At 71.2% G+C, this 56,676-nt stretch carries 52 protein-coding genes (2 of these 52 cut by a window edge); 26 read left to right on the top strand and 26 right to left on the bottom strand.

All coding sequences use genetic code 11. The features are described 5' to 3' along the window. The 3 genes from ACZ6QO_RS24605 to ACZ6QO_RS24615 all read left to right on the top strand — a co-directional run. Positions 1-295, top strand: partial view of an ABC transporter ATP-binding protein gene (locus ACZ6QO_RS24605; protein ID WP_465854110.1) — the 3' portion only. It extends 587 nt beyond the left edge of the window; 295 of the gene's 882 nt are visible here — the last part of the coding sequence; the start codon falls outside the window, past its left edge; it ends in the stop codon at positions 293-295. 16 nt (positions 296-311) lie between these two features. Further along, a complete protein-coding gene (locus ACZ6QO_RS24610; RefSeq protein WP_465853943.1) occupies positions 312-1,145 on the top strand; it encodes an ABC transporter permease in 834 nt (277 codons plus the stop codon). Between the two features lie 121 nt (positions 1,146-1,266). Beyond that, entirely contained in the window at positions 1,267-2,604 is a 1,338-nt protein-coding gene (locus ACZ6QO_RS24615; protein WP_465853944.1) for an MFS transporter, read from the top strand. A 55-nt stretch (positions 2,605-2,659) separates the two neighbouring features. Here the strand turns inward: ACZ6QO_RS24615 and ACZ6QO_RS24620 are convergent, their stop codons facing one another. The 3 genes from ACZ6QO_RS24620 to ACZ6QO_RS24630 form a co-directional block, all read right to left on the bottom strand. Next, positions 2,660-3,016, bottom strand: a complete 357-nt coding sequence (locus ACZ6QO_RS24620; RefSeq protein ID WP_465853945.1) for an arsenate reductase family protein — start codon at positions 3,014-3,016, stop codon at positions 2,660-2,662. Between the two features lie 69 nt (positions 3,017-3,085). Then, on the bottom strand, positions 3,086-3,511 hold the full coding sequence (locus ACZ6QO_RS24625; protein ID WP_465853946.1) for a hypothetical protein: 426 nt from the start codon (positions 3,509-3,511) through the stop codon (positions 3,086-3,088). A 116-nt stretch (positions 3,512-3,627) separates the two neighbouring features. Then, positions 3,628-4,164, bottom strand: a complete 537-nt coding sequence (locus tag ACZ6QO_RS24630; protein WP_465853947.1) for a DUF2231 domain-containing protein — start codon at positions 4,162-4,164, stop codon at positions 3,628-3,630. A gap of 117 nt (positions 4,165-4,281) precedes the next feature. Here ACZ6QO_RS24630 and ACZ6QO_RS24635 point away from each other — a divergent pair, with 117 nt between their 5' ends. Beyond that, positions 4,282-5,025, top strand: a complete 744-nt coding sequence (locus tag ACZ6QO_RS24635) for a helix-turn-helix transcriptional regulator (RefSeq protein ID WP_465853948.1) — start codon at positions 4,282-4,284, stop codon at positions 5,023-5,025. 99 nt (positions 5,026-5,124) lie between these two features. Here the strand turns inward: ACZ6QO_RS24635 and iolD are convergent, their stop codons facing one another. The 7 genes from iolD to ACZ6QO_RS24670 form a co-directional block, all read right to left on the bottom strand. After that, positions 5,125-6,966, bottom strand: a complete 1,842-nt coding sequence (gene iolD, locus ACZ6QO_RS24640; protein WP_465853949.1) for a 3D-(3,5/4)-trihydroxycyclohexane-1,2-dione acylhydrolase (decyclizing) — start codon at positions 6,964-6,966, stop codon at positions 5,125-5,127. Then, complete coding sequence (iolB, locus tag ACZ6QO_RS24645) at positions 6,963-7,847, bottom strand: 5-deoxy-glucuronate isomerase (RefSeq protein ID WP_465853950.1); 885 nt, start codon at positions 7,845-7,847, stop codon at positions 6,963-6,965. Before iolB ends, iolD begins: the two co-directional genes overlap by 4 nt. After that, positions 7,847-8,728: a class I fructose-bisphosphate aldolase gene (locus tag ACZ6QO_RS24650; RefSeq protein WP_465853951.1), complete on the bottom strand. Its 882-nt coding sequence runs from the start codon at positions 8,726-8,728 to the stop codon at positions 7,847-7,849. Before ACZ6QO_RS24650 ends, iolB begins: the two co-directional genes overlap by 1 nt. After that, complete coding sequence (gene iolC / locus ACZ6QO_RS24655; RefSeq protein WP_465853952.1) at positions 8,721-9,695, bottom strand: 5-dehydro-2-deoxygluconokinase; 975 nt, start codon at positions 9,693-9,695, stop codon at positions 8,721-8,723. The genes ACZ6QO_RS24650 and iolC overlap by 8 nt, the downstream gene beginning before the upstream one ends. Next, positions 9,692-10,699 carry a TIM barrel protein gene (locus tag ACZ6QO_RS24660; protein ID WP_465853953.1) on the bottom strand — a complete coding sequence of 336 codons (1,008 nt, stop codon included), beginning with the start codon at positions 10,697-10,699 and terminating at the stop codon, positions 9,692-9,694. The genes iolC and ACZ6QO_RS24660 overlap by 4 nt, the downstream gene beginning before the upstream one ends. Continuing rightward, on the bottom strand, positions 10,696-11,688 hold the full coding sequence (locus ACZ6QO_RS24665) for a Gfo/Idh/MocA family protein (protein WP_465853954.1): 993 nt from the start codon (positions 11,686-11,688) through the stop codon (positions 10,696-10,698). The genes ACZ6QO_RS24660 and ACZ6QO_RS24665 overlap by 4 nt, the downstream gene beginning before the upstream one ends. A gap of 210 nt (positions 11,689-11,898) precedes the next feature. Then, on the bottom strand, positions 11,899-12,237 hold the full coding sequence (locus ACZ6QO_RS24670; RefSeq protein WP_465853955.1) for a hypothetical protein: 339 nt from the start codon (positions 12,235-12,237) through the stop codon (positions 11,899-11,901). Positions 12,238-12,509: 272 nt separating this feature from the next. Between ACZ6QO_RS24670 and ACZ6QO_RS24675 the strand changes: the two genes are divergently transcribed. The 4 genes from ACZ6QO_RS24675 to ACZ6QO_RS24690 all read left to right on the top strand — a co-directional run bounded on the left by ACZ6QO_RS24675 (position 12,510) and on the right by ACZ6QO_RS24690 (position 19,735). Next, positions 12,510-14,165, top strand: a complete 1,656-nt coding sequence (locus tag ACZ6QO_RS24675) for a fumarate hydratase (RefSeq protein ID WP_465853956.1) — start codon at positions 12,510-12,512, stop codon at positions 14,163-14,165. 149 nt (positions 14,166-14,314) lie between these two features. Beyond that, positions 14,315-15,604 (top strand): serine/threonine-protein kinase, encoded by a 1,290-nt coding sequence (locus ACZ6QO_RS24680; RefSeq protein WP_465853957.1) that lies wholly within the window; start codon positions 14,315-14,317, stop codon positions 15,602-15,604. Between the two features lie 42 nt (positions 15,605-15,646). After that, positions 15,647-18,253 carry a serine/threonine-protein kinase gene (locus ACZ6QO_RS24685; RefSeq protein ID WP_465853958.1) on the top strand — a complete coding sequence of 869 codons (2,607 nt, stop codon included), beginning with the start codon at positions 15,647-15,649 and terminating at the stop codon, positions 18,251-18,253. A gap of 15 nt (positions 18,254-18,268) precedes the next feature. After that, complete coding sequence (locus ACZ6QO_RS24690) at positions 18,269-19,735, top strand: class II fumarate hydratase (protein WP_465853959.1); 1,467 nt, start codon at positions 18,269-18,271, stop codon at positions 19,733-19,735. 154 nt (positions 19,736-19,889) lie between these two features. Here ACZ6QO_RS24690 and ACZ6QO_RS24695 read toward each other — a convergent pair whose 3' ends face one another. Continuing rightward, entirely contained in the window at positions 19,890-20,756 is an 867-nt protein-coding gene (locus ACZ6QO_RS24695) for an oxidoreductase (protein ID WP_465853960.1), read from the bottom strand. Between the two features lie 143 nt (positions 20,757-20,899). Here ACZ6QO_RS24695 and ACZ6QO_RS24700 point away from each other — a divergent pair, with 143 nt between their 5' ends. Beyond that, a complete protein-coding gene (locus tag ACZ6QO_RS24700) occupies positions 20,900-21,766 on the top strand; it encodes a helix-turn-helix transcriptional regulator (RefSeq protein WP_465853961.1) in 867 nt (288 codons plus the stop codon). Between the two features lie 37 nt (positions 21,767-21,803). Here the strand turns inward: ACZ6QO_RS24700 and ACZ6QO_RS24705 are convergent, their stop codons facing one another. After that, on the bottom strand, positions 21,804-23,804 hold the full coding sequence (locus ACZ6QO_RS24705) for a glycosyltransferase family 2 protein (protein ID WP_465853962.1): 2,001 nt from the start codon (positions 23,802-23,804) through the stop codon (positions 21,804-21,806). Between the two features lie 119 nt (positions 23,805-23,923). Continuing rightward, complete coding sequence (locus tag ACZ6QO_RS24710; RefSeq protein WP_465853963.1) at positions 23,924-24,691, bottom strand: aggregation-promoting factor C-terminal-like domain-containing protein; 768 nt, start codon at positions 24,689-24,691, stop codon at positions 23,924-23,926. A gap of 376 nt (positions 24,692-25,067) precedes the next feature. On the opposite strand from ACZ6QO_RS24710, the gene ACZ6QO_RS24715 reads away from it, so the two are divergent. From ACZ6QO_RS24715 to ACZ6QO_RS24725, 3 genes are read left to right on the top strand one after another with little or no spacing between them, the layout of a single operon-like run. Further along, entirely contained in the window at positions 25,068-25,742 is a 675-nt protein-coding gene (locus ACZ6QO_RS24715) for a response regulator (protein ID WP_465853964.1), read from the top strand. Continuing rightward, a complete protein-coding gene (locus ACZ6QO_RS24720; RefSeq protein ID WP_465853965.1) occupies positions 25,739-27,178 on the top strand; it encodes a sensor histidine kinase in 1,440 nt (479 codons plus the stop codon). Before ACZ6QO_RS24715 ends, ACZ6QO_RS24720 begins: the two co-directional genes overlap by 4 nt. 11 nt (positions 27,179-27,189) lie before the next feature. Next, a complete protein-coding gene (locus tag ACZ6QO_RS24725; RefSeq protein WP_465853966.1) occupies positions 27,190-27,735 on the top strand; it encodes a hypothetical protein in 546 nt (181 codons plus the stop codon). 15 nt (positions 27,736-27,750) lie between these two features. Here the strand turns inward: ACZ6QO_RS24725 and ACZ6QO_RS24730 are convergent, their stop codons facing one another. The 4 genes from ACZ6QO_RS24730 to ACZ6QO_RS24745 all read right to left on the bottom strand — a co-directional run bounded on the left by ACZ6QO_RS24730 (position 27,751) and on the right by ACZ6QO_RS24745 (position 32,949). Beyond that, complete coding sequence (locus ACZ6QO_RS24730) at positions 27,751-29,019, bottom strand: PhoH family protein (RefSeq protein WP_465854111.1); 1,269 nt, start codon at positions 29,017-29,019, stop codon at positions 27,751-27,753. Between the two features lie 311 nt (positions 29,020-29,330). Beyond that, positions 29,331-30,092 carry an isoprenyl transferase gene (locus ACZ6QO_RS24735; protein WP_465853967.1) on the bottom strand — a complete coding sequence of 254 codons (762 nt, stop codon included), beginning with the start codon at positions 30,090-30,092 and terminating at the stop codon, positions 29,331-29,333. 168 nt (positions 30,093-30,260) lie between these two features. Next, positions 30,261-32,045 carry a phosphoenolpyruvate carboxykinase (GTP) gene (locus ACZ6QO_RS24740; protein WP_465854112.1) on the bottom strand — a complete coding sequence of 595 codons (1,785 nt, stop codon included), beginning with the start codon at positions 32,043-32,045 and terminating at the stop codon, positions 30,261-30,263. Positions 32,046-32,430: 385 nt separating this feature from the next. Then, entirely contained in the window at positions 32,431-32,949 is a 519-nt protein-coding gene (locus ACZ6QO_RS24745) for a hypothetical protein (protein ID WP_465853968.1), read from the bottom strand. A gap of 83 nt (positions 32,950-33,032) precedes the next feature. On the opposite strand from ACZ6QO_RS24745, the gene ACZ6QO_RS24750 reads away from it, so the two are divergent. From ACZ6QO_RS24750 to ACZ6QO_RS24765, 4 genes are all read left to right on the top strand, one after another. Beyond that, positions 33,033-34,538 carry an MFS transporter gene (locus tag ACZ6QO_RS24750; protein ID WP_465853969.1) on the top strand — a complete coding sequence of 502 codons (1,506 nt, stop codon included), beginning with the start codon at positions 33,033-33,035 and terminating at the stop codon, positions 34,536-34,538. Positions 34,539-34,787: 249 nt separating this feature from the next. Continuing rightward, positions 34,788-35,399: an acyl-CoA-like ligand-binding transcription factor gene (locus tag ACZ6QO_RS24755; protein ID WP_465853970.1), complete on the top strand. Its 612-nt coding sequence runs from the start codon at positions 34,788-34,790 to the stop codon at positions 35,397-35,399. Between the two features lie 156 nt (positions 35,400-35,555). After that, positions 35,556-36,929 (top strand): hypothetical protein, encoded by a 1,374-nt coding sequence (locus tag ACZ6QO_RS24760; protein ID WP_465853971.1) that lies wholly within the window; start codon positions 35,556-35,558, stop codon positions 36,927-36,929. A 28-nt stretch (positions 36,930-36,957) separates the two neighbouring features. Next, positions 36,958-37,803: an FkbM family methyltransferase gene (locus ACZ6QO_RS24765; RefSeq protein WP_465853972.1), complete on the top strand. Its 846-nt coding sequence runs from the start codon at positions 36,958-36,960 to the stop codon at positions 37,801-37,803. Here the strand turns inward: ACZ6QO_RS24765 and ACZ6QO_RS24770 are convergent. The 3 genes from ACZ6QO_RS24770 to ACZ6QO_RS24780 all read right to left on the bottom strand — a co-directional run bounded on the left by ACZ6QO_RS24770 (position 37,780) and on the right by ACZ6QO_RS24780 (position 38,923). Then, positions 37,780-38,049 (bottom strand): type II toxin-antitoxin system RelE family toxin, encoded by a 270-nt coding sequence (locus ACZ6QO_RS24770; RefSeq protein ID WP_465853973.1) that lies wholly within the window; start codon positions 38,047-38,049, stop codon positions 37,780-37,782. The genes ACZ6QO_RS24765 and ACZ6QO_RS24770 overlap by 24 nt on opposite strands. Next, positions 38,046-38,318 carry a hypothetical protein gene (locus tag ACZ6QO_RS24775; protein WP_465853974.1) on the bottom strand — a complete coding sequence of 91 codons (273 nt, stop codon included), beginning with the start codon at positions 38,316-38,318 and terminating at the stop codon, positions 38,046-38,048. Before ACZ6QO_RS24775 ends, ACZ6QO_RS24770 begins: the two co-directional genes overlap by 4 nt. Positions 38,319-38,494: 176 nt before the next feature. Beyond that, positions 38,495-38,923, bottom strand: a complete 429-nt coding sequence (locus ACZ6QO_RS24780; protein WP_465853975.1) for an ATP-binding protein — start codon at positions 38,921-38,923, stop codon at positions 38,495-38,497. A gap of 285 nt (positions 38,924-39,208) precedes the next feature. Here ACZ6QO_RS24780 and ACZ6QO_RS24785 point away from each other — a divergent pair, with 285 nt between their 5' ends. Together ACZ6QO_RS24785 and ACZ6QO_RS24790 are read left to right on the top strand one after the other, a co-directional pair. Beyond that, on the top strand, positions 39,209-40,033 hold the full coding sequence (locus ACZ6QO_RS24785; RefSeq protein WP_465853976.1) for a helix-turn-helix domain-containing protein: 825 nt from the start codon (positions 39,209-39,211) through the stop codon (positions 40,031-40,033). Then, on the top strand, positions 40,024-40,224 hold the full coding sequence (locus ACZ6QO_RS24790) for a DUF397 domain-containing protein (RefSeq protein ID WP_465853977.1): 201 nt from the start codon (positions 40,024-40,026) through the stop codon (positions 40,222-40,224). The genes ACZ6QO_RS24785 and ACZ6QO_RS24790 overlap by 10 nt, the downstream gene beginning before the upstream one ends. Before the next feature lie 72 nt (positions 40,225-40,296). Here the strand turns inward: ACZ6QO_RS24790 and ACZ6QO_RS24795 are convergent, their stop codons facing one another. Continuing rightward, on the bottom strand, positions 40,297-41,709 hold the full coding sequence (locus tag ACZ6QO_RS24795) for a hypothetical protein (protein ID WP_465853978.1): 1,413 nt from the start codon (positions 41,707-41,709) through the stop codon (positions 40,297-40,299). A 1,227-nt stretch (positions 41,710-42,936) separates the two neighbouring features. Here ACZ6QO_RS24795 and ACZ6QO_RS24800 point away from each other — a divergent pair. Then, positions 42,937-43,278 (top strand): hypothetical protein, encoded by a 342-nt coding sequence (locus ACZ6QO_RS24800; protein ID WP_465853979.1) that lies wholly within the window; start codon positions 42,937-42,939, stop codon positions 43,276-43,278. A gap of 106 nt (positions 43,279-43,384) precedes the next feature. Here the strand turns inward: ACZ6QO_RS24800 and ACZ6QO_RS24805 are convergent, their stop codons facing one another. The 3 genes from ACZ6QO_RS24805 to ACZ6QO_RS24815 form a co-directional block, all read right to left on the bottom strand. Further along, positions 43,385-44,932, bottom strand: a complete 1,548-nt coding sequence (locus ACZ6QO_RS24805) for a C40 family peptidase (protein ID WP_465853980.1) — start codon at positions 44,930-44,932, stop codon at positions 43,385-43,387. A 312-nt stretch (positions 44,933-45,244) separates the two neighbouring features. Next, positions 45,245-45,745 carry a transcription elongation factor GreA gene (gene greA / locus ACZ6QO_RS24810; protein ID WP_465853981.1) on the bottom strand — a complete coding sequence of 167 codons (501 nt, stop codon included), beginning with the start codon at positions 45,743-45,745 and terminating at the stop codon, positions 45,245-45,247. Between the two features lie 89 nt (positions 45,746-45,834). After that, positions 45,835-46,266 (bottom strand): DUF4307 domain-containing protein, encoded by a 432-nt coding sequence (locus ACZ6QO_RS24815; RefSeq protein WP_465853982.1) that lies wholly within the window; start codon positions 46,264-46,266, stop codon positions 45,835-45,837. A 152-nt stretch (positions 46,267-46,418) separates the two neighbouring features. Between ACZ6QO_RS24815 and mca the strand changes: the two genes are divergently transcribed. From mca to ACZ6QO_RS24830, 3 genes are read left to right on the top strand one after another with little or no spacing between them, the layout of a single operon-like run. Then, positions 46,419-47,282, top strand: coding sequence for a mycothiol conjugate amidase Mca (gene mca / locus ACZ6QO_RS24820; RefSeq protein WP_465853983.1), 864 nt, complete (start codon positions 46,419-46,421; stop codon positions 47,280-47,282). A 36-nt stretch (positions 47,283-47,318) separates the two neighbouring features. Next, positions 47,319-47,558 (top strand): hypothetical protein, encoded by a 240-nt coding sequence (locus ACZ6QO_RS24825; RefSeq protein WP_465853984.1) that lies wholly within the window; start codon positions 47,319-47,321, stop codon positions 47,556-47,558. Positions 47,559-47,583: 25 nt separating this feature from the next. Beyond that, entirely contained in the window at positions 47,584-47,931 is a 348-nt protein-coding gene (locus ACZ6QO_RS24830; RefSeq protein ID WP_465853985.1) for a GNAT family N-acetyltransferase, read from the top strand. A 43-nt stretch (positions 47,932-47,974) separates the two neighbouring features. Here the strand turns inward: ACZ6QO_RS24830 and ACZ6QO_RS24835 are convergent, their stop codons facing one another. Beyond that, on the bottom strand, positions 47,975-49,120 hold the full coding sequence (locus ACZ6QO_RS24835; RefSeq protein ID WP_465853986.1) for a hypothetical protein: 1,146 nt from the start codon (positions 49,118-49,120) through the stop codon (positions 47,975-47,977). Positions 49,121-49,447: 327 nt separating this feature from the next. Here ACZ6QO_RS24835 and ACZ6QO_RS24840 point away from each other — a divergent pair, with 327 nt between their 5' ends. The 4 genes from ACZ6QO_RS24840 (at position 49,448) to ACZ6QO_RS24855 (ending at position 55,985) form a co-directional block, all read left to right on the top strand. Next, positions 49,448-49,876 (top strand): hypothetical protein, encoded by a 429-nt coding sequence (locus ACZ6QO_RS24840; protein WP_465853987.1) that lies wholly within the window; start codon positions 49,448-49,450, stop codon positions 49,874-49,876. 177 nt (positions 49,877-50,053) lie between these two features. Then, positions 50,054-54,409 (top strand): cation-translocating P-type ATPase, encoded by a 4,356-nt coding sequence (locus tag ACZ6QO_RS24845; protein ID WP_465853988.1) that lies wholly within the window; start codon positions 50,054-50,056, stop codon positions 54,407-54,409. 381 nt (positions 54,410-54,790) lie between these two features. Next, positions 54,791-55,480 (top strand): RibD family protein, encoded by a 690-nt coding sequence (locus tag ACZ6QO_RS24850; RefSeq protein WP_465853989.1) that lies wholly within the window; start codon positions 54,791-54,793, stop codon positions 55,478-55,480. A gap of 34 nt (positions 55,481-55,514) precedes the next feature. Next, complete coding sequence (locus tag ACZ6QO_RS24855; protein WP_465854113.1) at positions 55,515-55,985, top strand: deaminase; 471 nt, start codon at positions 55,515-55,517, stop codon at positions 55,983-55,985. Positions 55,986-56,006: 21 nt separating this feature from the next. Here the strand turns inward: ACZ6QO_RS24855 and ACZ6QO_RS24860 are convergent, their stop codons facing one another. Beyond that, a protein-coding gene (locus tag ACZ6QO_RS24860) for a hypothetical protein (RefSeq protein WP_465853990.1) crosses the window boundary here: on the bottom strand, positions 56,007-56,676 show its 3' portion. 272 nt of this gene lie beyond the right edge of the window; only the last 670 of its 942 coding nucleotides appear in the window; its start codon lies beyond the right edge, outside the window; it ends in the stop codon at positions 56,007-56,009.

Below are 56,676 nucleotides of genomic sequence, written 5' to 3' on the forward strand. Positions count from 1 at the left end.
CGCCCTGATGTCGCACGGCCGCGTGGTGGCGCGCGACACGCCTGCGGCGCTGATCGCCCGGCACGCCGGCGCGCACGTCGACGAGCATCACGGGCCGCCCGAACGCCTGGCCGAGGTCGAACGCCTCGCCGTGAACGCCGGGCTCCCCACCCGGCGCACCGGCCCGTCCATCTCGATCCTCGCCGCCGAGCGGCAGCCCGAGTCGCTGCGCCTCGGCCTCGGGCCGCCCGCCTTCCAGCGCGCGGCCAACCTTGAGGACGTCTTCGTCCTGCTGACCGGCGAGAGCGTCGAATGATCACCGGAGGTTCGCGATGAGCGTCGATTCGGCCAGTGAGCGGTGGAGCGGGGCCGATCTCCGTCCCGTCGCCGGCGCCGCTCCGCGGTGGTTCGAGTGGGCGCCGGTGCGCGGCGTGTGGCGGCGCGAGCTGACGCTATTCCGGAGCTACTGGGCCTCCACCTCGTTCGCCGCGCTCGTCGAGCCCACGATCTGGCTCCTGGCGTTCGGCTTCGGGTTCGGCACGGTGATCGGCGCGGCGTACGGCCACAACTACCGCGATTTCGTCGCGACCGGCGTGGTGGCCACGTCCGTGCTGTTCATCAGCGCCTTCGGCTCCATGTTCGTCTGCTTCATCCGGCGCGTGTTCCAGCACACCTACGACGCCGTGCTCGCCGCGCCGGTCGACGTCCACGAACTGGTGACCGCCGAGGCGTCCTGGCTGGCCGCCAAGGCGGGGGTGTACGGCTGCGCCCCTCTGCTCGTCGGCGTGGCCTTCGGCCTCCCGCCGTCCCCCGGCATGCTGCTGGTGCCGTTCATCGGGTTCCTGACCGGGCTGGCGTTCGCGCTGTTCGGCATCTGGGTGTCGTCGATCGTGCCCGCGATCAACGCCTTCGACTATGTCGTCAGCGGCGTGCTGGCCCCGATGTTCCTCGTCGCCGGCACGTTCTTCCCCGTCGACCAGTTGCCGTCGTGGGCCGCGGTCGCGGCCAGGTTCAACCCCCTGTTCCACTGCGTCGAGCTGGTCAGAGACTCGGTGTTCGGCAGGCTGGGCCTGCACGACCTCGCCCACGTGGGCGCCCTGCTGCTGTTCGCCGCCCTGATGTGGTCCCTCGCCGTCTGGAAAATGCGCACCCGCCTGATCGACTAACCCCCCGGCCACCACTCCTGAAAGACGGGTGAGAGGGGTACTGGACGACCATTGACCGGCGGGGGGCCTGACCGTAGCCTGGCCAGATCTTGAACCGACCTCATGTTCTTCCGGAGCCGCAGTGCCCACCCCCCGTGACCGGCGTGCGCGCCTTGCCACTTTCGCGGTTTTCTTCGTCCAGGGACTGACCTTCGCCACGCTGCTGACCCAGGTGGCACAACTACAGCGGAAGCACCATCTGAGCGACGGCGAGCTGTCGATCCTGTTGCTGGTGGTTCCCGTGATCGCGGGCGTGGGCAGCGTGCTCGCCGGTGAGGTCGCCAAGCGGTACGGCAGCCGCCGGGTGCTGCGCTTCGCCCAGCCCGCCGCGGGGCTGGGCGTGGTCTGCGCCGGGCTCGCCGCCGACGTGCCCCAGCTCGTCGCGGCCAACGTGCTGTTCGGCCTGTGCCTCGGCGCCGTCGACGCGGGCATGAACATGCAGGCCGTCACGGCGGAGCGCAGGTACGGCCGGTCCATACTCACCGGGTTCCACGCCCTCTGGAGCGCGGCGGCGGTCATCGGAGCCGTATGGGCGTCCGTGGGCGGAGCCATGCAACTGACCCTGACGGCCATCTTCGCCGTCGCCATGGTGGTCGGCGTCGCCATCGCGCTGATCGCCGGCCGGGCTCTCTTCACGGCCGACGAGGAGCACGTCACCACGGCCGAACCCGCGACACGGCACGACAGCGCGGCTCAGACCCCCGGCGCCGCACCAGCGTCCCGCGCCGTACCGGGAACCGGCGCCGGACGGGGAATCGACGCCGTGTCAGGCGTCGAAGCCACACCGGGCGATGGGCCCACGAAGGACCTGGCCGGGACCAAGACGAAAGTGCCGTGGGGGCCGATCCTGCCGCTGTGCCTGGCGATGGCGTTCCTGTACGTGGGCGACGCGTCGATCTCGAACTTCGGCTCCGTCTACATGGAGAAGATCATGCATGCGACGGCGGCCGTGGTGCCGCTGGCGCTCGCGGCTTACCAGGCGACCACCTTCGTGGTGAGGATCGGCGGCGACTTCGCGGTACGCAGGTACGGGCCTGCGGTGATCGTCCGCATCGGCGGCGCGCTCGCCACCCTCGGCTTCGTCGGGATCGTGGCCGCTCCCAACCAGCCGCTGGCCATCGTCGCGTTCGGCCTCACCGGGGTGGGCCTGTCGGTGGTGGCTCCGCAGTCCTTCTCGGCCGCCGGCCGGCTGGATCCCGCCGGTACGGGCGTCGCCATCGCCAGGGTCAACATGTTCAACTATGTCGGCTTCATCGTGGGAGCGGCCCTGGTCGGCGGCATCGCCGAGGCGGCGAACTACCAGGTCGCCTTCGCCGCCCCGCTCCTCCTGGCCGCCGCCATCATCACCCTGGCCAGGGGATTCCACCCCAGAACCCCCCACCCCCCGTCCCCTCGACCCACCCAGTCCAGCAGAACCTGATCACTGGAAGCGGGCGCCGCGAGCACGGCTTGCGGCCACGGCGCGCGCCCGGCCGTCACGGCAGGATGGACCGTACGGATTCGGGTGAGCGGCCGACCACCGCCGTTCCGTCGTCCGCGGTGATGATGGGCCGTTGGATCAGGATCGGGTGGGCGGCCAGCGCCGCGATCCACTGCCGGCGGTGGCTCTCGTCGCGCGGCCACGCGGTGAGGCCCAGCTCGGCCGCCGCGGGTTCGGTGAGGCGGGTGATGTCCCAGGGCTGCATGCCGAGGCGTCGCAGCACGTCCTCGATCTCCAGGGCGGTGGGCGGTTCTTCCAGGTAGCGCCGCACGGCGTAGGCGGCGCCCGCGTCATCGAGCAGCGAGAGCGCGGAAGCGCATTTGCTGCACGCGGGGTTGATCCAGATTTCCACGACGGTGGTCCTTCGAGCTGTACTGGGGCGCTGCGGTCATCGGGGCAGGACGGTCAGGGCTGGGTCGGGTCAGTTGCCGCCGGCGGCCAGGGCGGAGAGGAGGACCAGGAGGACGGTCACGACGGCGAACAGCCCGTGCGCGGCGACCACGGCGACCGGGAAGTGCCGCTCGGCGGGGGCCGTGTGCTCGCCCGCCGCCGGGGCGGTGGTGGCACGGGCACGGTACACCGGGATCCACCGGGCCAGCATGACGAACCCGAGCAGGGCGACGGGCACCAGCAGGACGAAGGCGATCCAGGCCAGCGCGTCCAGGTCGGCGACGAGGTAGGCGATCCAGACGATCAGGCCGGCGGCGGCCAGCGCGAAATGGCCGAAGATCACCGGGACCGGCAGGTGGCTGCCGCCGCGGGCGCCGCCGCGCGAGAGCCAGGTGCCGAGCATGTAGAAACCGCCGAGAGCGGTGATCAGCCAGGTGATCAGTGCGGCGATGGTCATGGCAACTCCAGAGTGATCGTGGCGGTCGCGGGGACTGTGCGGCGGCCGGTCAGGTGTGTCGGTGGGTGCGTTGCAGGTCGGCGGGGGCGTTGGGGAGCAGTGCAGGCGTTGGGGGGTCAGTGGGGGCGTTGGGAGGAGCGGGTGGTGGGAAGGAAGCCTTCGGCCTGGGTTGTCTCGTCGGCTACGCGGACGCCGTAGCGGTAGGAGAGTTTGCCGCCCAGCCATCCCGACACGGCCAGGGTCAGAAAGGCGGCGGCGCTGAGGGTCAGCGGCCCGGCGGGGACGCCGCCGGTGACGGTCTCGGAGTGCCGCCACAGGAAGTCGCCGAGGTAGGCCGCGGTCACCAGCAGGTTCAGCGTCATGTGGATGAGCGCCAGCCGGAACGCGCGCGTGCCCGTGGGGATGGCGAACAGGTCCAGGAATCCGGCCATGGCCGCGCCCAGGGCGCCGATCACGCCGAGCGCGATCAACCACATCGCCCCCTCGGACAGGAAGCGCGGATCCGCCACGGAGTGCGAGGCGATGTCGAAGACGAGACTGGCCGCCCAGGCGCCGATCGGGATCGTGACCAGCATGGGATGGAACGGGTGCCCGTACGGGCCGGCCAGCGCGGCGTTGACCGGCTGCTTGGCCTGATGCGGCTGGGTCATCATGGCCACCTCCTTTTCACCAATGGATTTTGGTCTTATTAGAGGGCGGCGGTCAAGTGGCACTGGTGGACAGACTTTCGCCCATCGCCTGACAGCGCATGCTGGCGTTATCGTGAAGGCGTGAACTCCGACATGAGACAGCCGGGCTCTCCGGCGGACGCCGCGCTCGACTCCCTCAGCGTGCTCGGCGAGGCCACCCGGCGGCAGATCTTCGCCTTCATCCGCCGCGTCCGCCGGCCGGTCACACGCGAGGAGGCGGCCGCCGGCGTCGGCATCTCCCGCAAACTCGCCGCGTTCCACCTGGACAAGCTGGTCGACGCCGGCCTGCTCCGCGCCCGCGCCGCGTCCCCCGCCGGGCTGCGCAAAGTCGGCCGGCAGCCCAAGGTCTACGAGCCGGCCGACGGTCCGATCCAGGTCAGCATCCCCGACCGCCGCCATGAGCTGCTGGCCGGCCTGCTCATCCGCGCCGTCCTGACCGAAGGCGACGACGAGACCGCCGCGAACGCCGCCGTACGCACCGCCAGGCAGCACGGCGACGAACTCGGCGGCCAGGACCGCGAACGCCTGCGCCCCGGCCGGCTCGGCGCCGAACGCGGCCTGACCCTGTGCGAGCAGATGCTCGACCAGCACGGCTTCGAACCCGCCCGCGAAGCCCTCGACCGGCTACGGCTGCGCAACTGCCCCTTTCACCCACTCTCGGCCCAGGCCCCCGACCTCGTGTGCGGCATGAACCACGCCTTCCTCACCGGGTACCTGCAAGGACTGCGGGCCACGGCCGTTCAGGCGGTCCTCGCCCCGCGCCCCGGCGAGTGCTGCGTCCAGCTGCAGCACGCGCAGCCGCAGGACCCGCCCAAGGGCGGCTGACACCCATCCCGCCCTGTCCCGGCGCGAAGGCCCAGGTCGACCTGCCCGGCTCCGCGGTGGAGCGGATGGCCCAGCGCCAGGCGGGCCGATGTGGGCGGGTTACAGGTAGGGGTGCTGGGCCTGCTTGGACTGGGCGTAGCGCTCGTGGAGTTCGGGGGTGGCGGAGACTTCGGCGATGGGGACGTCCCACCAGGCGGTGGTCTCCGGGGAGGGGCCGGGGACGGTCTCCACGTGGACGACGGTGGTGCCGGTCGCCTCGCGCGCCTTGGTGAGGGCGACGCGCAGCGACTCGGGGTCGGCGGCGCGCAGGACGTCGGCGCCGAGGCTCGCCGCGTTGGCCGCCAGGTCGACGGGCAGGTACGCGCCGTCCAGCCCGCCGCCCGCCGAACGCAGCCGGTACGCCGTGCCGAGCCGCCGCGCGCCCACGGACTCCGAGAGGTTGCCGATGGAGGCGAAGCCGTGGTTGTCCACGATGACGATGACGAGCTTGACGCCCTCCTGGACGGCCGTGGCGATCTCCTGGCCCATCATGAGGTACGAGCCGTCGCCGACCAGGACGAACACCTCGCGCTCGGGGGCGGCGAGCTTCACGCCGAGGCCGCCGGCGATCTCGTAGCCCATGCACGAGTAGCCGTACTCGACGTGGTAGGCCTTGGGGTCGGAGGCGCGCCACAGTTTGTGCAGCTCGCCGGGCATGGAGCCGGCCGCGTTGACGACGACGCCGTCGGTGCCGGCCGCCTCGTTGACCACGCCGAGCACGACGGGCTGCGTCAGCGTCTCGCCGCCGTACAGCTCGGACACCTTGGCCTGCCAGTCGCGGCCCAGCTCGGCGGCCCGTGACGTCCATGACGGGTCGGCCTTCCAGCCGGTCAGGTCGAGCAGGGCCAGCCCTTCGCGGGCGTCGCCGACGAGCATGACGCCGGAGTGCTTGGCGGCGTCGAAGGCCGTGACGTTGAGGTTGACGAAGGGCACGTCCCCGAACAGCGTGCGCGAGGCGGTGGTGAAGTCGGTGTACCGGGTGCCGACGCCGATGACCAGGTCGGCGTCGCGGGCCATCGCGTTGGCGGCGGCCGTGCCGGTGTGCCCGATGGCGCCCAGCGCGCACGGGTGGTCGTACGGCAGGACGCCCTTGCCGGCCTGGGTCTCGCCGACCGGGATGCCGTGGGCCTCGGCGAAGCCCGCCAGTTCCTCCCACGCCTCGCTGTACACGACGCCGCCGCCCGCGACGATGATCGGGCGCCGCGACGCCTTGACCGCCTCGACGGCCCGCTCGACGGCGGCGGAGTCGGGCACGGGGCGGGCGACGTGCCAGACGCGCCTGCGGAACAGCTCGACCGGCCAGTCGTGGGCCTCGGCCTGGACGTCCTGCGGCAGGGCGATGGTGACGGCGCCGGTCTCGGCGGGGTCGGTGAGCACCCGCATGGCCGCCATGAGCGCGGCGGGGAGCTGCTCGGGCCGGTTGACGCGGTCGAAGAAGCGCGAGACGGGACGCAGGCAGTCGTTGACGCTGACGTCGTAGCCGCGCGGGTCCTCCAGTTCCTGCAGCACGGTCCCGGCGGCGCGGGTGGCGAAGACGTCGCCGGGCAGCAGGAGCACGGGGATCCGGTTGATCGTTGCCAGCGCCGCGCCGGTCACCATGTTGGTCGCGCCAGGGCCGATCGAGGAGGTGCAGGCGAAGGTCGACAGGCGGTTGCGCGTCTTGGCGAAGCCCACCGCCGTGTGGACCATGGCCTGCTCGTTCCTGGCCAGGTAGTACGGCAGCGGGTCGCGCAGGCCGGCGCCGCGCTCGGCGAGGGCCTGGCCGACGCCGCCGACGTTGCCGTGCCCGAAGATGCCGAAGCAGCCCTCGATGAGCCGCTGCTCGACGCCGTCGCGTTCGCTCCACTGCTCGGCGAGGAACCGCACCAGCGCCTGGGCGACGGTGAGCCGTATCGTCGTCATGCCTGGGTCTCCGTCTCGCTCGTGGCGCCGGCGCCGCCCGCGCCGCTGCCGTCGCCGGCGGTGGTCATGGGAACGCGGGGGTCCACGGCCCGGCCTTCCCAGCTCGAACGGATCCAGGCGTGCCGGGGGTCGTCGCAGAAGGCCATCGACCGTTCGTCCGCGGGGCCGGCGAGCACGTTCAGGTAGTACAGGTCGTAGCCGGGGGCGGCCATCGACGGGCCGTGGTAGCCGTGCGGCACGAGCACGACGTCACCGCAGCCGACCTCGGCGAGCACGTCGATGGGCTTGCCGGGCGAGCCGTACACCCGCTGGTAGCCGGGGCCGCCCTCGAAGTAGTAGATCTCCTCCAGCACGGCCTCGCCGTCGCCTGCGGTGTCGTGCTTGTGCGGAGGGTAGGACGACCAGTTGCCCTCGGGGGTGAGCACCTCGACGGCGACGAGCTTGTCGCACTCGAACGCGTCGGGCGCGCAGAAGTTGTTGACCTGCCTGCTGGCCTGCCCGGCTCCCCTGATCTCCACGGGCACCTTGCCGGCGGGCCCGTACCGCACCGGGAGCCGGCGGGTGGCGCGGGCGGACGGCAGGGCGAACCTGCCCTCGCCGGTGACGCGCACCGTCGCGCCGATGGGCACGTACGCGAAGTCGGAGACGCCTTCGAACACCGACGGCCGGCCATGCAGCTCCAGGCGTTCCCCGTCGCACTCGACGACGCAGGACCCCGACAGGGGCAGGACGAGCATCTCCTCGGGCCCGGTGTCGAACTCGACGGTCTCGCCGGACAGGTTGAGCGCGCGCAGCCCGGCGTAGGTCCATCCCGCGAGCTCCGGCGTGACCCGCAGCGCCCAGGGAGCATCGGCGGTCGTGCCCGCGGGGATGTGGGACATCAGGACACCTCCAGCAGCCCGGCGGCGGTGTCGACGGCCGCCGCCACGTCGTCGTCAGGAGGGTAGAGCAGCGCGCGTCCGACGACGAGCCCCCGCACGCCGGGAAGGCGCAGCGCCTTGCTCCACGAGGAGTACACCTCGTCGGGCGCGTCGGTGGGGTCGCCGCCGAGCAGCAGGGTGGGCAGGGTGGTCGCCTCCATGACCCGCTCCATGTCGGCGATCACCGGGATCTTCAGCCAGGTGTGCGCGGACGTCGCGCCGAGGCCCTGACCGACGTGGATGGCGTGGATCATGCCTTCCGCGGACAGGTCGTGCTTGACGACGCCCTCGTCCCGGTGCGACCAGAACGGCTCCAGCATCGCCATCAGCCCCTGCCCTGCCAGGCCGGTGACGGCGCGCGCGCACGACTCCAGCGTGGCCGCGGTCTCGGGCGAGCGCAGGCCGACGCGGCAGAGCATCTTCCCGCCGTCGAGCCGCATCCGCACGATCGACTCGGTGTCGTAGGCGGTGAAGCGGTCGTCGAACTCGAACGCGCTGCCGTGCAGGCCGCCCCGGTTCATCGAGCCGATCACGACCTTGTCGTGGAGCGCCCCAAGGAGCAGCAGGTCCTCGACGATGTCGGGGGTGGCGAGCAGGCCGTCCACCCCTGGGCGGGCCAGCGCGACGCACAGCCGGTCGAGCAGGTCGATGCGGCTGCCCATGGCCAGCGGCCTGCCGCGCACGCCGAGCGCGCCGCGGGCGGAGTGGTCGGCGGCGATGATGAGGAGCTGGTCGCGGTCGCGCATCAGCGGCCTGCGGCCGCGTTCCGCCGCCGCCTGGGCGATCATCTCCGGATGCCTGGCGCGGCACTCCGCCAGCCTCCTGCGATCTTCGTCACGCATGGGCTTCCCCCGAGAGCACGGCCTCGACCTCCTTGGCTGTGGGCATGGCCGGGGCGCAGGCGAGGCGTCCCGCCACGATGGCGCCGGCCGCGTTGGCGTACCTGAGGGTCTGCTCCAGATCGCGCCCGGCGAGCAGCCCGTCGCACAGGGCGCCGCCGAACGCGTCGCCGGCGCCGAGCCCGTTCACGACCTCGACGGGGACGGGCGGGACCTCCACCGTGCGCTCGGCCGTCATGCCGAGCACGCCGCCGGAGCCCTGCTTGACGACCGCCAGCTCGACGCCCATGTCGAGCAGCGCCCTCGCGGCCTCGCGCGGCTCGCGGGCGCCGGTGGCGACCTCGCACTCGTCCAGGTTGCCGACGGCCACCGTGACGTGCCGCAACGCCTCGCGTACCCATTCTCCCGCCGCCTGCGGCGACTCCCAGAACATGGGGCGGTAGTCGAGGTCGAGGACGGTGAGCGGCGCCCGGCCGCGCGCCCGCCAGGCGGCGAAGTGGGCGCTCCTGGACGGCTCCTGCGACAGCCCGGTGACCGTCGCCCAGAACAGGCCGGCTGCCCTGATCGCGGCCAGGTCCAGCTCCTCGGCGCGTATCTCCAGGTCGGGGGCCTTGGGGAAGCGGTAGAAGTACAGCGGGAAGTCCTCGGGCGGGCGGATCTCGCAGAACGTCACCGGGGTCGGCAGGCCCGCCACCTCGGTCACGTACCGGTCGTCGACGTCGTAGGACCGCAGCGCGTCGTGGATGAACGCGCCGAACGGGTCGGCCCCGGTGCGGGTGATCACCGCGGAGCGGCGGCCCAGCTTGGCGGCGGCGACCGCGACGTTGGTGGGGCTGCCGCCGAGGTACTTGCCGAAGGTCTCGACCTCCCGCAGGGACACGCCGATCTGGAGGGGGTAGATGTCGACGCCCACCCTGCCGATCGTGAGCACCTCGACCGCGCCGTAGCCGCCGGTCGCGGGCTCGGTCATGCCAGGGCCGCGAGGTAGGCGAGGCTCTCGCGGACCGAGGCCTGCGGGCCCTCGCCCTCCGGCGGTTCGCCCGCGAGGACGACGTCCTGCTCCATGACGTACCACCCCTGGTAGCCGGCCGCGCCGAGCCCGGCGACGATGCCGGCCACGTCGACGTCGCCGCGCCCGAGGGGACGGTAGACGCCCGCCCGGACGGCGTCGGTGTAGGTCAGTCTTCCGTCGCGGACCTGTTCGGCGAGCGTGGCGTCCACGTCTTTGAGGTGCACGTGTGCGACCCTGGCTGCTGCCCTGGACACCAGGTCGAGCGGGTCGGTGCCCCCGATGAGTAGGTGGCCGGTGTCCAGGCAGAGCGGCATGGCCGAGCCGTCGAGCACCCGGTCCACCTCGTCACGCGTCTCGACCATGGTGCCGACGTGCGGGTGGAGCGTGACGGCGCGGCCGAACGGCTCGGCCTCCTTAAGCAGGCGTCCGAGGTTGCCCAGCAGGGTCTCCCAGCCTTCGGCGTCCAGCACGGGGCGCCGGTCGTAGCCGTCGGTCCCGGTGGCGGCGGCCAGCACGACCGTCTCGACGCCGCCTTCGGCGAAGGAACGGAACACCGCGCGCGCCTCGGGGGCCGGGTCGTGGGCGGGGTCGTGCAGGACGAGCGGGACGAATCCGCCGATGGCCCGCAGCCCGTAGGACTCCAGCAGCGACCGGCGGTGCTCGGGAGAGGGCGGCAGGAACCCGTCGGGGCCCAGTTCGGTCGCGGCGAGCCCGACCGAGCGCATCTCGCCGAGGACGCGCTCGCGGTCGAGCTGATGACCCCACCCGGGCACCTCGCACACGCCCCAGCTGATCGGCGCCCCGGCGATGCGCAACTCCCCGCCGGTCCGCCCGGCCTGCCCCGTCTGCGCGGCCTGGCCGGTCTCCGCTGCCTGACCCGTTCGTGCGGCGCGGCCGGGCTCCGTCGTGCGGCTCACGTTCACCTCTCCGGTCGTGGTCGCCTTAGCGGTCTCGTCGCTCATGCCGTCACCTGCTCGATCTCCGCGACGCGCACCGGGCGTCCCTCGCGGCGCGACAGCTCGGCCGCCTCGGCGACGCGCAGGGCCGCGAGCGCGTCCCGGACGCCGCACGGGCTCGGCCCGCCGTCGCGCACGCACGCGAGGAACGCGCCGATCTCGGCGACGTACGCGGCCTCGAACCGCGTCCCGAAGTCGGGCCACGGCTCACCGCCGGGAAAGGCGACCCCGGGTTCGGCCGAGGCGAGCGGGACCCGCTCGTCCAGCCCCACGGCCAGCGTGCGACGGGTGCCGGCCAGCTCCATGCGGACGTCGTAGCCCGCGCCGTTGTACCGGGAGCCCTGCATCGTCACGAGCGTCCCGTCGTCCATGGTGAGCAGGGCGGCGCTGGTGTCCACGTCGCCGGCCTCGGCGAAGAACGCGGCGCCGCGGTTGGCCCCCGCCGCGTACACCAACTCGACCTCGCGGCCGGTCACCCAGCGCAGGATGTCGAAGTCGTGGATGTGACAGTCGCGGTAGATGCCGCCCGACAGCGGGATGTACTCGGCGGCCGGCGGGCGGGGGTCGGCGGTGAGCATGTGCACGCGGTGCAGGTCGCCGAGCTCGCCTTCGCTCAGCGCCCGCCGGGCCCGCGCGTATCCGGCGTCGAAGCGCCGCTGGAAGCCGATGTGCACCAGCGTGCCGCTGCGGTCGGCCGCCTGGACGACGCGCGCGGTCTCTTCGATGCCGGGGGCGACGGGCTTCTCGCAGAACACCGGGACGCCCGCCGCGCAGGCCCGCAAGATCAGCTCGGCGTGCGTGGACGTCGGGGTGGCCACGATCACGGCGTCGGCCTGGAAGGCGTCTCCGACCAGCGCGCCGACCCGGCCGGCCACCTCCTTCGCCCGCACCTCGTCGGCGTCGCCCACGATCAGCTCGTCCACCTCGGGATGGGCGGCGAGCGTCGTCGCGTGGAACGCCCCGATACGGCCAAGACCCAACAGACCCACACGCATAGTGCCTCCGCGCTTCGATCAGCTCATGACGGCCCGTCCCCAGTTCTAGGTACCAAAATGCCGCGAGTCAAGACTTTGTCCTGACATTCGGACTATCTATCCTCATGGCGGCCGACGGGGATTGGGCCGTTGTCCGCGCGCCGGACGGCCGACGGGCCCGGCGCCCCCATGGGAGTACCGGGCCCGTCGGCCGTGCGTGCGTGCCGCGGGTCACCACCACCGCGCCCGCCCCGGCAGGGCGTGCTTCTCAGGGTGGGTGCCGACCGGCCGCAGGTCGTCTCCGGCGAGATCTCTGCCGGTCCATTCCGGGTGCTCGCCGCCCTCGCCGCCTCGGCCGACCTCGCCGCCGGCGCGGCCGGCGCGGCCCTCGCGCTCTGGCGCGCCCCGAGACATGATCTCGCGTCTGGAGGCCCGCCGATCGGGAGCGACGGGCCACTGCGCGGGCTCACGCCTGATGCCGCGGAGCACGATGGTGACGAGCGCGACCCCGAGGACGGTAGCGACCACGAACACGCCGAAGATGACCACCACGATGTAGCCCGGATCCATGATTTCCCCCCGATCTTGGACACGCGCCTACGTCCATTATCGAACGCGCGCATATCAGTCTTCGGGCGGCGTGCCCCGCGTGGACGCCACCGTGTCTCATAAAGGTCCCCATATAGGTCCCCCTGAAAGGCCAAGTGACGGCCGCCGCGCCTCCGCGGACGCTCGAAGCCGGGCCGACACAGCACGATCCCGGGTCGGCAGGCGGTCATGACGAGCCGTACCCTGCAACAGGACGGCGGCGAGCGCGTCACACATACGGAGGAGCACGAGCGATGCCCGAGTTCGACTACACCGACCTTCTCCCGATGGGTCCGGATGAGACGGAGTACCGTCTGATCACGGCGGAGGGGGTGCGGAAGGTCGAGGCGGCGGGCCGCACGTTCCTGGAGGTGGATCCGGAGGCGCTCCGACTGCTCACCAAGACCGCCATTCACGATATTTCGCACTATCTCCGGTCGTCCCACCTCGCCCAGCTCCGCAAGATCATCGAAGACCCCGAGTCCAGCGGCAACGACCGCTTCGTCGCCCTCGACCTGCTCAAGAACGCGAGCATCTCGGCCGGCGGCGTGCTGCCCATGTGCCAGGACACCGGCACCGCCATCGTGATGGGCAAGCGGGGCCGCCACCTGCTGACCGACGGCGGCGACGCCGAGCACATCTCGCGCGGCGTGTACGACGCCTACACCGAGCTGAACCTGCGCTACTCGCAGATGGCCCCGCTCAACATGTGGGACGAGAAGAACACCGGCAGCAACCTGCCCGCCCAGATCGAGCTGTACGCCGAAGACCCCCACGGCCACCCCGACGAGTACAAGCTGCTGTTCATGGCCAAGGGCGGCGGCAGCGCCAACAAGTCGTTCCTATACCAGGAGACCAAGGCCGTACTCAACGAGAAGCGGATGCTGGAGTTCCTGGAGGAGAAGATCCGCTCGCTCGGCACCGCCGCCTGCCCGCCGTACCACCTGGCCGTGGTGGTGGGCGGCACGAGCGCCGAGTACGCGCTGAAGACCGCCAAGTACGCCTCCGCGCGCTACCTCGACGCGATCCCGACCGAGGGCTCGCCCTCCGGTCACGGCTTCCGCGACCTGGAGATGGAGAAGAAGGTCTTCGAGCTGACCCAGAGGCTCGGCATCGGCGCCCAGTTCGGCGGCAAGTACTTCTGCCACGACGTGCGGGTGATCCGCCTGCCCCGGCACGGCGCCTCCTGCCCGGTGGCCATCGCCGTCTCGTGCAGCGCGGACCGGCAGGCCCTGGCCAAGATCACCCCCGAGGGCGTCTTCCTGGAGAAGCTGGAGACCGACCCGGCGCGCTTCCTGCCCGACACCACCGACGAGCACCTGTCGGACGACGTGGTGTCGATCGACCTCAACCGGCCGATGGGCGAGATCCTCGCCGAGCTGTCGCGCTACCCGGTCAAGACCCGGCTGTCCCTGACCGGCCCGCTGGTCGTCGCCCGCGACATCGCGCACGCCAAGATCGCCGAACGGCTCGACGCCGGCGAGGAGATGCCGCAGTACCTCAAGGACCACGCGGTCTACTACGCCGGCCCGGCCAAGACGCCCGAGGGGTACGCGTCGGGGTCCTTCGGCCCGACGACGGCCGGCCGCATGGACTCCTACGTCGAGCGCTTCCAGGCCGCGGGCGGCTCGCTGGTCATGCTGGCCAAGGGCAACCGGTCCAAGCAGGTCACCGATGCCTGCCAGGGGCACGGCGGCTTCTATCTCGGCTCCATCGGCGGCCCGGCCGCCCGCCTCGCGCAGGACTGCATCAAGAAGGTCGAGGTCCTCGAGTATCCCGAGCTCGGCATGGAGGCCGTCTGGAAGATCGAGGTCGAGGACTTCCCCGCGTTCATCGTGGTGGACGACAAGGGGAACGACTTCTTCCAGGACACCAGTGGCCCCGTGCTCACCATCGGTCGCCGAACCTGACTAAACCTGACCGAAGATCTCAACAGAGATTCGGCATGGCCTCTACAGGCGGCAATGAACAAATCGGTAAGCTGCCACCCATGCGCGCGCCAGTCGGATACGAGCTAGCCTCGCGATACCGGCTTGTGGAGCCGGTGGGACGCGGCGGCATGGGCACAGTCTGGCGCGCCCACGACGGCCTGCTCGACCGCGACGTGGCCGTCAAGGAGGTCCGTCTCCCCCTCGTCCTGGACGAGGAGCTGCGGGCCGAGCTGTGCGCCCGCACCGAGCGCGAGGGCAGGGCGACGGCCATGGTCGCCCACCCGTCGGTGATCACGGTCTTCGACGTCGTCACCGAGGACGACCGTCCCTGGATCGTCATGGAACTGCTCCGCGCGCAGTCGCTGGAGGAGCTGGTCAAGCAGCACGGGCCGCTCCCCCCGCGCCGCGTGGCCGAGATCGGCCGCCAGGTGCTCGGCGCGCTGCGCGCCGTCCACGCCAAGGGCATCCTGCATCGCGACGTCAAGCCGAGCAACGTCCTGGTCACCGAGGACCGCGCGGTCCTGACCGACTTCGGGCTGGCCGCCCTCGAAGGCGACGCCTCGATCACCCAGGCCGGCATCGTGCTCGGCTCTGCCGGCTACATCGCGCCCGAACGCGTCCTCGGCGACCGGGCCAGCCCCGCGGGCGACCTGTGGTCGCTCGGCGCGACCCTTTACACGGCCGTGGAGGGCCGCGGCCTGCACGGCCGCCGCACGGCCGCCGCGGCGCTGGCCGCGCTCACCAGCGGGCAGCCCATCCCCATGCAGCACGCGGGGCCGCTCGCTCCGATCTTGCACGGGCTGCTGCAGATCGACCCGAACGCGCGGCTCGACGGCATGCGCGCCTCGCTCATGCTCGCGCGCGTCGCCGCCGGAGGGGCGGCCGAGGAGCCGCTCGGCGGGCCCGCCCACCGCACGGGCCGCTCGCAGGCCTTCTCGGCGCCGCCCACGGCCGCCGGCCCGGCACCGGGTCCGTACACCGCCATGGGCGCCGACTCGCGCGACGGGGCGAACACCGGGGCCCTCAACGCCGCGTGGGGCGGGCCGCGCGACGCCGGGAACACCGCCGCGCGCGACTTCGCGGACGACGGTCCCCGCGACCCCAGGAACGGCGGGTCGCGCGATGACACCATCCGGGTCTCCACCTCGCCGCGCCGGTCCGCCCACCGGGGCCAGCACCGCGCCGACGCCCGTCCCGAGCGCGCCAATCCCGTTCCCTCGGAGGCTCCCGGCTCGGTGCCGGCGCCGCGCGCGCCGCGCAGGCCGGCCGAGGGGGTGCACCGCAAGCCGGTCGATCCGGCGGCGGGCCGCCGCCGCGCTCCGGCGAGCTCCGAGCTGAGCCCGGTGATCCGCCACCTGTCGGAAATCATGCGGATGGTACTGCCGCGTCGCTTCTGGCCGAGAAATATGCGTAAGTAAGGCGAAAGCAATCCTCAAGGCGCTATCGCTATCTTCTTAGTCATGCCCGAACAACAGACGCGGCTGCTCGCCGACAGATACGAGCTGATCGTCGCCCTTGGCCGGGGAACGATGGGCACGGTCTGGCGGGCGCACGACCGCCTCCTCGGCCGTGACGTCGCCGTCAAGGAGATCCGCCAGGATTCGGGGCTCAGCAAGGCGCAGCGCGCCGAGCTACGCGAACGCATGATCCGCGAGGGCCGCAACGCCGCCAAGATCGTGCACCCGTCGGTGGCCACCGTGCACGACGCCATCCTGGTGGACGGCAGCCCGTGGATCATCATGGAGCTGGTCGAGGCCAGGTCGCTGGAGCAGGTGATCGACGAGGAGGGCCCGCTGCCGCCCCGGCTCGTCGCCGAGATCGGGCTCGACCTGCTCGGGGCGCTCGGCGCGGCCCACAAGCAGGGCGTGCTGCACCGCGACGTCAAGCCCGGCAACGTGCTGCTGACCGACACCGGGCGGGTGGTGCTCACCGACTTCGGCATCGCCAAGGCCGAGGGCGACAGCAACATCACCAGGACCGGCATGGTCATCGGCTCCCCCGGCTACACCGCCCCCGAGCGCGCCAGGGGCGACCACACCGGCCCCGAGTCGGACCTGTGGTCGCTGGGCGCGACGCTGTACTTCGCGGTCGAGGGACGGCCCGCGTACGAGCGCGCGTCGGTCAGCGAGACCCTGGCGGCGCTGATGACCGAGCAGGCCGACCCGCCGACCCAGGCGGGGCCGCTGCGCCCGGCGCTGGAAGGGCTGCTGGAGAAGGACTACACCAAGCGCCTCAAGTACGACCTGGCCGTGGCCATGCTCCGCCGGGTCGCCAAGGTCTCCTCCGCCCCGCCGCCGGCGTCCGCCCCCGCGCGCGCGACCCCGGCGGCGTCCGGGCCGGTCGCCCCCGTCGCCGGAGACGCCTCGGCCGCCGCCCAGGACGCCCGGACCGCCGCCGCGAACACCCCGTCGACCGGGAACGCGCCAACCGCCTCCCCCGCCGCCCAGGCCCCGTTCGAGGACCCGCGGGCCGCCGCCCACAAGACACCGGCCCCCTCCGGGGACTCCCGGACCACCGTCCCGAAGGCCCAGCCCCCGGCCGCGGACCCGCAGAGCACCCTCCCGAGGCCCCAGACTCCCTCCGGCGGCCCGCGGAACACCGCGCCGAAGGCGCAGGCCGCCTCGGACGGGCGGAGCACCGCCCCGAGTGCCCAGGACGCCCCGCCGGGCGCTCAGGCCGCCGGGCCCGCCTCCGGCCCGGAGGAGCCGGACGCCGACCAGACGATGATGATCATCCGGCCCAAGGGTGGCCTGCGGATCCCGGGCGGTCCCGTCCCGCCTCCCTCCGCGGACGTGCCCTCTCCGGCCGCGCCGCCGGGGACGGCCGACGAGGACGACCAGGCCACCATGGTGGGAAGGCTCCCGTCCCCGACCGCGCCGTCCCGGACGACGCCCGGACGTCCCGCCGCCGCACCCCGGACGCCGCCCCGGCCACCCGCAGGCGCCCCCGGCACGCCCGCACGACCGCCCGCCGCCGGGGCGTACGCGCCAGGCGACCTGGCCACGCCGAACGCGCAAGGCGGCCCGGCCGGGCCGTACGCGCCCGGGGGCGCCCGCCCGGCAGGCGGTCCGGCGAGCCCGGACGGCCCGGGCCGTCACGACGGCCCCGCCTACCAGGGCGGCCCGGTCTACCAGGACGGAACGGGCCACCAAGGCGGAACGGCGCGCCCCGGAGGCGTCGGAGGGGACGTCAACACGCCCCCGAACGGGCTGGGCACCGACCTGTTCGCCTTCCAGGGCACCGCCCCCCGGAGCGGCAGCCCGGTCGGGATGATCGTCCTGGTGGTGGTGGCCCTGCTCGGGTTGGCCACCATCATCATGCTCGTCGCCTCGGCGGTCTCGGACGGCGGCACAAGGTCCGCCCCCACGGGCGTACAGAAGCCCGCCGGAGCCGGCCAGGCCCCCGCCACCGCCGTCGACGCCCGTGCCGGCACGACGCTCGGGCCGGACGGCAGCGCCGACCTCGGCCCCCTGGGCGACGCCTCCCCCGGGACGGCGGACGGCGCCTCCCCCGGCGCGCGCGCCCGTGAGAGCATCTCCGCGCAGCCGGGCACCGGCGAGAGCGGGGCCGCCGAGGCGGGCGTGGCCACCGCCCCGGCCTCGGGGCTGCGCCGCCACATCGACAGGTCGGGCTTCGTCATCGACGTCCCTGCCAAGCTGGGCGCGGCGGCCAAGGGCGCCGGCGTGGGCTTCAGCGCCGCCGGGGACGCCCGCACGGTGCGCGTCGCCCAGGCGGCGGACGGCACCGCGGACGTGCTGAACGCCGCCAAGGCGGCGCAGGCGCGCGCCCTGAAGGCCGGCACCTACCCGGGGTACGTGCTCATCCGCCTCGCCGCGACCCGCCCCTCGCCGTACACGGGGACGGACGTGGCCGACTGGGAGTTCCGCTACACCTCCGGCACGGGCGCCACCCGCGTGTTCTCCCGCTGGGTCTCGGTGCCGGGCGGGCCGCTCTACGCGATCTACTGGTCCGCGCCGGACGCCCGCTGGGAGACCCATCGCGCGCAGCTCGACGCCGTCCTGTCCTCGTTCCAGCCCGCCCGCGGAGACACGCCCGGCGGTTCTTAGAGCAAGACTGGAGTCATGGAGGATTTCCGGATCGAACATGACTCGATGGGCGAAGTGCGCGTCCCGGCGGCGGCCAAGTGGCGGGCACAGACGCAGCGGGCGGTGGAGAACTTCCCGATATCGGGGCGCGGCCTGGAGCCGGCCCACATCGCGGCGCTCGGGCTGATCAAGGCCGTGGCCGCCGAGGTGAACGGCGAGCTGGGCGTTCTCGCGCCCGACATGGCGGAGGCGATCTCCGAGGCCGCCACCGACGTGGCCGAGGGCGAGTGGAACGACGAGTTCCCGATCGACGTCTTCCAGACGGGCTCCGGCACCTCGTCCAACATGAACGCCAACGAGGTCGTCGCCACCCTCGCCGAGAAGCGCCTGGGCCGCGCGGTGCACCCGAACGACCACGTGAACGCCTCGCAGTCGTCCAATGATGTGTTCCCCTCGTCGATCCATGTGGCCGCGATGATCGACGTGGTGTACGAGCTGATGCCGGCGCTTGACCACCTCGCCGTCGCGCTGCGCCAGAAGGCGATGCGGTTCGAGACGACCGTCAAGGCCGGGCGCACGCACCTGATGGACGCCACCCCGGTGACGCTCGGGCAGGAGTTCGGCGGCTACACGACGCAGATCGAGAACGGCATCGCGCGGCTGCGTTCGACGCTGCCCAGGGTCGCCGAGCTGCCTCTCGGCGGGACGGCGGTGGGCACGGGCGTCAACACGCCGCCCGGCTTCGCGGGCAAGGTCATCGCCAAGCTCAAGGAGGCCACCGGGCTGCCGTTCACCGAGGCCCGCGACCATTTCGAGGCCCAGGGCGCTCGCGACGCGCTGGTCGAGCTGTCGGGACAGCTCCGAGTGGTCGCCGTCTCGCTCAACAAGATCTCCAACGACCTGCGCTGGATGGGGTCGGGGCCGAGGGCGGGGCTCGGCGAGATCAACCTCCCCGACCTGCAGCCCGGTTCGTCGATCATGCCGGGCAAGGTGAACCCGGTGGTGCCGGAGGCGGTGTGCATGGTGGCCGCGCAGGTGATCGGGAACGACGCCGCGGTGACCTTCGCGGGCGCGGCGGGAAACTTCGAGCTCAACGTGATGATGCCGGTCATCGCCCGCAACGTGCTGGAGTCCGTCCGCCTGCTGGCCGGCGCGTCGCGGCTGCTCGCCGACCGCTGCGTCCACCGCCTCACCGCCAACGCCGACCGGCTGCGCGAGTACGCCGAGTCCTCGCCGTCGATCGTCACCCCGCTCAACCGCCACCTGGGGTACGAGGAGGCCGCGAGCATCGCCAAGCAGTCGCTCAAGGAGCGCAAGACCATCAGGCAGGTGGTGATCGAACGCGGCCACGTGGCCTCAGGCAAGCTCACCGAGGAGGTCCTGGACGGCGCGCTGGACGTGCTGGCCATGACTCGTCCACCCCAGGCCGCCGAACCCGGCGAGACCAAGACCGGCGAGACCGGCGATGCCCCCGAGGCCGAGACCAAGGGGACCGAGGCGTGAGCGTCCACCCGGCCGGCGCCCGCGGCCGGTCCGGCACGGGCCCGGCCCGCCGGGGCGTTCGGCTCCGGTGAGCCCGGCCGGCCGACCGGCGACGGCGGCCGGTCCGGTGCGAAGCGGGCCCGCCGGGCGTTCGGCTTCGGTAGGCGCGGCCAGGTCAGCCGGCGATGGCGTCGAGTTCGGCGAGGGTGTCGTCGTCGAGAGCCAGGCCGGCGGCGGCGATGTTCTCGCGCAGGTGGTCCAGCGAGGACGTGCCGGGGATCACCGTGATGGTCGGCGAGCGCCGCAGCAGCCACGCGAGCGCGAGCTGCTGGGGTGTCGCGCCGATCCGCGCGGCGACGCGGTCGAGGACGTCCGACTGCAGGGGCGTGAACCCTCCGAGCGGGAAGAACGGCGCGAAGGCGATGCCTTCGGCCGCGCAGCGGTCCACCAGCGCGTCGTCGCTCCGGTTGACGATGTTGTAGTGGTTCTGCACCGTCACGACCGGGGCGATGCTCTGCGCCTCGGTGAGCTGCGCGGAGGTGACGCCGCTGACGCCCAGGTGCCTGATGAGGCCCTGCCGCCGCAGATCGGCGAGCACGCCGAACGGTTCGGCCAGCGAACCCTCGGCCGGCTCGGTGTGGCCTTCGACGCGCAGGTTGACCACGTCGAGGGCCTCGACGCCGAGGTGGACGAGGTTGGCGTGCACCTGGTCGATCAGGTCCTGCCCGGACAGGGCGGGGATCCACGAACCGTCGCCGCCCCGGGCGGCCCCCACCTTGGTGACGACGCGCAGGTCTTCGGCGTACGGGTACAGCGCCTGCCTGATCAGCTCGTTGACGACCGCCGGGCCGTAGAAGCCGGCGGTGTCGATGTGGGTGACGCCGAGGCGGACGGCCTCGCGCAGCACCGCGACGGCCTGGTCGCGGTCCTTGGGCGGGCCGAACACCCCCGGGCCGGCCAGTTGCATCGCGCCGTAGCCCATCCGGCTGAGCGTGAGGTCTTCGGCGATGGTCAGGTCCCCGCCGGGGCTGGTCGTGGTCATGGTGGTCGCTCCTGAGGTGTGTCGTGTCGTCGCTTCGCGGAGATCCGAGTCTCGGGCGGCGGCCGGTCACGATGAGATGTCCCGCTTATCCTGGGACTCGCAGGGACACGCAGGGGCGGTGCCCAGCTCGTAGCATTCACACTGTGAACAGCGGAAACGCGCTCGGCGAATACCTGCGTGCGCGCCGTGAGCTGGTACGCCCCGAGGATGTCGGCCTGGTTCCCGGCAGCCGCCGCAGGGTGCCCGGCCTGCGGCGTGAAGAGCTGGCGCTGCTCGCGGGCATCAGCTCCGACTACTACCTGCGTCTGGAGCAGGGCAGAGACCACAGTCCCTCCGCCCAGGTGGTGGACGCCCTGGCCTCGGCGCTCCAGCTCGACGCGGACGGCACCGCCTACCTGCACGAGCTGGCGCGCCCCCGCAGGCGGCGCGCTCCCCGGCCTCGGGCCGAACGGGTGCCGCCCGGCATCGCCATGTTGCTCGACTCGTTCACGGTGCCGGCGTTCGTACAGGGGAGGTTCATGGACGTCCTGGCCTCCAACGCGATCGCCAGGGCGCTGTCCCCGAACTTCAGGCCGGGCGTCAACGTGCTTCGCGCGCTCTTCCTCGACCCGGCCGACCGCGAACTGCACCAAGACTGGGAGCGGGCGACGAGGGACGTCGTCGCCGGGTTGCGCGTCGCCGTCGGCTCCGACGCGGCCGGCGACCCGCGGCTGGAGTCGCTGGTCGGCGAGCTGTCCCTGCGCAGCGAGCGCTTCCGGAAGCTCTGGGCACGGCACGACGTGCAACGCCGCGTCGGCGGCGCCAGCCACATGCTCCACCCGCTCGTCGGCACCCTTCACCTGCGGCGCGAGAAGCTCGCGGTCAACGGCACCGACGGCCAGCTCATGGTGCTCTACCACGCCGATCCGGGGAGCCCGTCGGCGCAGGCCCTGGCTCTGCTCGGGTCGTACGCGGCCACCCCGGGGCCCGGCGCGCCCGAGCCGGCGCGCGACACGATCAAGCACGACTGAGCCGCGCGGCACCCGGCGCCGGGCGTCCGGGCTCGGCCTACTCGTCCAGGGTGGGCGGCAGGTAGCGCTGGCGGATGGCGTGGGCCAGGCGGAGGAGGTGCCCGCCGCCGGGGAGGCGGGTGGCGATCCTGGCCGGCGCCGACCGTTTGGGGACGAGCATGCCGGGCTCGGCGCCGGCGTCGACGCGCACCCGGCCTCCTCTGGCCATCTCCAGGACGAACCGCAGGTCGCACTCCCTGCCGTCCACGCGCAGGCGCGGCGCCCACACCCCGGGCCCGATGTGGCCTTCTCCCGCGAACCGGCGCAGCGCCACCTTGGCGACGAGCTGCCCGGGGTAGCGGCCTGGCACGCCGGGTTCGACCAGCGCGGGCACGGTGACGACCCGGCCTCGGCCGGCCAGGTGCCGCAGCACCAGCTCGGCCGGCGGACCGCCGCTCGGCGGGACGTACGGGACGGGCAGGACGACGAAGACGCTCCCGTCCCGGTGGGTGACCGTCGCCCCCGGCGAGACGAGCACGATCGACTCGGCGAACGATTTGGGTTCCACGCACACGCTGAGCTCCCGCTGCTCCGACCAGCAGGGGATCACCAGCCTGCGCGGCGCGCCCGCCAGGACGCCGACGCAGCTGAGCTGGGCGCCGCGGTGCCCGGCGACGCGGGTGCGGGCGTGGTGGGCGCCGCTGTGCATCCGGACGTGCACCTCCCACTCGCCGGAGCGCAGCGGACGGCCGAGCCCGGCGGTGCTCACGTCCAGCCGTGCCCGTCCGACGGCCCAGAGGCGCACCCGGTCGCCCTCCTGGGACCGGCACATCTCTCCGGACACCGGGAGGAAGCAGATCAGCCCGTAGTCGGCGTGCCGGATGTAGACCTCCATGCGGGCCCGTTCGACCGATTCGGTGACGTCGGCGAGCCCCGGCGGGAGGGCGAACCCGTCCAGCGGCGGCCTCCACAGCAGACGGTCGCCGTCCGCCGTGAACGTGACGGGCGTCCCCTGCGCGTCCACGATCTCCACGGCGAGGTCGAGCAGCAGGACGCCCTCGTCCCAGCGGACGTCGCGCAGCTCCGCGCGCACCGAGATGCCCCTGGAAGCCTCGCTGAGCGCCACCAGACGCCCGAGTTCGCCACGTCTGAGGAGAACCGCCCGGGCGCGGAGATGGACCGGCAGATAGACGTCCAGCGCCTCGGGGAACCGTTCGCGGGTCAGGTCGCGCATCGCGGCGAACAGCGCCGAGCGCTGGTCGGAGCGCGCGGACAGCAGGCGGCGCCCGCCCATCGGCCGCAGCACGGCGGTGCGGAACAGCTGGGCGTACAGGCGCTCCCGCTGTTCGCCCGGCTCGCCGTGGGCGTCCACGACGTCGAGGGCGGCCCGGATGCCGGCGGCGTACGCGGCGGGGTCCACCGGGCGCTCGGGCTCGGCGCCGACGTGGCAGCACACCTGGTCGGCGAGGATCGCGACGACCTTGGCGGTGAGGTAGGCCTTCAGGACGAACGCCTGCTCAGACAGCTCGGGCTCGACGTCGGCGAAGCGGATCTCGTGCGAGTCGAGGAAGTCGCGGCGGAACAGCTTGTGCGCCGTCGGCAGGGCGAGCAGGCGGTCGCGCACCAGGTCGGCGCGCTCGCGGTTGCGCGAGAAGGCCCGCGGCGGCGGGCTGTCGCCCTGGACGAGCCGGCCGACCAGCACGTCGGCGCCGGTCTCGACGGCGGTGCGGTACATGGCCTCCAGTGCCACCCGCTCCAGGCGGTCGCGCCGGCCGAGCAGGTAGACGTACTCGCCGCGGGCCACGGCCAGTCCCACGTTGCGTCCGCGGACCGGCGAGCCGGTGTGCTCCAGGTGCAGGACCCTGACGTTGGGGCGCACGGCGGCGACGGCGTCGAGGCGTTCGCGAGTGCCGTCGTCCGACCGGTCGTCCGCGAAGATCACTTCGTATTCGTCCGACGGCATCGTCTGCTCCAGCAGCGAACGTACGCACGCGTCGAACGCGTCATCGTCCGGGCCTGGCTCGGACACCGGCACCACCACGCTGACCTTCACACCCATGCGGCCAGCGTGCCGCCGGGCACGGTCCCGGCGCCCCCAGGCTTGCCGAAACCTCGAACAACCCTGACTAAGAGTTCGCGCGGATCATGACCGCGCGGCGATCAGCGCCGGCGGAGCGGTCAGTACCAGCCGACGGACTGGGAGTGGGCCCAGGCGCCGCACGGGCTCTTGTAGCGGGCCGCGATGTAGCCGAGGCCCCATTCGATCTGCGTGGCGGCGCTGACCTGCCAGTCGGCGCCGGCGCTGGCCATCTTGCTGCCGGGCAGGGCCTGCGGGATGCCGTAAGCGCCGCTGCTGCGGTTCATGGCCCGCTCGTTCCAGCCGCTCTCTCTGTCCCAGAGCTTCTCCAGGCAGCCCCACTCGCCGGCCCAGCCGCGCGCGGCGGCCATCTGCTGGCCGAGCGCCTTGTTGCTGCCCGGGTTGGGCTTGGATCCGGGCGGGAACGACTGCGGGTTGAACCCGCCGCCGCCGGGCGCCGTCTTGACGATCTTCACCGAGCTCCAGTCGGGAGCCGAATCGTCCCGGGCGCGCTTGATGTCGCGCGCCCGCTGCGCCTGGGCGGCGACGGCTTTGAGCGCGTCGGCCTCGGCGTCCGGCGCGAAGGGGTCGGACAGGCGGGTGAGCTCGTCGAGGGTGAGCGGGGTGGCCGGGGTGGCGGCGTTCTCGCGCATGGTCTGGACGGTGAAGACGCCGAGCGCGGCGACCACGGCCAGGGAGAGCCCGATGCCGACCCCGCGCTTGGGGGTCAGCCACGACTTGCGGGCGGGGGGCTTGGGCGCGGGTGGCCGGAGCGCGGCCCGCTGACCGGCGCGGCCATGTGGCGGCACGGCTTCGTGGTCGCCGTCCCGCCTGCTTCGCCTGTCTCGCAACTGCTGACCTGAGCTCACGGCCTATGAGCTTGCCGTGTCGTGGGGGGTGGTTCGCAACCCAAACGTAAAAGTTATTTGACGGTTACCTAACCAACCGGTGAGTAACGTGCGGTTTCCCCATCGAATGTGAGCTTCGTCACACTGGCGCCCCGAGCCGCCCTCCGGACCCCCGATCCAGAGGGCGGCGGAGCGACCGGCGCCTCTGAAGGCGCGGCCGCGTGGCCGGACCCGCGTCCTCGGTCCGGTACCCCCGGACGCCTTCGCCACGACCACGGAAGGGCCTGACGGAGGCGGATGGTCTCAGCCTGACGGCCTACTGTCAGGTTCCTATGGGAGCCATGTCTCGGTTCTGTGACTCAGAAGGGGATAACGGACTTTCAGCCATAATGTGCGGGTGGCCGGCATCCTCCTCGTCGAAGACGACCCCTCGGTCCGCACGGGCCTCGAACTGGCCCTGACGCGCCAGGGGCACTCCGTGACCGCCTACGCCACCGGCGAGGAGGCCCTGGACCACGTGCGCGCCCGCAGGCCCGAGATCGTCATCCTCGACGTCATGCTCCCCGGCATCGACGGCGTGGAGGTCTGCCGCCGCATCCGCAGGCTCGACTCCCTGCCGATCATCCTGCTCACCGCGCGCGGGGACGACCTGGACGTGGTCGTCGGGCTGGAGGCCGGCGCGGACGACTACGTGGTCAAGCCGGTGGAGCCGCGCGTGCTCGACGCCCGCATCCGCGCCGTGCTGCGCCGCCTGGAGTCGGCATCCGCCGACCGCATCAGCTTCGGCGACCTCGTGGTGGACCGGGGGGCGCTCAAGGTGAGCCTGGCCAACCGCGAGATCCACCTCACGCCCACCGAGCTGAGACTGCTGCTGGAACTGGTGCGGCATCCCGGGCAGGTGCTCAACCGCCGCTATCTGCTGCGCGCGGTCTGGGACCACAACCACGTGGCCGACTCGCGCCTGGTGGACGCGTGCGTGCAGCGCATCCGCGCGAAGATCGAGCCCGTGCCCGCCGAGCCGGTGTACATCCACACCGTGCGCGGCTTCGGCTACCGCTTCAGCCCGCCGTGAACCTCGGCCTCCGGCGTCCCGTCGGCCTGCGCGGCCGGTTGGTCATCACCTTCGTCCTGGTCGCGGTGACCGCCTCGGCCCTGGTCGCGGGCATCGGCTACCAGCTCGTCCGCCGTGCGCTGCTGGAACGCGCGGAGACCGGCGCCGTCGTGGACGTCCGCGACGTCCTGCAGCGGATCTCGCTGCCGATCGGCACCAGCGACCTGCTGTGGCCCACCGACGCGGTGGTGACCGACAGCGACCTCACCAACCTGGCCGAGTCCCTCGGCGGGCCGGACCGCCAGGTGATCCTCGAGTACGGCGAGCAGGAGCGGCTGAGCAGCGGCACGACGTTCGGGCTCGGCGACGTCCCGGCGGAGCTGCGCCGGCAAGCGTCCGGACGCATGGTCCGCCAGCGGCTGCTGATCCGGGGCGACCCATGGCTGCTGATCGGCACCCAGGTCCACCGGCGCACCCGCACCGGCGCGGTGCGCCCCACCGGCATGACGATCTACGTGTTCGTGTCGCTCAAGGAAGAGGACGGCGTCCTGGCCCGGCTGCGCACCGCGCTCGCCCAGGCGTCCGGGATCACGCTGGCGGTCGCCCTGACCGTCGCGCTGGTGTCCGCGCGCAGCGTCCTGCGCCCGGTGCGCAGGCTCGGGGACGCCGCGCGCGCCCTCGGCGCCGGGCGCCTGGACACCCGCCTGCCGGTGGACGGCCGCGACGAGCTGGCCGGGCTGAGCGCGACGTTCAACGACACCGCCTCCGCCCTGGAGGACACCGTGTCGGAGCTGCGCGCCCTTGAGGCCATGTCCCGGCGTTTCGTCGCGGACGTCTCCCACGAGCTGCGCACGCCTCTCACGGCGATGACGGCGGTCACCGACATGCTGACCGAGGAGGCCGGCAACCTGCCGCCCGACGCGGGCAAGGCCGTGGACCTGGTGGTGCGGGAGATCAACCGGCTCAGGGTGCTGGTGGAGCACCTCATCGAGGCGAGCAGGTTCGACTCGGGCGCCGCCGTGCTGACCAAGGAGAACGTCGACGTCGGCATGGCGCTCGGCGACTGCCTGGAGATCAGGGGGTGGACCGGCCGGGTGCGCCTGGAGGTGCCGCGCGGCCTGTCGTTCTCGCTCGACCCCCGGCGCTTCGACGTGATCGTGGCGAACCTGGTGGGCAACGCCCTGCTCCACGGCGCTCCCCCGGTGACCGTGGCCGCGCGCCCGCTGCGCGGCGGCCTGGAGGTCATGGTGCGCGACCGGGGGAAGGGCATCCCGCGCCGCGACCTCCCCCATGTCTTCGAGCGCTTCTACAAGGTGGGGGCGGGACGGGCGCGCAGTGAGGGCAGCGGGCTCGGCCTGGCCATCGCCAAGGCCAACGCCGAACTGCACGGCGGGACGATCAAAGTGGAACTGTGCGATCCGGGCACGCTGTTCACCGTATGGATCCCGCTCCCATGAGGCCGCGCCCGGTGAGAGCACTGTTGCCGGCCCTGTTGCCGGCCCTGCTGCTGGGGACGGCGGCCTGCGGCGTGGACCCCACGGGCGTGTTCGACGCCGGACCGGCGCCGGTGCTCAGCGGCAAGGGCGCGGTCGCCAACGTCTACCTGCTGCGTGACGGGCGGCTGTCCCCCAAGCAGGTGTCCACGGCGTCCAACGCCGCCGAGGACGTGATCGGGGCGCTGTTCGAGGTGAGCAGGCGGCCCGGGGACGGCCTCGGTTCCGCGCTGTCGTCGTTCCGGCTGGAGCAGAGCGTGCTCGGCCGGTACGGGGTGGACAGCGGCGTGCGCAACGACCCGGAGAACCCGGTGGGCCTGCGGCTGCACGTCATCGTCAACGGACCCGGCCGGCTCGGCAGGACGGCGATCGCCCAGATCACCTGCACAGCGCGGCTGCGCGAGGAGATCTGGGCCGTGAAGATCACTCAGACGACGGCCAAGGGGCCACTGGCGCTGGGCGAGCACACCTGCCGCGAGTACCACGACCTGGCCGCGCCCGACGTCAACCTGCCGCCGTGACCCCGGGGCCGCCGGTCAGACCGTGATGTCCTCCAGCATCTCGGTCACCAGCGCGGCGATCGGCGAGCGCTCGGAGCGGGTGAGCGTGACGTGCGCGAACAGCGGGTGCCCCTTGAGCTTCTCGACCACGGCGACCACGCCGTCGTGCCGGCCGACCCTGAGGTTGTCGCGCTGGGCGATGTCATGGGTGAGCACGACGCGCGAGTTGGCGCCGATGCGCGACAGCACGGTGAGCAGGACGCCCCGTTCGAGCGACTGCGCCTCGTCCACGATCACGAACGCGTCGTGCAGCGACCGTCCCCGGATGTGGGTGAGCGGCAGGACCTCCAGCATGCCGCGGTCGAGGACCTCCTCGATCACCTCGGGGGTGGTGACGGCGCCGAGGGTGTCGAACACCGCCTGCGCCCACGGGCCCATCTTCTCGTTCTCGGAGCCGGGCAGGTAGCCGAGCTCCTGGCCGCCCACCGCGTAGAGGGGGCGGAAGACGATGACCTTGCGGTGCTGCCGGCGTTCGAGCACGGCCTCGAGGCCCGCGCACAGCGCCAGCGCCGACTTGCCCGTGCCCGCCCGGCCGCCGAGGGAGACGATGCCCACCTCGGGGTCCATGAGCAGGTCGAGGGCGATGCGCTGCTCGGCGGAGCGGCCGTGCAGGCCGAACACCTCGCGGTCGCCCCGCACGAGCCGCACCGACTTGTCGGGCTGCACCCGCCCGAGCGCCGACCCCCGGGCCGACAGCAGCCGCAGGCCGGTGTGCGTGGGAAGCTCGCGGGCCTCCTCGAGGTCGGCGCCGCCGTTCTCGAACAGCGACTCGACGTCCTCGGTGGTCACCTGGAGCTCGGCCATGCCGGTCCAGCCGGACTCCACCACCAGGTCGGCGCGGTACTCCTCGGCCGCGAGGCCGATGGAGGCGGCCTTGACCCGCATCGGCAGATCCTTGGAGACCAGCACCACGTCGTGGCCCTCGGCGGCGAGGGACCGCGCGACGGTGAGGATGCGGGTGTCGTTGTCGCCGAGCCGGAATCCGGCCGGCAGGATCGCGGGGTCGCTGTGGTTGAGTTCGACTCTGATCGTGCCCTCGCCTATCGGCATGGGCTCGTCCAACCGGCCGTACTGAACACGAAGATCGTCCAGGAAGCGCAACGCCTTGCGGGCGAAGTACCCGAGTTCGGGGTGGTGGCGCTTGGCCTCCAGTTCGGTGATGACGACGATCGGTAGGACGACTTCGTGCTCCGCGAAGCGGCTCATCGCCGCAGGGTCGGCCAGCAGGACAGAGGTGTCCACTATGTACGTGCGCCTCGATGGCGTGAGGCTACTGGAGGTAGTGGACGGGTTGCTCGAGGACACTGCCACGCGTTCTCCCCCGGGCGCCAGGAGTCAGCGCCCTGCCTATGAGGTGGTGAGCGGACCGGGCCCGATCGTGCGCCCCCACCTGTGCGAGGCGACGCCGGATTCCGGCCCCCCTCGTCAAAAGGCGACGCAAGGGCGGACCCTCTCCCGAAGTAGGCCGTATGGACTGCCTACTCCTTACGGTACGTCGTGGACGCCCCCTACCCAACAGCTGGACCAGGGCTGATAGGGGGTGTTCACGGGGTGTTTCAGTTCCCGTACCGCCGGTGCCGCGCGGCGTACGACCGTAGCGCCCGCAAAAAGTCGACTCTGCGGAAGTCAGGCCAGTAGGCCTCGCAGAAGTAGAACTCCGAGTGAGCGCTCTGCCAGAGCAGGAAGCCGGACAGCCTCTGCTCTCCCGACGTGCGGATGAGAAGATCCGGGTCGGGGAGGCCGCGCGTGTAGAGATGCTCCGCGATGTGCTCGACATCGAGGACCTCGACAAGCTCCTCGATGCTCGCGCCCTTGCTGGCGTGCTCCTGGAGGAGGGAGCGCACCGCATCAGCGATCTCACGCCTTCCTCCATACCCAACCGCAACGTTCACAATCAGCCCAGGACGGCGCGATGTCACTTCTTTCGCGTCTTTGAGGATGCGGGCCGTGCGATCGGGCAAAAGGTCCAGCGCTCCCATGGGGTTCACCCGCAACCCGCCGGCCACCAGGCCCTGCACGGTCTCCTCGATGATCTCCATCAGGGGGTCGAGCTCTTCCTTCGGCCGGCTGAGGTTGTCACTGGAGAGCAACCACACTGTGACGATCTCGACCCCGGCCTCACGGCACCACACCAGCAGCTCGGAGATCTTGTCCGCGCCCTTCTGATGGCCGTGGCTGACGTCGCGCAGGCCCATGGCCCTGGCCCAGCGGCGGTTGCCGTCCACGATGACACCCACGTGGCGAGGTATCTGATCGCTGGACAGCTTGGCCTCAAGACGGCGCTCGTACAGCCGGTACACGAGATCGCGCACGCCCATGGAGACCTCCCCTTCGCCGCCCGCCCACTGTCGGACGTTGACAACACGCAATTATCACGTGCCCGGACGCCTGCCCGCCCCCGCTTGGCTCACCGTCGAGTCCAGAACGCGGAACGGGGAACGACGGCGGGCTCGCGGCCTCGCTCCCCGTGGCGGGCGGCAGGGGCGTCAGGAAAGGCGGTCCACTAGGGAGTGGTACTCCTGCCACAGCTGCTTGGGCAACTGGTCGCCGAAGGTGGAGAAGTGGCCGGGAATCAGCGCGGCCTCCTGCTTCCACACCTCGCGGTCGACCGACAGCAGGACCGAAAGGTCGGACTCGTCGATGTCGAGTCCCTCGGTGTCCAGCGCGTCCCGCGGCGGCAGCAGCCCGATGGGGGTCTCGACGGCGCCGGCCCGGCCGTTCAGCCGCTCGACGATCCACTTGAGCACGCGGCCGTTCTCCCCGAAGCCCGGCCACAGGAAGCGGCCCGAGGCGTCCTTGCGGAACCAGTTGACGTAGTAGATGCGCGGCAGCTTGCCAGGATCGGCCGTCCTGCCGATCTTGAGCCAGTGGGCGAAGTAGTCGCCCATGTTGTAGCCGCAGAACGGCAGCATCGCGAACGGGTCGTAGCGCAGCTCGCCGACCTTGCCCTCGGCGGCGGCGGTCTTCTCCGAGGCGACGTTGGCGCCGAGGAAGACGCCGTGCTGCCAGCTGAACGACTCGGTGACCAGCGGCACGGCCGTCGCGCGGCGCCCGCCGAACAGGATGGCCGAGATCGGCACGCCCTTGGGGTCCGACCACTCGGGGGCGATGGTCGGGCACTGGGACGCCGGGGTGGTGAAGCGGGCGTTCGGGTGGGCGGCCGGCTCGCCGGAGCCTGGCGTCCAGTCGCGGCCCCGCCAGTCGATGAGGTGCGCGGGCGGCTCGTCGGTGAGCCCCTCCCACCACACGTCGCCGTCGTCGGTCAGCGCCACGTTGGTGAAGATGCTGTTGCCCCAGAGCGTCCTGACGGCGTTGCCGTTGGTCGACTCGCCGGTGCCGGGCGCGACGCCGAAGAAGCCGGCCTCGGGATTGATGGCGTGCAGCCGGCCGTCCTCGCCGAAGCGCATCCAGGCGATGTCGTCGCCGATGGTCTCGACCTTCCAGCCCGGGATGGTCGGCTGGAGCATCGCGAGGTTGGTCTTGCCGCAGGCGGAGGGGAAGGCCGCGGCGACGTAACGGGCCTGGCCGTCCGGCGGGGTGAGCTTGAGGATCAGCATGTGCTCGGCCAGCCAGCCCTCGTCGCGGGCCATCACGCTGGCGACGCGCAGCGCGTAGCACTTCTTGCCGAGCAGCGCGTTGCCGCCGTAGCCGGAGCCGTAGGACCAGATCTCCCGGGTCTCCGGGAAGTGGCTGATGTACTTGGTGGTGCTGCACGGCCAGGGGACGTCCTCCTGGCCGGGCGCCAGCGGGGCGCCGACCGAGTGGACGGCCTTGACGTAGTCGCCCCTCTCCTCGATCAGCCGGAGGGCGCGCTCGCCCATGCGGGTCATGACGCGCATGGAGACGGCGACGTACGGAGAGTCGGTGATCTCGACGCCGAGCTGGGAGATCTCGCCGCCGAGCGGGCCCATGCAGAAGGGCACGACGTACATCGTGCGCCCGCGCATGCAGCCGCTGAACAGCCGGTCGAAGGTGGCGCGCATCTCCTTGGGCGCGATCCAGTTGTTCGTGGGGCCCGCGTCCTGCGGATCCTCCGAGCAGATGAAGGTGCGGTCCTCGACCCGGGCGACGTCGCCGGGGTCGGACGTCGCGAGAAAGCTGTTGGGCCGCGCGGCGAGGCGCGTGAACGTCCCCTGCTTGACGAGCAGGTTGGTCAGGCGCGTCCATTCGGCCTCCGACCCGTCGCACCACTCGACGCGATCGGGACGGGTCAGCTCGGCGATCTCTCTGACCCAGGCGGCGAGCTCGGCGTGGGACGTCGGGGCGGTCATTTCAATGGAAACTGACACGGAGCCGGCTCCTTACTCTCAGGCAAAACATCATCAACGACGGAACGCGCCGAATCCAATTGGCATAGACCAGTCATGGAAACGGGGGTTCAAGGACCCCTCAAAAGAGGAGATCCGCGGCTCCCATTTCGACTCTGTTTCGGGCCGGTGAATTCGGATGACCGTCGTCAGCCCTGCCCACTGCCCATCCGGGCGGTGTCATAACGGGGCAGGGACCGCGATGGTTTCCGGGATTTTACCCATCTTGGCGAAGATTGGAGAGTCGGCTTCCGTCCGGCGGGCCGTACGCCCGCCGGGGCCGGAGAGTGCCATTGGTATAGGCCATTGAAAATGGTCTAGGCCTTTCAAAAGATTGGTTCAAACCAATCTACGCGGTGACGTCGGGGCCTTCGGAACGCACGCGGTCGACCCGCTGGAGGGCATCGCGCAGGTCAGCGAGCCAGGTGTCGGTGTGGCTGCCCACCAGGCGCACGCACCAGGCGAGGGCGTCGCTGCGGCTGCGCGCGACCCCGGCGGCGACGAGCGTGTCGAGCACGCGTCGTTCCTGCTGGCGCAGGCGGGTCATCACAGGGATCGAGAGGGTGGTGAACATCACTGTCCCGCCCTCCAGCGAGACGCCCCAGGAGACCTTCCGGCGGAAGCGGCGCTCGGCCTCGCGGGCGATCTCGATGCGCCGTTCGCGGGTCTCCTCCCTGAAGCGCTGGACGATGCCCTCCAGCAGGGCGTCCCGCTCGGCTCCGGAGGCGGCCGCGGCCGCGGCCGGCAGAGGGAGCGTGCCGATCACCGCGATCTCCTCGCGGTCGAGGACGAACTCCCGCTCGGTGAACCACTCCTCCGGCAGGCGTCCGGTGAACCATGACGTGATCACTGATTCTTCTGTTTCCATGTAATCAGGATTACACCCGCTACGGCGCAAGCTCAAGAGGACATTATTGACAGCAACCATCTTTTGAGAGCTACTATCAATTCATGTCGCCTGTCACTTCTTCGCGCCGCTGGTGGGCGCTCGGCGCCCTGGTGCTGAGCGTCCTCGTCATCGGCCTGGACCTCACCGTCCTGAACGTCGCCCTCCCCACGCTCGCCACCTCCCTCGGCGCCGGCACCGGCGAACTGCAGTGGATCGTGGTCGCCTACATGGTGGTGTTCGCGTCCCTGCTGCTGCCCGCCGGAGCCCTCGGCGACCGGTTCGGCCGCAAGCGCATGCTGCTGGTCGGGCTCGTCGCGTTCGGCGTCGCCTCCGCCGTCGCCACCACCGTCGGCGACGCGGGCTGGCTCATCGCGATGAGAGCGGTCATGGGCGCCGGCGCCGCGATGATCATGCCGCTCTCGACGTCGATCCTGCCCGTCCTCTTCCCGCCGCACGAGCGGGCCAGGGCCATCGCCGTCTGGACCGCCGGCATGGCCGTCGGCCTGCCGCTCGGGCCCATCGTCGGCGGCTACCTGCTCGACCACTTCTGGTGGGGCTCGATCTTCCTGATCAACATCCCGGCCGTCGCGGTCGCCGTCCCCGCCGTGGCCCTCCTCATCCCCGAATCGCGCGACCCCTCGGCCTCCCGGGTCGACCTGCCGGGCGGGCTGCTGTCCATGCTGGGCCTCGGCGCGCTCGTGTACGGGGTCATCCAGGCGCCCCAGGACGGCTGGGCACACCCCGCGGTGCTCGCCGGCGTCATCGGCGGCCTCGCGCTGCTGACCCTCTTCGCCGTCGTGGAGGCCAGGACCCGCGCCCCCATGCTGGACCTCGGCCTGTTCCGGCAGCGGGTCTTCCTGTGGGGAGCGGCCGGCGCGACGTTCATCAGCCTGGCGATGACCGGCGTGCTGTTCGTCGTCCCCCTGTACCTGCAGGCCGTCCTGGGCTTCGACGCGTTCGAGACCGGCCTGCGCGTCGTCCCCATGGTCGCCGGGCTGATGGCCGGCGGGCTGGCCGGCGAACGGCTGCTCGCCCGCGCGGGGCTGCGGTGGCTGATGACCGCCGGGCTGGTGCTCCTGGCGGCCGGCCTCGGCATGGGCGCGATGACCGGCGTCCCGGACGGGTACGCCTGGACCGCCGCCTGGCTCTCGGTCGCCGGGGCGGGGGTCGGCCTGGCGATGGTGCCCGCCATGGACGGCGTCCTCGCCACGCTGCCGGAGGACCGCACCGGCGCCGGCTCCGGCGCGCTACAGGCGGTGCGGCAGGTCGGCGGCGCGGTGGGGGTCGCCCTGATGGGCAGCGCGCTGTCCGCCCTCTACGTCGCCCGCCTCCCCCAGGGCGCGCCCAAGGCCGCCGAGGAGTCGGTCGCGGTGGCCGTGCGACTCGGCGACCCCGCGCTCACCGCCGCCGCGCACGACGCCTACGTGTACGGCATGGACACGGTCCTCGCCACCTGCGCGGCCCTGTCCCTCCTCACCGCCACCCTCATCACCTCCCGCCTGCGCCCCACCCCCGCCGCCCCGCCCACCCCCCAACGAACCCCTGCCCCCTCCCCCCTGAACCGCTGACCTGCGAGCCTCCACCGCCCTGCGACCGGGGCACCCGCTCCCTCCTCCTCACCCACCGGTCACCGACCCGATGCCGTCCTCTCAGAAGAGGCAGGCGAGCGCGTCACAGAACACCACCTCGCCGACGGACGCCCTCCCCCCGCCCCATGTCCGCTTTCTCCACAGGCGCCGCGGCGGCGGGAAGGGGATACGGCGAATCCGGCGCCCCTGTGCGGTGAACGCCCGGCGTATTCACGCGAGAATTGGAAGATGAGCTCTCCCGCGCGCACCCAGCAGCGGCATCCCGGCCTCCGCGAACGCAAGAAGGCCAAGACCCGGCGGACGATCCAGGACCACGCCATGCGGCTGTTCGCCGAGCAGGGCTACGACAACACCACGATCGAGCAGATCGCCGAGGCCGCGGAGGTCTCGCCGAGCACGTTCTTCCGCTACTTCCCCTCCAAGGAAGACGTGGTGATCCAGGACGACTACGACCCGCTGATCAGCGCCGCGTTCCTCGCGCAGCCGGCCACCCTCACCCCGCTCGCCGCGATACGCCGCGCGCTCCAGGAGGTCTTCGCCGACGTGGTCACCGAAGACGAGCGGACCATATTGACGCGCGCGCGGCTCATCTGGTCGATCCCCGCGCTGCGCGCCCGCCAGGTGGAAAGCCAGCTCGCCGCCCTGACCATGATGAGAGACGCCGTGGCCCAGCGCACCGGCCTGCCCCCTGACGACTTCCGGCTGCGCGTCTTCACCGGCGCCGTCGTGGGCGCGTGGATCGCCGCCATCGAAGAGTGGATCGAATCCGACGGCTCCCAGTCCCTGGCCGCCCTGATGGACCGCGTCATGTCCCTACTAGAAGAGGGCCTCCCCCTCTAGCCTCCATCTTCTAGCCTCCGTCTTCCGTTCCACGCGGCGCTTGATTGTGCTTCTCTTGATGCGGGGAACGGTGGCGGACACGTGGCCGTACAAATGGGCGATTCGCTCACCGAACCGGTGAAAAGTACGGCTCTCTGAGGGTGGTATTGCGAATCGATGAAGCACGCCGACTCCCGCTCCGTCAGAACCCCGCGCGCCACGGCGCAGTTCGCGGCCTTGGAGCCGATATGGGCCGGCATCGGGTCGACGATCCAGTTGAGGGTCCTGCTCGTGTTCGGAGCGCTCTTCAACGAGCGCGTCTACGTGCACGACACCCAACTTGTCGACAACCCGCGGGTCGTGGCCGATTTCAGCAGGTCCGACCTGCGGGACAGCAGTTTCTACCGTCTGCTGAGAGATCTCGTCACGTCAGGCGTCGTCTCGGTCGGGCTCCGGGAGCACAACTACCTCTACCGCGAAGAGCGGCTCGATCCCTGTGATTCCCTGACCGATGTCCTGAACAGCTGGAAGAAGAACAGCCCGGACGGCAAGGGCTGGGTCATCTCGCCTGTCTCGGACGCGCGCTCCAGGATGGTCGCGGAACTCGACACGATCCTCGCCGGCGACGGGCCCGTCGTCGTCCGCTACGACTACGCCAGGACGAAGGACGACTTCATGCGGCAGGTTCGCGAGGCGGCGAACTCGCCGGACTCCGTGCTGGCCGGTCTCCTGTCACAGCAGCCGATCGAGCTGCGGAGACGTTACGACAAAATTCTTTCGAGGCCGCGGTTCTCACATACCCCGATTTTCGCGCTGCTGCACGATTCCGGCCTGCCGGTCGCCGACGAACTGATCCAGATCCATGGGCTCTTCGACGAGACGGCGCATGCGAGAGCGTTCGACGCGCGGGTTCTCGGGTCCGACTGGAATTCGGGCCAGGGCACGGGTCTGGCCGAGGCCGTCCTCACCAATGGACGGATCGAGCGGAGTGAAGACGGCCCCGCGCTGGACACGGCGGAACTCGTGGAGGCGGCTTACCGCATGGTCGAAGGGCCGCCGCCCGACCTGCTCGCCATGCTGCGCCATGAAGAGATCATGGAGCTGCGTGAGCAGGCCAGAGAGCTCTTCGAGATCCAGTCGTACTTGGAAGTCTCCGACGCTCGGGATCCGGACGATGCGCTAGCCGCCGCCCTGGCCGACTGTGCCGCCGACTACTGGCAACACATCTGTGAATACATCAGGGCAACTCGCCCTCATTTGACGGTCAGGTCCACCAGCCTCGGCATCTTCTTGCGCAGGCGGATGCCGAGATTGGCGAAGGTCGCCGAGCGGTTCGCGACGACCGGCCTGTCGACGCTCACCGAGGTGGCGATCGATTCGCTGCCCCTCATCGGCGGCGGCCTGAGCCAGGAGGCGAAGAGCAGCATCCTGAAGCACGCGAACATCGACTTCGTGTTCTTCACCGAGTCGCCGCGCATGCGGGAACTGAGGAACTTCTATCCGCACCGAGGCTGGATCTCCTCCGACACGAGATCGATCGAGAGCCGGTGAGTGCGGCGACCTTTCCCGGGGGGTTTCCATGTCCACCGCACATTCACTCACGAACCGTGACGGATTCACCTGGGCGGTCAGGCCCGGCACTGGTGACCGCGTCGGCCCCGGCCCCCATGAGCAGGACATGTGGCGGCTGCTCAGGTCCTTCACCGTGCCGGGTTCGGCGTTCGTCGACGTCGGCGCGCATGTCGGCCACTACACCCTCCGGATGAGCGAGGTATTCGCGCGGGTCATCGCGATCGAGCCGAACCCCACTGCTCTGCGCACGCTGCGATTGAACCTCCGGCTCAACGGCATCGGCAACGTCGACGTCCACCCCGTGGCCGCGCATGAGTCCAGGGGACGGCTGCGACTGTGGGATCCCTTCAACGTGACCGCCGGACCCTGCACGCGCACGCTCGCCGCCGACGAGCCGGCGATCGCGCCCGCCGACTGCGAGATCTCCACGCTGTACTCCGGCGAGGAGGGGTTCGGCGCGTTCCTCGGCGAGGCGGACTGCCTCCCGATCGACCTCATCACGTCCCGGTACGACGAGAGGGTGGGGCTCATCAAGATCGACATCGAGGGCCGTGAGGGAACGGCGTTGTCCGGTGCGGCCGAGACGATACGTCGTCATCGGCCGGCGATCCTGATCGAGATGCACGACTCGATGTACGGAGAGGCCATCAATGACCTGGTGGCCGGACAGTTGTCGCGGCACGACTACGTGTGGTGCGACTTCTCGCTCTATCAGAGATCGAAGATGACGCGGTCGACCATGTGTCCGTACATCTACGCCGAGCCGGTGAACACCGGCCGCGCGCAGGATGTCCTCGCCTTCGCCGAGCGGGCGAACGAGGGTGCCGCCTCACGCTGGGTCACAACGCCTTGAGACGGCCAGGATGACCATGCTCATCTCGTCATGCCGCATCCAGCACAACACGTCGAAATCGCCCACTGCCGCCTTCAGCAGTCCCGCCTCCTTGTCGATCGTTCGCACCATCCCGGACTCCGGATCCGTGGACAGGTACTCCAGCGAGTCGAGAATGAATCTGGCGGCCCCGGGATCACAGCCGTGGATGGAGCGGATCTCCCGCACGGCGGACGCGGCCAGCAGGATCTCGTAGTAGCCCTTCATCGTGCGATCTCACGGCGCAGGTCGCTCAGCCGCATCGTTTCCATTCCCGCGTCGAGCTCCGCGATCAGCCTCGTTCCCAGCAACCGATCGGCGACGTCCTGCGCCTCACTGAGAGACTCCACGCCGGCGGCGGCGACCGCATAGGGAACCACGGCGGCCACCACATGGCCGCCTTGCTCCAAGAGGACGACTTCTCCCGATGCCGCTCGGTCGATGGCGTCCTCGACCTCGGCAGCGGTCGCGGGAATCCGCAATGTCCGGTTCCTCATGACAGATGGCTCCTCATTCACGGCCCCTTCGACTCAGAGCCTTACAGCCTCACCCTGCCATCACTCAGGGCGGCACTCCAGGTCACCGAAGCCTTTCCATCGCGCTCGCACTGGTCACCGTAATGAGTTCACGAGACGAGGCTCCCGGTGACACAGCGGTCGATCTGGATGTGCTCTCAAGGGATGGTGGTCGTGATGTCATGGAGTGCGGAGTGTCGCCAGCGAGCCCAGACGGTCTTGCCGGTGGTGCCGGTCAGCGGGGTGACGCCGTGGCCATGGGCGAGCGCCGCCACGATGGCCAGTCCGCGCCCGTGTTCGGCGTCCGGCCCGAGGTCCAGCCGGCGCGGCAGCCCGGCGCCGTGATCGGTGACCCACACGAACAGGTCGCCGTCCCCGGCCCACATCGAGACCCTGATCGGCGGCTCGCCGTAGGCGCTCGCGTTCGCCAGCAGCTCTCCGACGACGAGCACGACGTCGTCCGCCAACTCCGGCAGCCCCCACCCGCCCAGAGCCTCCCTCACCAAGGCGCGGACCTTCCCCACGATCGAGGCGTCCCCCGCGACTTCCCAGCAGACGGTACGAAGACCGCCCGACCTCTCCGGCATCGGCACTCCTTGCCGTTGTGCTGACGGTGGGGAGAAGGGGGCGGCGCATAGCGTCCGCTTGCGCCAAATTCGCCCGTACAAAACGGTCGTTCTATCGGCGGATCGACATATCCTGCCGAATCGCATACGACACCGCGAACAACGCGGAGAGACATCCGCGCCGTTCTCCCGTACGACGGAATTCCACAAATTCCCTTCGCCCCTTCCCATGGACCTGACCAGCGTCTTAGGGTCCGGCCAAGGACGCCGAGCGCACCTGGAAAAGGTGACCGAGGCGACAATTCCGTGAACGTCTGTGAGGGGATCGTGAACGGCAACCGCATGACACCGCTCGAATTCTTCGCCAGAGAATTGCGGCAGGCCCGCGAGGCCGCAGGACTCAGCCAGGCTCAGCTCGCCACGGCGATCGTCGGCTACTCGCCGTCCTTCGTCGCCATGGTCGAGACCGCCCGCAGGGTCCCCAAACCGGACTTCGCCGAACGCTGCGACCGCGTCCTCGAAACCGCCGGCATCCTCACCCGCCTCGCCCAAGACCTGGTCTGCAAGGCCATGCCGCCAGAGTGGGTGGGGAAGTGGCTGACGATCGAGGGCAGAGCGACTTCTCTGCTCTGGTACGAACCGCTGCTGGTACCGGGCCTGCTACAGATCGAGCCCTACGCCCGTGAGGTGATCGCCAAGTCAGGGCGGCAATTCGACATTGACGACCAAGTGGAGGCCCGGCTGGCCCGTCAACGTGTCCTGACCGGGGAAACGCCGCCTATGTTCGTCGTCATCTTGGACGAAGGCGTACTCCACCGTCCGATCGGCGGTCCCTCAGTGATGCATGACCAGATCACGCATCTGCTGGACGTCGCGAGACGGCCCAAGGTCGTCATACAGATTGTGCCGCTCGATGTCGGTGCTTATCCTGGCCTCGCCGGTCCGCTCGTCGTAACCACTTTCGAGGGACGCGAGGTTGTCTATGTGGACAATGCGCTGAGCGGTGACGTCGTCGAGCATGCCCCTGACGTAGCTGCTCTGAAATGCCTGTGGGAATCCCTGCGAGCCGAAGCGCTGCCGGCACGACAGTCCATAGAGCTGATGACGAAGGTGGCAGAGACATGGAAGTGACCAACTTGCACTGGCGCAAATCGTCGTACAGCAGCGGAAACGGCGGCGCCTGCGTAGAGGTGGCATTCCTCGCAGGCACCATGGCCGTCCGCGACAGCAAAAAGCCCACCGGCCCCATGCTTCGCTTCACCACCGGCGAGTGGCGCACTTTCGTCCGCAGCCTGAAGAACACCGAACTCGCCAGCGAGTGAAAGCCTGAGGGATGCCTTGTACACCGGGGCCGGAGGCGGTTAGGCCCCGGTGCAGGCTCGTGGGGCCCGTACTCAGCTCGGTGACAGGCCGACCAGTTCGACGTCTCCCGTCATGAAGGCCGTGAGGAACCGCTCGCGGCCGACGAGTTTGAAGATCTGGTCCGCGTACGCGCCGCTCTCGGCGTAGCCCAGCGTGGTCTTCCTGACCGGCGGCACCAGTTGTCCTTCCACCCCCATCATCAGCCGTTTCGTGGACGCCTCGCCCCCGTTGTCGATCATCCAGTTGAACACCTCCCTGGTGACCACCTCGATGAACCCCTCCCTGATCACCATGGGCCTGCGCACCTTTCCCACCTGCGCGAGGAGGTTCGGATGGATGAGGCTGTGCGCCATCTCGTGGACGATCGTCTCGATGGTCTCCCAGCGGGCCTGCGACTCCGGCCGGTCGGTCCTGAACTCGGTGACCAGGCCGACACCGCCACCGCCCTCCGCACCCGCGTGGGAGTTGGAGCCGATGTGCTGGAAGAAATAGATCGCGAGCTTGCGCACCGACGGCTGTTCGGCGATCCACTGTCCGAGCATCTTGAACAGGAAGACCCTGTCATCCGAGCGCGTGGAGTCATATCCGGTGAGGGTGAAGACCGACTCACCCGCCGAGGTGTCCTCGCCGACCACATAGGCCCGGTTCATCAGGTGCTTGACGAGATCCTGCTCGGTCGGCAGCGTCCTTGTCTTGTCATAGATCTTCGAGAAGTAGTCGAACCCCGTGAAGAAGGGACCGTCCTCGCGCGCCGCCGCGTACGGCTGGAGCGTCTGCCAGGCCACCGTCTGGGCGAGCCGCGCGATCAGGCCGAGATCTGCCCACTGCTGGAATCTCGGTTGCTGCCCCGACTGCCGACGCCACTGCACGACATGGTTCAGCAGAAGGTTCTGCAGCTTCGGCAGGAGTTCCTTGCGGAGAAGGTCCTTGTCGAGCGGCGGCGTCCGCCCACTGGAAGCACCGGTCCCGCCCGGAACATCGGGGGTGGATGGCGGGGGACCGTAAAGGGCCGCGGCCTGCTGCCGCACCTGATCGGGTAGCGGGGCCACCTTCGTCTTCAGCGCCGTCCGCAGCCATCGGGTTCGGCCGAGCACCTGTAACTCGAATTCGTTGCGGTCCGGGGCGGGCATCACCGGCTCGGCGGGGATGTTGTGCACCAGCCACGTCAGCGCCGCTTTGAAATCGAACCCGGGGACGGCCTCGCGGTTCACCGCCAGCAGATTTGCCGCATACAGCAGCCAGAGGCGCAGTTGCGTGTCGGTCAACTGCTGGGCAAGGGCGGGGTCGTGACCGGCGATCCGGTAGATGCTCGCGAGCCGGACCGTCACTTCCTGGTCGCTGAGGCCGAGTACCCCACCATGCTTGACGTTGACCTGGAGCGGCGGGAGATCCAGAGTCCGGTCGACCGGCTGATCTCGCTGGACGACCGCCAGGGCGTCGTCCATGGTGGGGGTCTTCGGTGTGTACACACGTCCTCCTGCCGTCCGGCCATTGGTACGTTCCATCCAATCTCGCCACCACCGGAATCGAGCTAACAATCCGGCAGCACTTACGAGACATCCACTTATCGACCATCCAGAAACAAGCACCGTGCGCGATCCGAAAAGGTAACACCGGGCTCTTGGCAGGGAAATCCCCGGAAGCGCCCTCCCCGCACCTACGTAATCCTTTTTGAGTGGGTTCATGGCGATCAACGGGAGGAGAATCTTGTACTTACACGTCAAACGTTTCATGTCCGCTTCAGGGGCAATAGGGCTTATCGCCATGACGGCGGGCATCTCCCTGATGAGGCTGTCCTCGATGAGCCGGTCGGCCGCCCTGGACTGCTCCCAGACGAAGTCGAGGACAGCGATTCATGGGGGTTCCCGACCTGGCGAGGCGCTGAGAGGCAGGGTCCGGCCCCCGGACCACCGGGGTACCGGCCGTCCGCCGTACGGGGGCGCCGGGTTCGCCGTACCACGTTCCACCGTCGCGGCGCCGTCAAGTCACCCTGTAGAGCGGTGGAGTCGTCATCGCGGCGTCGGCGAGGACGGCTCGCTTGCGGAGGGTGCGACGGAGGGCTTTGTACCGATGAGCCGAATCACCGGGCGCTGGAGATACGTGAGGGGAAGGCGCGTGAGGGCATGGCGGCGACCGATTCCCTGGTGATCCAAGGATGACCGGGGTGATGGTGGCGAACGAGAATATGCCCTCCGGCGTGCTGTCGATCATGAGCTCCGTTCCACCCCGCGAACCCGAATGCCAGGGCGTGTCGACGGTGTAGGGCAGCTTGTTCGGAAAGAACCGGCTTGTCCGCACTTAGAGCCAAAAACCACGACATGACGTGGAGTTCCAGCCCTCCCATTTCCAAGCCGACGGCAAACCTCCTCACTACCGTGGCCGCGTGTTGAGCAGCTACCCGGAGATCCGTGATCGGGTCTAAAAGCTCGCCCGCGAACTTGCATTGCGTGTCGAGTGGGCGGAGACGGGCCGATCCATTCGCCTACTCTTGCTCTATGACCGGTCTCAGATTGTGGTCGACCGCGCCATCGTGCCAGTCCGCGACCTCCGGTCAACGGTGCTCGTCAATCTCGAACGCGATCTGGAGCACGTGTTCGGAGAGGGCTGGTTGAGTGACCACGTCTATGCCGACTCCTCGCCACGTCACCTTCCGCGTGACCCTTGAGGAGACGGTGGACACAGAGATCGTCGTATGGGGAGCCGATCCCATCGATGCTTCCGTCCGTTCTGGCGTCAGCGGCCGAACGCTGGCAGAGCTCTTCGAGGAAGTCGCAGCCGTGAAGCACTTCGTCTTGGGCGTGGCCGAAGACGTGCCGGTGTCGGTTGAGTATGTGTACGAGATACCCGGCGTACCGCAGGAGCTTCTTGACTCCTACCAGGAAGAGCGTGCCCACCTACGCCAGACCGCCAGCGAGATGGCGGCCCGGCTGCGCCAGGCGGGAATCACCGAAGACGACAGTGCGATCTTGCTGGGATTGCCGGAACCACGGTCAGGTGATCTTTTGAGGTCCTGATCCGGTCTGCGTGGGACAGGGACACGGTGGTACCGCAGGCGCCGGCCGTCCGCCGTAGACGCGGCGACGCCGGCGAGGACGGGTCGCCTGCGGAGGGTAGGCGGGGTCAGCGGACGCGGGCGGCTACGTAGGGGCTTACTCGGACTACGCCGGCGAGGTTTCTGGTGGAGACGGGGGAGAACTTGACGACGTCGCCGGTGCGGGGGGCCTGCAGCATCTTGCCGTCTCCCCAGTAGATGGCCACGTGCGAGATGTAGCCGGGGTTCGTCGGGTCGCTGCGCCAGAACAGCAGGTCGCCCGGCTGCGCCTGTGAGAGGGGGATCTGCGGCCCGGTCACCCACTGCTGGTGGGTCACCCGCGGCATGCGCACGCCCGCCTGTCCGAACGCCCACTGGACGAGCCCGGAGCAGTCGAAGGTGTCGGGCCCCTCGGCGCCCCAGACGTACGGGCGGCCGAGCTTGCTCACGGCGGCCGTCAGGGCGACGCGGAGCTGCTCTGGGGACATGAACGAGCTGGCCGGCCAGTTCGTGCGCGTCTGGGAGGGCGGGGTGAGCACGGGGTTGATCAAGGCGACCTGGCTGCCCTTCGGCAGGACCTTGAGCAGACGCAGGCGCAGCCGGGTCGAGTCGACGCCGGGGGCGCTGACGATCAGCGCGTTGTTCCGCGGGATGCCGAGGGACCTGGCCACGTCGCGGGACACGACCGCGTTGATCAGGCCCATGCCCACGGTGGCGTACGCGCCCACGCGGAGGTTACGGCCGCCCGCGCTCACCGTGGAGCCCAGGGGCACGCCGCCGTCGTTGCCGAGGACGAAGGACACCGCCACGTCCCCGGCGGCGACGCTGTTCCACAAGACGTCGGAGCGGGCGGTGGCACGTGGGGTGTAGGCGCGGAAGGTCGAGGGGTTCACGCCCATGGTCTGTACGCGCTTGCCGCCCATCATGACGTCGGCGGCGTCCACGACCTCGGCGAACTTGACCCCGCCGCTCTTTCTGACCCGACGCACGGCGGCGGCGGTCAGCGGGCGGGGGGTGACGACGAACAGGTGTGGTTTGCGCAGATCGGTCAGCGGCGCGACCTGTGTGCTCGTGGCCGACTGCGGCGGGTCGCCGGCCGGGAGTTTCCGGGCGTCGGAGGAACCGCCGGCGGACGCCGTACCGCCCGTCGCCGACCGGCCGCCCGTGGCCGAGGAACCCGCCGTGGCGGAACCGCCCTGGCCGCCCGGAGCGGCGGCGGCCGACCCTCGTGAAGCGACCGGAGGGGCGGTCACCGGGCCTCCCGCGGCCGCGGGAGCGCGGGTCGCGTTCAGGCTGCGGGTGATGGCCAGATCGCGGGTGGCCGCGACGTACCCGGCGCCGCGCCCGTCCGCCTCGGCGAGGCGGGCCGCGGCCGCGATTCGCGCCTCTCTCTTGCTCAGCTCGCCGAAGACCATGAGGTCGGTGGCGAGCACCGCGACCAGCCCGGTGGCGATGATGGCGACCGTACGGCGCTGCAGCCGTGACGCGGCGCGACGCCGGCGCGGGATGCGGGGGTGGTGGCTGAGGTCTTCGCGCACCTCGGCCAGCGCGCCGCTCACGTAGCCCTGGAAGGCTCCCACGCCGCGGGTGAGGGTGTCTCGGACGGCGGTCGAGCCACGCGGTCGCCGATCGAGCACCTTCTCCCCCTCCGTCTCTCTATGCCGTCGTCGTCTGGTCTTCGTGGCCGAGCATCGGGCCTTGGCATCCGGGCACCAAAGAGCGTGCCGCATGTCGGGCGGAACGTCCAGGTGGTTCCGGGCCGGTCACACGTATGTCGTCCCCGTCAGTGCCTGAATGTCCAGTAGCAGACATTGTCCCGTAGTCGACGCCGGATGTCCGGCGATTCGCCGTCAAGCGCCGAGACGCCCCGGCCGACCACGGACAGCCGTGATCCGCCGGAGCCGGGCTCCGGCGGATCTGGGTGTCCGGTCGCGGGGGACCGCTTGGGGTCAGTTGCCGATGTAGGGGACGGCCTCGAGGATCTCGACGGTGTTCTGCCGGCCGTTGGGCAGGGTGTACGTGGCCCTCTCGCCGATCTTCTTGCCGTTGATGGCGGAGCCGAGCGGGGAACGGGGCGAGTAGACATCGATCGGCGCGCCGCTCTCTTCGCGGGAGGCGAGCAGGAAGGTGACCTCGTCGTCGTCACCGTCGAACCGGATGGTCACGGTCATGCCGGGGCCGACGACGCCTTCCGCCCTCGGGGCCTCGCCCACCCTCGCCTGGTCCAGGAGCTGGCGGAGCTGGAGGATGCGGCCCTCCATCTTGCCCTGCTCCTCCTTGGCCGCGTGGTATCCGCCGTTCTCCTTGAGGTCGCCTTCTTCGCGGGCGGCTTCGATCTTCTTGGCGATGTCGACGCGCCCGGGCCCCGAGAGATACTCGAACTCCGCCTTCAGGCGGTCGTACGCCTCCTGGGTCAGCCAGGTGACGTTCTCTTCGCGGGAGTCGACCACGGGTTCTCCTTGCGTACTCGTGAGAGTTGCGAGCGTCCGAATTCCGGGAGACTAACAAATTAACCCGGCCGGACGCTTTCCCAAAAGTCTCATTGTACGAGATAGCAGTACTGCACGTGGCCGGATGTGGCACGCGCGCTGGTGTCGACGCGTTCGGTCAGCCTGACGTCCTCCTCCCCGGCGGGGATCGTGACGTCGCGGGTGCCGACCTCCGCGTGGTCCACGTCGGTGGCTCTGAGCCTGCAGACCGCCGTGCGGTCGGCGGGCTTGTGCGTCTGGAAGGTTATCGTGACCGAGTTCGGGCCGTCGACCTTGAAAGCGATCGTGAGGATGTCCGGATTTCCCCGGGCGGTCATCATGACGTAGCCCCAGCCGCCCATCGCGATCGCGATAAAGATCCCGATGACGACGAAGGCAATGGATCGCCCGGTGCGCCCGGAAGTGGGGCGACGCTCCGGAAAGGAGTCTGGGGTCCCCAGGATCGGCTGGTCCACGTGCGAACCGACGGCTCTATCGGTCATGGTGGAATCTCCCAGCGGTCCCTTGTCGTTGCACGAGACAATTGTCCCCTGCGGAGGCTCCGCTCTACGCGCCGCCCCCGGAACAGTCCCCCTGGGGGAGTCCGGCCTGGACACTTGAGGAGAAGCGACCCGTGAGTGCACCCCTGAGATTGATGGCAGTTCACGCCCACCCGGACGACGAGTCGAGCAAGGGCGCCGCCACGATGGCGCGCTACGTGGCGGAAGGCGCCGACGTCCTCGTCTGCACCCTCACCGGCGGCGAGCGTGGTTCGATCTTGAATCCGAAGATGGAGTTGCCGGACATCCTTGAGAACATCACCGAGGTGCGCCGCCAGGAGATGGAGAGGGCGCGCGAGATCCTCGGGGTGCGGCAGAGTTTCCTGGGGTTCATCGACTCGGGCCTGCCCGAGGACGAGAGCGAGCCGCTGCCCGAGGGATGTTTCGCGTTGCAGCCGCTGGAGGTGGCCTCCGCCCCGCTCGTCGCGGCCGTCCGCGAGTTCCGGCCCCATGTGATCGTGACGTACGACGACGACGGCGGCTACCCGCACCCTGACCACATCATGACCAACAAGGTGTCGGTGGAGGCCTTCGAGGCGGCGGGCGACCCCGACCGCTACGTCGGGCTCGGCGAGCCCTGGCAGCCGCTCAAGCTCTACTACCACATGGGCTTCACCCGGGCGCGGTTCGAGGCGCTGCACCAGGCCATGACCGAGCGCGGCATCGGCTCCCCCTACGGCGACTGGATCGCCCGCTGGGAGGACCGCCCGCAGAAGTGGGAGGTCACCACGCGGGTGCCGTGCGGCGAGTACTTCGAGATCCGCGACCGGGCGCTGCTCGCCCACGCCACCCAGGTCGACCCGGACGGCTTCTGGTTCGTGTGCCCGCGCGATCTGCAGTGCGAGATCTGGCCGACCGAGGACTACCACCTGGCGCGGTCGCTGGTCGACACCGAGCTTCCCGAGGAAGACCTGTTCACGGGCATCCGCGCCGAAGAGGTGACGCACGCCAACCGCTGAGGAAGGGGCGGCGCCCCCAGGTGGCAGACTTGACACGTGACTGATTTCGCCGCGTACGCAGCCGCCGCCCAGGGGGCCCTCGCCGCCCCGCCCGCGGTCGGCCCGGGTCTCATCGGCTTCCTCGTGGTGGCCGCCATCGGTGTCGCGTTGTACTTCCTGGTGAAGTCGATGAACAAGCAGATATCCAAGATCGAGGTTCCGCGCGAGGCCGATCTGAGGAAGGCCGACCGCGCCGACACCACGGGCACCGAGCCGCGGGCCGACGGGTCCCGCTGACCTTCCCCCCGAGAGGAAGTCCTGCATGAACGAGACGGTCGAGGTCACCGACAACCCCGCCGCCGGGCGCTTCGAGATCACGGTGGGAGGCGGTCTCGTCGGCTTCGCCGAGTACCACCACAGGGCGGGCAGACTGGTCTTCACCCACACCGAGATCGGCGAAGACTTCGAGGGTCAGGGGTACGGCAGCCGCCTCATCCGCGGCGCGCTGGACGCGGCTCGGGAGTCGGGCGCCGCCATCGTGCCGCTCTGTCCCTTCGTGGCCGACTTCATCGAGCGCCACCCCGAGTACGGCGACCTGGTCGCCAAGGCGGCCTCCGGCGAGCCCGCGCGCCACGCGGAGTCCGCGGAGCCCACCGAGACCGCCCGCTGAGAGCCCGGCCGGCGTCCGCGCCCTGAGCGGCGCGGACGCCGTCTCACTCGGGGGACCACGCCCGTTCGAGCGCCTTGGGCAGGCCCCACCAGCCGAGCGCGGTGAGGATGGCCCGGTCGTCGACGATGCCGAGCTCGCGCCACAGCGGCGTCACCGAGGCGAACAGCGTCTCGGTGGTCTCCAGATCCTCCGGGTCGTCCATGTCGACGTCGATGTCGTCGGACTCGGCGACCAGCCGGGCGATGCGCTCGGGCGTGGCCAGCACTCCCGGGCCGCGCCGGGCGAGGGCGGCCACGGTGGCGAGCCAGTCGGCGTGGTGGATGGTGCACAGGGCGGCCAGCGCGGCGTCCTCCTCGCTCAGCTCGCCTTCAAGGTCCCAGAACTGGTGCTCGTCGTCGTCCTGCAGGTCGGAGACCGGTGAGGCCACCCCGGCGGCGACCATGAGCCAGAGCTCGGTGTCGCTCTCGGGCAGCGGTTCGCCGTCCAGGCCGGCGCACGCGCGCAGCACGTTGCCGGGGTATCCGGGCGCGGCCAGCAGCGCGCGCAGCCGCCGGGCGGCGACCTCCAGCTCGTCCGCGGGGAAGGACGGCTCGGGCAGGTCGGCGAGCACCCTGCGCAGCTCGCCCAGCGCGAACGCCTCCTCCTCGTCCCAGCTGGCGAACAGCTCCTCGTCCAGCTCTTCGCCGACGACGGCGCTGGGCACCCGGCCGTCGGGCAGGGGCGTGGCGAGCCATTGGTCCTGGGCGCGCTCGTAGATCTCACGCGCCTCGGAGTCGCCGGCCACCAGCCGGTCGGGGTCGATCTCGCCGCTCTCGACGCGCTCTTCGAGGTGGGCGACCAGCCGGTCGTGCAGCTCGGTCGCCACCGGGCCGCGCTCGCCCTCCTCTGGCCAGATGAAGTAGCCGCGGGTGATGAGTATGGGCTCGGTGCCGGTCGCCTCCAGCCATCTCTGGACGTCGCCGACGGTGGCCACTCCGTTCTCGATGCCGGCGAGCGTGGCCTTCGCGGAGTCCCAGAACGCGGCCGACAGTGGGTTGCCCGCCGCGAGCATCGCGCGGCGGAGGTCGGGGATGGCCACCAGCGCCTGCCCGCTCGGGACGGCGAGCAACGCCCGGGCGACGTCCCGCCGGGTGAGGCGGGCCGCGGGCCTACCTGCGTGTTCGCAGACGAAGTCCAGATCGGCTGTCACGTCCCGTGAGCCTACGCCCCCGTGCGGCGAGGCGACAGCGCGACCGTTCTGCCGTACGCCTTCCGGTCATGCGCGAGAGCCTAACCAAATGAATAGGACAATAAAGGATGAAGGTGACGAAAGTCCCTAGTGATTGCCGCTGAAGTGGGCAAAGGCTGAAAAGAGGAGATGCTTCCGACCCGAGGAGGGGCCATGACAGTGAGCCAGACAACGCGAGAGCGCCGTGCCACACCATCGACCTCAGAATCCGACGGCGATCTCATCCAGCTGGACACACCGGTCGTCAGCCTCCACGTCCACCGTCCGCACATGCCCAGGATGCCGCGCATGCCCGGAATGTCCCGTACGTCCACCCCGCGCGGGCAGGAGATGAACCGCGCCATGGAGACGGCCAGGACCTTCCTGCCTCCGCCGGACCGTCTGATGTACTACGGCGGGCTCGGCCTGCTCGCGGCCATCGGCATGATCGAGTGGCCGATCGCCGTCGTGGTGGGCGCCGGCACCGTCATCGCCACCCGGGCGTGCAACAGGCAGCAGCAGGGCATGGCCGAGCGAGGCCAGATGCGGCAGGGGCGGACGCAGGGCAGGGCGGGCGAGATGACGGGCGAGATGGCCGAACAGCCCGCGACCCCCGCGCCACGGACCCGGGCGCGCGCGACCACCCCCTCCACCCGCGCACCGAGGGCGTCCACCCGCTCCACGTCGCGGACGACGGCGCAGAGGTCCGCGGGCGGCGCGCAGAGCGGCACGGCCTGAAAGCGGCCGCGGCGCGACGGCGTCAGGGCCGCCGCGGCGTGCTTCACCATGAAATCGCAAAGCGCCTCAGAGAGGGTTCAACCACCTGACCTGGGCATACTTAGGGTCGATTGATCAGGCCGCACGCCAGGGCGGCCTGATCCGCGTGTCGGCACGGGTGGCCCTGGAGGCGTTGTCGTGTTCCTGCTTCGTACGCTCAGGGGTCCAGTAGGTCTGCTGGCGTCTCTGCTGCCGGAGACGGTGCGCGGGATGCTGCCCTGTCCGCGGCGGGTCCACGACTGCGCCGGAGGGGTCCGCGTCGAGCTGCGCAACGTCGGCGCCCCGGGCAGCTCCCGCGAGGCGCGACTGCTGGAGGAGCGCCTGTGCGAGATCGCCGGCGCGGAGCGGGCCGAGGTCAACGGCGCCCTCGGCTTCGTCTACGTCGCCTGCGACCGGGACACCTCCGACCTCGGCAAGATACTGGCGGTCATCGACGAGTACGACGTCGCCGAGCGCCGCGCCGGGGAAGTCCGCACGGGGCGGCACGCCGTGGAGCACCAGGCGCGCGCGGTCCTGGAACTCGGCGCCGGGCTGCTCGGCGCCGGCGTGACGCTGGTCGGCCAGGTGACGCACGTCGCCCAGGTCCCCTCCGCCCTCCCCGCGCTGGTGCAGCTCGCGGAGTCCACGCCCCGCATCCGGCACGAGCTCGAACGCCGCGTCGGGCGGCCGACCGCCGATGTGATCTGGTCCTACACGCGCTTCACCGCGCTGACGCTCGCCCTGCGCCCGCTCGGCCTGCTCATCGACTCGCTGTCCGCCGTCGGCCGCGTGACGGAGGCGACGGCCGGACGGCGGGCGTGGCGGGCCAGGGAAGAGGAGTTCGCCCGGCAGAAGGGCGCCTACCACCACATCAGGGGCGACGTCGCCAAGCGGCCCGCGCCCATGCCGTACGGGCCGATCGAGCGCTACGCGGACGGGCTGAGCGTGGGGGCGCTGGCGTCCTACGGGGCGACCTCGATCATCGGCCGCGACCAGGAGCGTGCGCTGGCCATGCTGATCGCGCAGACGCCGAAGGCCGCCAGGCTGGGCCGCGACGCCTTCGTCAGCGCGATCGGGCGGGCCGTCGCCCGGCGCGGCGGCCTGATCCTGCACCGCGACGCGGTCCGTGCCATGGACCGCGTCGACACGGTGGTGTTCGACGCCGAGACCCTGACGATGCCGTCCTGGACGGTCCACGAGGTGATCGCGCTCGCCGGCGACACCGGCGTGGACGCCGGCGAGCTGCACGCCCGCGTCTACACCCTGGTGGAGGGCGCGGACATCACCACGCGCCGTGAGCTGGGCGACTGGGTCGCCGAACCGGCCGCGGCGCCGCCCGCGCAGGCGTCCGGCTGGCGCGACATGGGTGTGCGCCCCGTCGCGGTCACCTACCGGGGCCGGACGGTGGCCGTGGTCGGCATGGTGCCCGAGCCGCATCCCTACGCCGAGGCGCTCATCGGCGCCGCCGCGGGCGCGTGCGAGGTGGTCATCGCGGGCGGCGACGCCGGGCTGGCGTCGCGTCTGGGCGTCGAGCGGCGCGTCGAGGGCGGCGACCGGCTGGCCGCCTCGGTACGGGAGCTCCAGGTGCGCGGGCACGGGGTCGCCCTGGTGAGCGGACGGACGCACGCCGGCCTCCGCGAGGCCGACCTCGGCGTCGGCGTGCTGACCTCCCGGGCCCGTCCGCCGTGGGACGCCGACGTGATCGGCGGGCCCGAGGTGACGCACCTGCTGCTGCGGTCGCTGACCATGGCCAGGACGGCCAGCGGCCGCAGCGTGAAGGTCTCCGCCGGCGGCGCCGTCCTGGGCTCCGGGCTCGCCGTCGTCGGCTCGTCGTCCGGCTTGGTGCGCCGCGTGCAGCTCGTCAGCGACTGCACCTCGCTCGCCGCCTTGGTCATGGGCGTGTGGTCGGGCCGGAACCTCGGCCGCGGCGGGCTGCCCATGCGCGTGGACCGTACCCCTTGGCACGCCCTGCCGGCGCATGACGTGCTGGAGCGGGTGTCCTCGACCGCGGCCGGCCTCACCGCGGCCGAGGCGGCGCGCCGCCGCAACGGGCCGAGCCGCCAGGAGGCCGTCGCGGCGCCGTCGCTGCTGCGCGCGACCGCCGAGGAGCTGGCCAACCCGCTGACCCCGGTGCTCGCCGCCGCGGCCGGGCTTTCCGCCGCCGTGGGGTCGGCCCTGGACGCCGTGCTCATCGCCGGGGTGCTCGGCGTCAACGGGCTGATCGGCGGCGCGCAGCGGACCAACGCCGACCGGGCGCTGACCCGGCTGACCGACGCCACGGCGATCCCCGTACGGCTGCGCCGGCCTGAGGGGCCGGTGGACGCCACCGCCGACGACCTGGTGCGGGGCGACGTCATCGAGCTGCGCGCGGGGGACGCGGTGCCCGCGGACTGCCGGCTGATCAAGGCGCGCGGCCTGGAGGTGGACGAGTCGCCGCTCACCGGCGAGTCGCAGCTCGTCGCCAAGTCGGTGGCGCCGACCGCGGCGCTGGCCGTGGCCGACCGCAGCTCCATGGTCTACGAGGGCACCACGGTGGCGGCGGGCACCTGCCTGGCGGTGGTGGTGTCCACCGGCACGGCCACGGAGGCCGGGCGCACGGCCGAGCTGGGCGGGCAGGAGGCCCCGCCGACCGGCGTGGAGCTGCGGCTGCGGGCGCTGAGCCGCCAGATCATGCCGGCCGCCCTCGGGTCCGGCGTGGTGCTGATGGCTGTCAACCTGCTGCGCCGCACCCCGCTGGCCGCCGCCGTCGCCCCCGCGGTGAGCCTCGCGGTGGCGGCCGTCCCCGAGGGCCTGCCGTTCATCGCCACCGTGGCCGAGCTGGCGGCGGCCCGGCGGCTGTCCACCCGCGAGACGCTGGTGCGCAACCCGTCGACCATCGAGGCGCTCGGCCGGGTCGACGTGCTGTGCTTCGACAAGACCGGCACCCTCACCGAGGGGCACATCACCCTGGGCCGCGTCTCCGACGGCCGGGTGGACCACCCGGTGGAGGAGCTGCCCGCGGACTTCCGCCGCATCCTCGCCGCGGCGCTGCGCGCCGGCCCGCGGACCGACGGCGAGCGGGCCGTCCCCCACCTGACCGACCGCGCCGTGCTGGAGGGGGCCAAGAGGGCGGGCGTCACGCCGGAGGAGGACCTGTCCGCCTGGCATCGGGTCGACGAGCTGCCGTTCGAGCCGGCCAGGGGCTACCACGCCGTGCTCGGCACGACCGACGCGGCGGGGGCCGCTCACCTGCTCAGCGTGAAGGGCGCCCCCGAGGTGGTGCTCACCAGGTGCGGCACGCTGCTCAGCGACGGGGAGGTGCTGCCGATGGACGAGGAGGCGGCCCAGACGCTGATCAAGGAGGTCGACCGGCTGGCGCAGCAGGGTTACCGCGTGCTCGCCGTGGCCGAACGCCGCGCCTCCGACCGCCGCGACCTGGACGAGGCCCGCATCGGCGAGCTGTGCTTCCTGGGGTTCCTCGGGCTGGCCGACCCGGTGCGGCCGACCGCCGCGCGCAGCGTCGACCGGCTGGCGCGCGCGGGCGTGCGGGTCGTCATGATCACCGGCGACCATCCGAGCACCGCCGAGGCGATCGGCGCGGAGCTCAACGTGCTGAACGGCATGCGCATCATGACCGGGCCCGAGCTGGACCGCGTCGACGACGCCGCGCTCGCCGACGTCCTGCCGAAGGTGTCGATCTTCGCGCGGGTCACCCCCGCGCACAAGGCGCGCATCGTCGAGGGCCTGCAGAAGGCCGGCAACGTGGTGGCGGTCACCGGCGACGGCGCCAACGACGCGCCCGCCATCCGGCTGGCCGACGTCGGCGTGGCGCTGGGCTCGCGGGCCACCCCGGCGGCGCGCGCCGCCGCCGACGTGGTGGTCACCGACGACCGCATCGAGACGATCGTCGAGGCGATCGTCGAGGGCAGGGCCATGTGGCGGTCCGTGCGCGACTCGCTCGGCATCCTGCTCGGCGGCAACCTCGGCGAGATCATCTTCACCGTCGGGTCGAACCTGATCGCCGGGCGCAACACCTTGAACGCCCGGCAGCTGCTGCTGGTGAACCTGCTCACCGACATGTTGCCCGCCCTGGCGATCGCCGTCCGGCCGCCGAGCGCGACCAGCCCCGAGAGGCTGCTGCAGGAGGGTCCAGAGGCGTCGCTGGGCGCCGCGCTGACCCGCGACATCTACGTCCGCGCCGCGACCACCGCGGCGGCGGCGACGGTGGCGTGGCTGCTCGCGCGGCCCACCGGCACGCAGGGGCGGGCCGACACCGTGGGCCTCATCGGCCTGGTGTCGGCGCAGCTCGTGCAGACCCTGGCGGTGGGCGCGCGGGACCGCACGGTCACCCTGGCCGCCTCGGCCTCACTGGTGTGCCTGGTCCTGGTCGTGTCGACCCCCGGGCTCAGCGGGCTGTTCGGCTGCCGGCCGGTGGGTCCGGTGGGATGGACGATCGGGCTGGGCAGCGGGGTGGCGGCGGGGCTGGTGGGACGACTGATAGAACCGCCGCGCGACTCCGGCGACGGAGGTCACTGAACGTTCACCTTCTGTACACTCACAGACGGACATCTAGCTACATACGTGCTTAATCATGTATAAAGCAGTCAGCCAGCCCCTTCCTGTGAGGTTCGCGTGTACAACTTCCTTGCCACGGTGCTCGCCAAGGCGGCCGTGATTCTCGTTGAGGCCCTCGTCATCCGCCTCGTCCAGAACTGGGTGGAGAAGGCCCTCCCCGAAGCCGCCTGACCTCCCCGGACGGCCGCGCGGCGGTCCGGCGCCGTGGACCGGCCACCCGCCGGTCCGACCCCGGGGATCGGCGACCGCCGATCCCACCCTCGGGTCCGGCCACCCACCGGTCCCACCCCGCTCACCGGCCACTCCGGTCACACGCCATGATTGAACGCATGGAGACGCCCGGTGGGTGAGCGGCCCTACGTGCTGCTGTCGGTCGCGATGTCGATCGACGGCTTCATCGACGACGCTTCGGGCGAGCCGCTGCCCTTGTCCAACGCGGCCGACTTCGACCGCGTGGACGAGGTGCGCGCCGGGTGCGACGCCATCCTGGTCGGCGCCGGCACCGTCCGCGCCGACGACCCCCGGCTGCTCGTCCGCTCCCCCGCCCGCCGCGCCGAACGGGTGCGGCGCGGGCTCGGCGAGACCCCGCTGAAGGTCACGCTGACCGGCCGCGGCGACCTCGACCCGAAACGGCGCTTCTTCGCGCTCGGCGACGTCGAGAAGATCGTGTACGCGGCCGGGCCCGGCGCGCGGAGCGTCCGCGAGAACCTGTCGGGCGTGGCCACCGTCGTCGACGCCGGAGACCCGCTCGACCTGCCCGGCGTTCTCGCCGACCTGTCCGCGCGGGGGGTGCGTCGGCTCATGGTCGAGGGCGGCACCGCCGTCCACACCCTGTTCCTGACCTCAGGGCTGGTGGACGAGCTGCACCTGGTGATCGCCCCGCTGTTCGTCGGCGACCCGGCGGCTCCGCGCTTCGTGGGCCCCGGTCCGTTCCCCTACGGCCGCGACCGGCGCATGCGCCTGGCCGAGGCGCGTCCCATCGGCGACGTCGTCCTCCTCCGCTATCTGCCACCGGAGCGCTCCGATGCCTGAGACCACGCCTCCGTCACCCGAGACCACCTCTCCGATGCCCGCGACCACGCCTCCGTCGCCCGAGACCGACCGCCGGTGGCTGGAGGAGACCATCGCGCTCGCGCGCCGCTGTCCCGTCTCGACCACCGCGTTCGCCGTCGGCGCCGTCGTCGTGGCCGCCGACGGCACGGTCCTGGCCACCGGCCACTCCCGCGAGACGAGCCCGCACGACCACGCCGAGGAGGCCGCCCTGGCCAAGATCGACCCGGGCGACCCCCGGCTCGCGTCGGCGACCGTCTACAGCTCGCTCGAACCCTGCAGCCGCCGGGCGTCACGGCCGAGGAGCTGCACCGAGCTGATCATCGCCGCGGGCGTCCCCCGCGTCGTCTTCGCCTGGCGCGAACCCGAGTTGTTCGTCGACGGCACCGGTGCCGAGACGCTCCGCGAAACCGGGGTCGAGGTCGTCGAACACCCCGCCCTCGCCCCGGCCGCCCGCGAGGTCAACGCCCACCTGTTCGGCTCCTGAGCGCCGGCCGGCCCTGCGGGGTCACCAGGAGGCCGTGGGATACCAGCCGTAGCCGAACATGGCGGGCAGCCGCACGTCCCAGTAGAGCAGGGTGAACGAGCCCGCGACGATGAACGCGACGGCGGTGACCGTCACCAGGCGCCCCGGCCTCGCGACCAGCCACCGGGCGAAGCCGCCACCGCGCACCTGCATGAGCAGGGCGAACAGCAGCGCCATCACCACGATGTTGCCCAGCGACTGCAAGATGAAGACCGCGGCGCCGTAGAAGGGGTTGTGCGTCTCGGCGGCGTAGCTGAACAGCTTGTGGAACAGCGGGAACGGGCGGCCGATGAGGAAGCCCCCCACCAGCGCGCCGAGGACGACGAGGCGCGCGTGCGGGAAGCGCCGCTCCAGCCGCGCCAGCGGGTCGGGCACGAGGCGCAGAGCGGCCAGACCCAGCCAGATGAACGCCAGGCCGATGATCCCGAAGATCACGCTCGCCTGGAGGAGCCGTACGGGCAGCCCGTCGCCCACGGTCGCGGTCGACAGCTGCGGCAGGTTCTTCCCGATGAGCGCGCCGACGGCGCCGTACACGCCGCTGACCACGATCATGCCGGTCGCGAGCCTGCCGAGCGGGCGCAGCGTCGCGCGGAACCGGTCGCGCCAGGTGGCGCCCTCGCGCAGCAGCGGCACCACCGCGCCGAACGCGGCC

Source organism: Sphaerisporangium sp. NPDC049457 (genome assembly GCF_055586705.1).

Coding starts and splice junctions, on each gene's coding strand:
- ACZ6QO_RS24755 (WP_465853970.1), top strand. CDS start 34,788: ATGAGCTCTCCCGCGCGCACCCAGCAGCGGCATCCCGGCCTCCGCGAA.
- ACZ6QO_RS24840 (WP_465853987.1), top strand. CDS start 49,448: ATGCCCGGAATGTCCCGTACGTCCACCCCGCGCGGGCAGGAGATGAAC.
- ACZ6QO_RS24790 (WP_465853977.1), top strand. CDS start 40,024: ATGGAAGTGACCAACTTGCACTGGCGCAAATCGTCGTACAGCAGCGGA.
- ACZ6QO_RS24630 (WP_465853947.1), bottom strand. CDS start 4,164: ATGATGACCCAGCCGCATCAGGCCAAGCAGCCGGTCAACGCCGCGCTG.
- ACZ6QO_RS24695 (WP_465853960.1), bottom strand. CDS start 20,756: ATGACCACGACCAGCCCCGGCGGGGACCTGACCATCGCCGAAGACCTC.
- ACZ6QO_RS24650 (WP_465853951.1), bottom strand. CDS start 8,728: ATGCGTGACGAAGATCGCAGGAGGCTGGCGGAGTGCCGCGCCAGGCAT.
- ACZ6QO_RS24765 (WP_465853972.1), top strand. CDS start 36,958: ATGTCCACCGCACATTCACTCACGAACCGTGACGGATTCACCTGGGCG.
- ACZ6QO_RS24745 (WP_465853968.1), bottom strand. CDS start 32,949: ATGGAAACAGAAGAATCAGTGATCACGTCATGGTTCACCGGACGCCTG.
- ACZ6QO_RS24670 (WP_465853955.1), bottom strand. CDS start 12,237: ATGGATCCGGGCTACATCGTGGTGGTCATCTTCGGCGTGTTCGTGGTC.
- ACZ6QO_RS24795 (WP_465853978.1), bottom strand. CDS start 41,709: ATGGACGACGCCCTGGCGGTCGTCCAGCGAGATCAGCCGGTCGACCGG.
- ACZ6QO_RS24685 (WP_465853958.1), top strand. CDS start 15,647: ATGCCCGAACAACAGACGCGGCTGCTCGCCGACAGATACGAGCTGATC.
- ACZ6QO_RS24775 (WP_465853974.1), bottom strand. CDS start 38,318: ATGAGGAACCGGACATTGCGGATTCCCGCGACCGCTGCCGAGGTCGAG.
- ACZ6QO_RS24750 (WP_465853969.1), top strand. CDS start 33,033: ATGTCGCCTGTCACTTCTTCGCGCCGCTGGTGGGCGCTCGGCGCCCTG.
- ACZ6QO_RS24815 (WP_465853982.1), bottom strand. CDS start 46,266: ATGACCGATAGAGCCGTCGGTTCGCACGTGGACCAGCCGATCCTGGGG.
- ACZ6QO_RS24770 (WP_465853973.1), bottom strand. CDS start 38,049: ATGAAGGGCTACTACGAGATCCTGCTGGCCGCGTCCGCCGTGCGGGAG.
- ACZ6QO_RS24780 (WP_465853975.1), bottom strand. CDS start 38,923: ATGCCGGAGAGGTCGGGCGGTCTTCGTACCGTCTGCTGGGAAGTCGCG.
- ACZ6QO_RS24740 (WP_465854112.1), bottom strand. CDS start 32,045: ATGACCGCCCCGACGTCCCACGCCGAGCTCGCCGCCTGGGTCAGAGAG.
- ACZ6QO_RS24690 (WP_465853959.1), top strand. CDS start 18,269: ATGGAGGATTTCCGGATCGAACATGACTCGATGGGCGAAGTGCGCGTC.
- mca (WP_465853983.1), top strand. CDS start 46,419: ATGGCAGTTCACGCCCACCCGGACGACGAGTCGAGCAAGGGCGCCGCC.
- ACZ6QO_RS24735 (WP_465853967.1), bottom strand. CDS start 30,092: ATGGGCGTGCGCGATCTCGTGTACCGGCTGTACGAGCGCCGTCTTGAG.
- ACZ6QO_RS24760 (WP_465853971.1), top strand. CDS start 35,556: ATGAAGCACGCCGACTCCCGCTCCGTCAGAACCCCGCGCGCCACGGCG.
- ACZ6QO_RS24705 (WP_465853962.1), bottom strand. CDS start 23,804: ATGGGTGTGAAGGTCAGCGTGGTGGTGCCGGTGTCCGAGCCAGGCCCG.
- ACZ6QO_RS24660 (WP_465853953.1), bottom strand. CDS start 10,699: ATGAGCGACGAGACCGCTAAGGCGACCACGACCGGAGAGGTGAACGTG.
- ACZ6QO_RS24610 (WP_465853943.1), top strand. CDS start 312: ATGAGCGTCGATTCGGCCAGTGAGCGGTGGAGCGGGGCCGATCTCCGT.
- ACZ6QO_RS24855 (WP_465854113.1), top strand. CDS start 55,515: ATGCCCGCGACCACGCCTCCGTCGCCCGAGACCGACCGCCGGTGGCTG.
- ACZ6QO_RS24675 (WP_465853956.1), top strand. CDS start 12,510: ATGCCCGAGTTCGACTACACCGACCTTCTCCCGATGGGTCCGGATGAG.
- ACZ6QO_RS24665 (WP_465853954.1), bottom strand. CDS start 11,688: ATGCGTGTGGGTCTGTTGGGTCTTGGCCGTATCGGGGCGTTCCACGCG.
- ACZ6QO_RS24625 (WP_465853946.1), bottom strand. CDS start 3,511: ATGACCATCGCCGCACTGATCACCTGGCTGATCACCGCTCTCGGCGGT.
- ACZ6QO_RS24680 (WP_465853957.1), top strand. CDS start 14,315: ATGGGCACAGTCTGGCGCGCCCACGACGGCCTGCTCGACCGCGACGTG.
- iolD (WP_465853949.1), bottom strand. CDS start 6,966: ATGACGACGATACGGCTCACCGTCGCCCAGGCGCTGGTGCGGTTCCTC.
- ACZ6QO_RS24830 (WP_465853985.1), top strand. CDS start 47,584: ATGAACGAGACGGTCGAGGTCACCGACAACCCCGCCGCCGGGCGCTTC.
- iolB (WP_465853950.1), bottom strand. CDS start 7,847: ATGTCCCACATCCCCGCGGGCACGACCGCCGATGCTCCCTGGGCGCTG.
- iolC (WP_465853952.1), bottom strand. CDS start 9,695: ATGACCGAGCCCGCGACCGGCGGCTACGGCGCGGTCGAGGTGCTCACG.